Origin of the sequence: Paenibacillus sp. tmac-D7, assembly GCF_006519665.1 — a bacterium.
GTDB lineage: Bacteria > Bacillota > Bacilli > Paenibacillales > NBRC-103111 > Paenibacillus_G > Paenibacillus_G validus.
In genome coordinates this window covers 1-57,671 of sequence record NZ_VIDW01000025.1, presented here as the reverse complement: position 1 = coordinate 57,671, position 57,671 = coordinate 1, and the positions used below count along the sequence as shown (strand labels likewise).

Below are 57,671 nucleotides of genomic sequence, written 5' to 3'. Positions count from 1 at the left end.
GGATTGCCTGCATCAGCAGCTTATCGTCCTGAACGGGCTCCTGCGTCAGCGCCACAATGAGATCAGGATGCTGTTCCCGTTTCAATTGATCAACCACTGTTTTGGCTGACTCGATAACATCCGACTGCTTCACATCTTCGTCCTGCGTTGTCGTTTGCATCGCACTTGTCAGACCGATGACACCAATACGTATCCCTTGCTTCTCGTAAACTTGATAAGAGGGGACGTGACCGAACGACTTGCCGTCTTTGCCGATCAGGTTGGACGAAATCCATGTAAAATTCGACGCTTTGATCAATTCGAGCGTATTCGCCGAACCCGCATCGAAGTCATGCTGGCCGAAGTTAGCCACATCGATCGGGAAGCGGTTGAACGCCTCCACCATTGGAAACCCTTTGAATATCCCTCCAAACAAGGTGCCGCCGCCGAGATCTCCTCCGAACGCGACGATTTTATCGCCCTTCACACTTTCGATCAACGTTTTGAGACGGGCCACGCCGCCCCGGGTACCGAGCTTGTCCACCACGGGATTGATTTCATGTCCGTCGTTAAAATATAAAAACGACACGGTACTTGCAGCCGGCGTTTCCGCACGGACGATTTTGCCGCTCCCGAACGGCAGGGAAACCACGATGACGGAGAGAAGGATTCCAACGCTAAGCTTTTTTTTCATGTGTACCTTCCTTTTCCCAACTCAAATTTCTGATTTGTTTGATTTAGTTGAATGATTTTATCATTGGTAGTCTACTGTATAACTGTTAACGGAATGTTTAACCCATATAAAGAACTAGTAAACAAGGCGTTGCTAATTGATAACCCATAAATTAAAAAGTGGCCGCCCAGAACACGAAAATAAGTTCTGGACGGCCACCCCTGTTTTCTAACTTACTTGGTATTCAACTGAATCGGATAATCTTTATTGACAACGATGCGATCGTTAGCGCGGGACATCGTAATCGTATACTTCTCCAGCTTGGGCGCGAGAATGTAGGCGCTGAGATACGGCATATTCCTGTAGTCTTCTGCGCTTCCAAATCCGCTGGCATTTAGCGATTCCATGAGCTCGTTCAGCTTACTCGTGAACGCTTCGTATGCTGCCAAATCCTCCTTATCAAACTTGGCCGTCATATCTTCTTTTTCAGCAATGTCGAACCAGACGCCATCCAAAAATCGTTGATCGGGTGCCTCTTTTCTTATTTTCAAATGCATATATCCTTCCGGATGATACTCGGCGCCTTCAATGACGATATCCCGGTTTTTAAAACGAACCGTTTTGGGGAACGTGTCATCCATCGACAATTCGAAACTGGCGCTTGGTTCGCGTTCAGTAACACGAAGCTCCCCAATGTGCAGATACAACTTACGGACACTCGGATCAAAGAAGACCGATGATGAGAAAGGCAGCTGCTGCTTGCCTTCTTCCAGAATGATACCCGTACCTGACGGGTCGTAACGATACACATTCCCTTTATCGTCCTTTAAGTACGGAGCTGCGTCATCTTCCCTGGGGAAATATAAATCCCATCCCATTTGACCTTTCATAATGACGTTCATCGTCGTCGGCTGGATCGTCAGCTTCTCCAACGTTAGTTCCTTCCAATCCAAATCGCTGAAGGATAGCGTTTGTTTCGGTTCATAAACTTTATTGTGCAGTAGCTTGCTTGGATCAATAGGAACTGTAATCGTGCCTAGTTCCTTCATTTCCGATCGTTTCAACACGCGGTCGAGCGTACTTTTATTAACTTTTAATGTAAGCGGGTCGCCCTTTGCCAGAAACTGTTCAGCGGCTCCATTCTCCAGTTGATATTTATAAGTGTCTTGCCGGATCGGCGTATTGCTGCCATCCGTCGTTCTTGCGATAGAAGAAGCCGTGGTCGAACCGCCTCCGCGCAAATTCCCGGGACTTATGAAGAGATGAACCGGGGTATGATTATCCGACACATCAAATTCATCGGTGCGAATGAACGCTTTAAATAACAGCTCCTCGTCCGTCAAATACATATCACTGATCGTGATCGTTGTTCCGCCTAACTGGGCAGTCACCGGCTCGATCGGAATATACCCATGATTGACGGCCGTTTGAACGCCGTCACGCTCCCTGATTTGCGTCAACCAATCAACGGCGACTTCGAAAGCCGGCACCATTTTTACGAATGAAGCAAACGCTGGTGACAGGGTCACGCCTGCTGAAAAAATAAGGACTAGAATTACAGCAGCCGCAGCGCTTTTGGACATAAAAGGCATCCATCGCGGAAAACGGCGTTTAGTTGCGACGAGGTCTATTGTATGCTCAAACTCGCCTTTCTCAAAGCGATCCGGCAATTCGTCGACAAATTGATACAGCGAATCCGGAACTCGATCGAAGGCTTGTTCTAAGCTCCGTTTCAGATCATGGTCGCTTTTCATATCTGGACCTCCTTTTCTTGCGGATGGGATACATGAAGCATTTGGCTCAGCTTCAATCTGGCATGATAAAGTCTTGATTTGACCGTTCCTTCTTTAATCTGCAGCAAGGCAGCGATCTCCTCAATTTTGAACTCCTGAAAATAATAGAGCCCTACCACAACCCGGTGCTGCAGATCCAATGACATAACGGACTTAACAAGCCGTTGGGACTGCTCTTTCTTCACAATATCCTCCAATGGTGATACCGACATGTCTTGAATATCCAGCTCGGCGATGTCCTGATTGTTCTTGTGGTTGTGTTCTTTCCTTGCGATGTCTATAGACCGGTTTACAATGACGCGGCTGAACCAGCGCCCTACATGCTGAATGTCTTTCCCCTGCATGATTGAAGAATACATGTCGACCAGCGAATTTTGCACCGCTTCCTCCGCCAAATGCCTTGATTTTAGAATAGCTAAAGCGGACCGGAAGGACCCGGGAATCAACGGATTCACCAAAGTACGGAACGCTTCTTTATTTCCTTGTCGTATTTCATCCAATAACTTTCGCTCGGATTCCAAATCCATACTGTCACTCCTTTCCCTATACTCATTGGCGTAACAAATGGACATTCGGTTCAAAAATTCAACTCATTTCCAGAAAAATTTTTTCATCTGATTCCAAAGATGGTCGGCGGAGACATACGGCTCTCCGGCATTGATCCTTTTGACGATCCGACTTCCGGGCTCATTGATACCTTCCTCCACCGTAAAAAACAGTTCCATCCCCGCCTTGGCACCTTCCTCCAAGACGACATCATTGTAGGCGCCATAAGGAAAAGCCAACAATTTATGCTGTTTGCCGATTTCCTGTTCAAATCTTTTTTCGAGGAATGACAAATCGCTGAATATCCTTTTCCGATGCTCCTCTTCGGTTTCGGGCCTTTGTCTCTGTTCCAAATACATGCTTGTTGTCAGTGCAGGCTTCTGGGTGCCTGTTCTATCCGCGGAAACGGTCCGGTGTAAATTGTAAGTATGATTGTAGAACCCCATGCCGTAAGCTTTCATTTCACGCATTTGTTCCCAATTCAGATGCATCTCCGCATCGGGGTTAAACAAATCCGATGTCATGCCCACGATAAAATTGAACGCAGGCGCTCCGAATCGTCTCAATATGGGGAATGCCTCGGTATAAAAAGATGTATAGCCGTCATCGAACGTAAGGACTACGGAATTCGGCGGGATGCTTTTCCCATGAAGCATAAATGAAATAAAGTCGTCCATGGAAATGATATGAAATCCGCGATTGTTCAGCATCTGCAAGTGATCCTGGAACTGAGCGGAAGTCACAGTGGACGAGTTGGACTCCCCAGATTTCAAATTTTTGCAAACGTCATGGTACACCAATACGATCGCCTTATCTTCGTAATATATCGCTTTTGCCGAACTCTTCTCCATATCCAAACCCATGGTAGCAGCCATCATTCCAATCAGAACCATACCAAAAATAACATAATTAATCGTTTTCATCACCAAAAACCCTTCATTCTTGGATACGCGCGTTCAATTAATAGGCGTATGAAAAGTCAGAAAGGTTCAAATTGGCGCTGAAAACAAATCCTTTCAGAACAACTAAAGGCTCACCGTATTATACTAAAGGCTACCGATCTCGATTTAAGTCGGTAGCCTTCTCAAAGCCTTATTTTTTAGCATGAATTTCTTCCTTGATTTGTCCAATAATTTCCGGGATACTTTTTGATCCCAGGTCTCCTTCCCCGCGCTTTCTCACAGACACACTATCGGATGAATTTCTCTTAGCGAAGAGGGCAGCCTCACGGCCGCCCCCTTGGAATTAAAGGTATTTCTTTTGTCATTTCCCGATCAGCAGCGATAATATTCCGGCAGCGATCAACGGCCCAACAGGTACGCCTTTTAGAAAGGCCACGCCTATTATCGTCCCAATGACGAGACTTGTCACGATCGTAGGGTTGCCGGACATCAAATGAGCGCCGCGTCCGCCTAAATACGCTACCAACACGCCAACTGCGATGGCGGCGATCGATTTCCAATGCAGGAAGGACTGGTAGAGCTCCTTGAAGCTAATCGAGCCGCTGGCCAGAGGCGATAGAATGCCAATCGTCAGGATTATGATGCCAAGCGAAAGTCCATTCTTCTCAATCCACGGAAAGGCTTGGTGCAAATTGACGACACGAATAAGCAAAAGCACAACGGCAGCAATCGTAATGGAACTGTTGCGGCTGATGACACCAAGCAAAGCCAGCAGAATCAGCATGAACGCTGGCATATCTAGTTGAGGCAACCCGGCCGACCTCCTTCTCGCATTGTTTAGGCTAATAGTTGAATTATAAAGCTTATCGTTTCACGATATCAATAGCCTCCCCTTCCAGAAGTCAAATGATGATAGAAATTCGCCATGAAAAATTGCACCCCTTAGCATGCATCGGATTCACCAAGAGGTTGTCCAATGATTATTCTAAGGGGTGCACTTTAATCTGCCTGCTATTTTTCTCTGCAACCATTGACCTTACTTGCCGGATAGACCGAACAATTTTCCAGCATTTCTGTAGCATATTTTCACCCGGTCCTCCATGGAGAGATCTATTGAGTTTAGAACCGAGATCGTATCCCGAATATAACCGACTCCTTTTTCGGGATCGAACGGCGAATCCGAGGCAAACAAAACTTTATCGGCGCCATAGAATTCGAGACCGCATAGGGTTGCCGCCCGCGAACCGAAGACGGCGGTGTCCGCATAAAAATCTTTAAAGTAATCAAAAGGACGCCGCTTCAAACCCTTGAGAACGAGCGTTAAATCCTCATCGGAAGTCCGTTTGCCAAGCTGGTCCCACCCGGGTCCTACGCGCCCCTCGAAATAGGGAACCATTGCCCCCATATGATGGGCCAGCAGCTTGAGCTGCGGCAGCCGATCCATGATGCCGGAGAAGACTAGCCGGGCCATGGCCGCACTCGTTTCATAGGGCCACCCGAAAGTCCACCAAATCTCGTATTTCGATTTGTCCTCCGTCAGATAGTTTGTTCAGAGCTTACAATAAGTTAAAGCGATTCGCCGACTTTTACATGCTCTTTAATCAGGTTCTGGGCAATCGTCCGGCGAAGGATTTCATCCGTTCCTTCGAACACGCGGTATTTCCGCACGGTTCGGTACCATCGTTCAATCGGCAATTCTTTGGTGACGCCCATTCCGCCATGAATTTGCAGCACACGGTCCACAACCGTATGGACCATGTTGGAACCGAACAATTTAGCGATCGAAGCATACTGTCTCCTGGCATCACGCTTTTTTGAGGCCATGTAAGCCGCCTGCAGCACGAGCAGCTTTGAAGCCTCGATTTCGACAGCGGAGTCGGCAATCATCCATTGGATCGCCTGATACTCGGAGATGGCGTTACCGAACGCGACGCGGGCATTCGCATATTCGATACCCATACTGAGCAAACGCTCCGCTGCGCCGACCGACCATGCTCCGATTTTTATCCGTCCCATCGTAATCCAGCTCAATGCAAGCTCGAAGCCATGGCCGAGCTCTCCCAGAATATTCTCTTCAGGCACGCGTACATGCTCAAAAATGAGGGAGGCAACCGCCCAGTCATCCATCGTTTGAATCTGTTCGGACCTCCACCCCATATCGCGGTCGACGAGGAAGCAGGTGACGCCTCCCTTGCCGCCTTTCTCCTTCTCCGTCACGGCGAACACCATGGCAAAATCCGCATAAAGCCCCCGGGAGATAAATACTTTCTCGCCGTTCAACACCCATTCATTGCCTTCTTTCACGGCGGTGGTTTTAATATTGCGAGCGTCGGATCCGGCCCCCGGCTCTGTCAACGCAAAGCAAGCGCGTTTCTCTCCGTTAATGGCGGGGATCAAATACTTCTTCTTCTGTTCTTCATTGCAATTGTACAGGATGTTGTCCGCGTCTCCGCCGAACGTAAACGGTATGAAAGTTTTCGCGAGCTCAATATTGATGATAGTCGTCATGATCGGGTCAAGATCTGCGCCGCCGTACTTCTCAGGCGTATTAATCCCCCAAAACCCGGCCTCTTTCGCCTTCAGTTGGAGCTTTCGAATCTGCTCTTCTTTAATACCGGGCCTGCCCTCCCGGTCATTGCGGAGATAGTCTTGTTCCAGCGGGTACAGTTCCTTCTGGACAAACTCACGAACGGTCCTTTGAACCATTCGCTGTTCTTCATTCAATTCAAATTGCAATTGAGCTTCCTCCATTTCGTAAGATGAATCTCATCGTCATAGAACATCAACCGGGAAGGCGGGCGCTCCAATATCGTCAACCCCCAGCCGCCAACTGGACCGACGGCGCAGCTTTTTTCTTTCTGTTTTTATGCTGGAGACCGTCCAGACCGATTGCCGCAATCAGCACGACCCCTTTGATGATGCTTTGGTAGTAATCGCCTACATTCATTAATACCAGACCGTTGCTCAGCACCCCGATGATGAGAACACCGGTCAGTACGCCGGATATTTTCCCTTCACCGCCCATGATGCTAATGCCGCCGAGAATCGCCGCCGTCAATACGTCGAACTCAAACCCGGCCCCCGCGTTCGGCTGGCCCGAGTTCATACGCGATAAGAGGACGATACCCGCGATGCCCGTAATGAATCCGCCCAGGGAGAAGAGCATCATTCTCATTCGCTTGACATTGACTCCCGACAGCCTAGCCGCTTCTTCATTGCCCCCAAGCGCATACACATATCGGCCGAAATACGTTTTATTCAGAATAAAGCTGCCGATCAGGGCTACGACAATCAGTATAATGACCGGGATCGGGATGCTTCCGACATAGCCTTGTCCGAGAACCCTAAACGATTTATCAAACCCGAAGATGGACATCCCCCCGCTGATCATTTTGCTTAGCCCCGTCACGATCGTCATCGTAGCCAGCGTTATCATCAACGGGTGGATGTTTAACGTCACCCACAGATAGCCGTTGACGAACCCGACCAGCGTCGCCGCCGCCACTCCGGCAACCGCCGCCAATACCGGATGCACCTCTGCATGGACCATCAGCCAAGAGGTCAGTATACTGACCAAGGAGATTTGCGCACCGACCGAGAGGTCAATTCCCCCCGCAATCATGACGAAGCACATCCCGACTGCGACTATCCCCATCATCGAAACCTGACGCAGAATATTGAGCAAATTGTTGATCGTCAAGAATGCTTCCGTCATGGATGAGAACAAGATAAACAATAGCGCCAGCACGATAAATATGCCGTATTTCCTAAAAAATTCGTTCAGTGCCATATCGCCTCTCCTCCGCTTCAATGCTGTGACGCCATGTCCATGATGTGTTCCTGCGCGAACGCTTCCCTTCCCAGCTCCCCGGTCATTCTGCCAATTTGAATTTCCCCTTCGTCAGGAGCGTCGGCTCCGGCAAACATCTCAGCGAGAACACGATTTCGATATCCTGCATGGCTCTCCTCTTTCATCGGGTCTTTACGGCAGGCTTACTTGGGCATAAACGCGTCCGCATTGCTTGCATTGACGATCGTCAGCTTCGAAAGCTGGTCTCTCTCCACGCTCTCGCCGCCGAGCAGCTTCAGGATGTTATCCACGATGATTATCGGGTTCTTGGAAGTCGCCATATCCAGGGTGGTCCGGAGCACGCTTCCCTCTTCCTTCAGCTTCGTTAACATTTCAGGTGTTGCACCGACACCGTTAATGTAAAAATGGCCGGTTGCCTTGCCGTGGGATTTGACAGCCTCATAGGCTCCAAGCGCCTCCGAGTCGTCGATCGTGGCAATGACTTGGATATTCGGATGGGCCGTCAGCAGGTTCTCGGCTACTTTCTGTGAATCTGCCACGGTCAATGCCTCATGCTTCGCTACGATCTTCGCATTCGGCGCGTTTTTCTTGATCGCAGCTTCCAGCGCGACGCCTCGCTCGGTCAGACCGGGGTTATAGGTTGAAATAATGAGCCCGACTTCCGCGTTGCCGCCGAATTTCTCGTTAATCCATTTCGCCGCATCTTCACCTACCGCAGTTCCGACCGCCGTATGATCCGAGTTCACCACGACATCCGCATGCTCGATCCCGAACGATCCCCAGCCGACCACTCTAATCCCGGCATCCTGCGCTTTTTTCAAGGAATCCTCCAGCGGCTTCGGATCGATCGGGAACACGATCATCGCTTGCACTTTGGAGGATACCAGATTTTCAATGTTGTTAATCTGCTTGTTCACGTCCATGCCCGCATTGGCGACCAACAGCTCTCCGCCCTGTTCTTGGACCCGTTTCTTAATGGCGCCGATTTGAGCGATGAAGTACGGGTGCGCTTCATCCGGTACCGCAAAGCCTACTTTTAACGGCGCTTTTTCTTTCGAGCCTTCAGCCTGGTTCGAGGAATCGCCCGCAGCCGTGTTCGTGTTGGCAGACGAGGTTTCGTTGCCGCCATTCCCATTTCCGTTTCCGCATGCCGACATGACACCCACAAGCAAGATCGCGATGACCGTTGTCAATAAATGTTTCAATGATCTTTGCACCGTAACATCCCCCTTTGTATTGTCCAAATTTTATTTGGCAAATTGGTCGATATTTCCGCCATCGAGAACCGTAAGTTTGGAGAAATAAATTTTATCCACCCGTTCGCCTTTCACCAGCTTCATGATATGGTTCATCGTGACATCAGGCTGTTTCGCCGTCTCCAAGTCGAGCGTTGCCCGGAAGGCGCCGCCTGCCTTCACCTCAGCCAGTGCCTGCGGCGTTCCGTCTGTTCCGTTAATAAAGAATTTGCCATTATCCCGGCCCGCCGCCTTAACCGCCTCTAACGCTCCCAGACCATAGGGGTCCATCATCGTGGCGATCACCTGCAGGTTCGGATTGGCGGTAAGCATGTTCTCCGCTACACCCTGAGCGGCCGCTTGTGTTCTAGCTTCCTGCACGGACACGATTTTGGCGCCCGGCGCATTATTCCGGATCGCTTCCTCCAATGCCTTGGAACGATCGATCAAACTCTGGTTTGCGTTCGAAACGATGAGTCCCACTTCCGCTTTACCGTCCAGCTTCTCGTTGATCCATTTGGCGGCGGTCTCCCCCATCAGTTTGCCGATCTCTTTATGGCTGATGGTTTGGGTGACGTCAACGTACGGCATGTCATCGTTCCCCAGAGCGATAAATTTAACGCCGGCTGCTTGTGCATGCTGAACGGCGGATTCAACGGCTTTCGGTTCCATCGCGTTAATCAGGATGACTTGAACTTTGGATGCCACCATGTTCTCAATGTCGTTGATCTGTTTATTTACATCGTTGTTGGCTCCGAACACGAGAAGTTCACCGTTTTCTGCGGCAAGACGTTCTTCAATGGCCTTGATTAATAAAATAAAGAACGGGTGGGTCGAGTCGGGAATCGTCACTCCAACTTTCAGCTTGGTTCCCTCTGTTGATTTATTTGCCTGCCCACCCGCATCCGTATTTGCCTGATTATTGCTGGCAGCCCCGCCGTTATTTCCGCCTGAAAGGTTCCCGCTGCTGCTGCATGCCGCAACCAGCAGAAGCATAGCGGACAAAAGGATAATCAATGCCGGTTTGATCTTTTTCATATAAAGCCCCCCTAGCTTTTATTGTTAACGCTTACATTTAACTGTCTATCAGTTCATCTTTCGACCGTTTGATTCTTCGCATCAATGACTTTGCTTGTGATAATTGATCGCATGGTACTCGATGTATTCCGCAAGGCCGACTTCCGAATTTTCCCTGCCGATTCCGCTTTGCTTAACGCCGCCAAACGGCATAAGCTTGGCGCCGAGAGGAGACTGTCCATGTCCATTGATAAACGTCATCCCGGCTTCGATTTCTCGGGTGACCCGCAAAGCTCTTTCAAAATCGGAGGACCATACCGAGGAGGCTAATCCATACTCCGTCATATTAGCCATGCGGAGCGCTTCCTCCTCCGAACGATAAGCAATGAGCGGGATCACCGGTCCGAACTGCTCGCAAGTGACGATGTCTTGGCCGGGTTCAACGTCCCGAACGACTGCCGGCTGCAGGAAGTAGCCGTTGTCCCAATTGGCCGGCTCCAGCTTCTGTCCGAGCTCGATGACCTTCGCACCGCTCTGTCTTGCGCCTTCGATCAGTTCTTTAACATACTGGTATTGCAGCTTATTGTTGACCGGCCCAAGGGTTGCATCCGGGTTCAATCCGTGTCCCACTTTATAAGCGTCCACTAGATCGCATGTTCGCCTGTAAAAAGCGTCGTACATCGCCTGCGGCACGTATACCCGCTTAATATCGAAACAGATTTGACCCGAGCGCCAGAAAGCGCCTTGTACAATTTTGGGGACAACCTCATCCAAATCCGCATCATCGAGAACGATGGCCGGATCGTTGCCGCCCAATTCGAAATGAACACCTTTAAGCGAATCCGCCGCACCTTTCATGATATGCTTCGCTGTCTTGCCTCCGCCGGTAAACGTGATTTTGCGGACCAGCGGGTGGGTGGTCAAAGCCGTCCCTACATCGGTGTCCCCATGAATGACGTTAATGACGCCGTCCGGAAATAAGGCCGCCATTTTTCTCAAAGCCCTACTAATACTGATCGGCGCATTCGGGGAAGGTTTGATCACGATCGTATTGCCCGCAAGCACGGCCGGCACCAGCTTTTGCAGCGTCAAGACAAATGGCGCATTCCAAGGCACAATGGCTGCGATCACGCCGATCGGCCTTTTCTCCACGCTTACAAAGCTGACCTCGTCCTCCGCTTGTTTAGATTGGAAGAAAGCTTGCGCGTTCTCAAGCGTCAAATAGATGACATAGGGGGACAGTCCGACTTCCATGGACGCATCATTCAGAAGCATGCCATTCTCCCGTGTCAGCATTTCCGATAAAGAGGAAGTATCTTCTTCCAATAATTTCGCCGCTTGCATGAACAGCGCACTACGTTCCTCCAGAGATGTTTGTCGCCACGATGCGAAAGCCTGATGCGCCGCCTGAACGGCTTGCTCGACATGCTGAACGGTTCCTTTGGCTACCAGCCCCACTACGTCGGTGTAACGTCCCGGGTCCTTAACCTCGGTATACTGCCCGGTCTCCACATCTTCATTATTGATCAGCAGATGAAGCTTATCGACACCCATGTTCCATGACTCCTTTCTTAATACGAAGCTGAATCTTGCCGAAACCTTGCTTACTGACGGTTGTTCTTGAACCGGGCTCTAAAGAACCGGGACCCGATCGGCGTAAACGTATCAACGGATTTCCGCCTGATCGAAGAAGGCGCTTTCAAAAAAGAAGCCTAGTTCTTCAATCTGCGGTTTCAGGTCTTCTTGGATGACACCCGGTGTAAATTCATTGCACAATCCGATCTTCAATTTAACGACATCCTTTCTACAACTTTTTAATTATTATGAGTTGAATGACTCATTTTTATGTTATAATGAAAAAGTATCATGGTTACACGCACGTGTCAATAATCGAAAGCGTTCTTGACGAAAAATTATGCAAAATTAAACGGAGGCAGCTAACATGAAAGACATACATATGAATTCGATTCGGACAATTGATCGGGCGATCGATGTATTACAAGCGTTCAGTGCCAAAAGCACAGCCCTGACTATCGAAGAAATATCGAAAATTTCCAATATTCCCAAAAACACCGTATACCGCATTTTATACACCTTTGAACGCAGAGGACTCGTTCAATTCGATGCCGATGCGTTAACCTATCATCCTGGTCTAAGACTTTTGGAATTTTCTATGCTGAAATCTTCCACCCTTGATGTACGGCAAGAGGCAGAGCCTTTCTTGGAAGAGCTTCATTCCCTAACAAACGAAACGGTTTTGATGGCATTGCCGGAGGAAAATGAAATTTTTTACGTATTCAAAAAAGAAAACGAAAATCATGAAGGCTTAAAAGTAAACACGCTCGTCGGCGTACGCCGTCCTTACTTGTACGGCGTTCTCGGGCCGGCCATTCTGGCGTTTCTTCCGGAAAAACAAATAGAACGCGTTCTAAGCATTCCTCCACAACCACATACGCAGCATACCGTTACGGATGCTGCAAGGATCCGCGAGCGGCTGAAACAAATTAAACGAGAACGCGTTTTTGTTCAATCGAACGAAACCAGCCTCGGCGTCACCGGGATATCCGCGCCTGTTTTCGATATGAACGGCAACGTTGCGGCGGCCATTGCAATCGTCGGTCCCGAAGTTCATCTTCACGATCAACTGGAGGCCATGAGAAACCTTGTCATCGAAACCTCCAATAAAATTTCTTCGAAAATGGGCTGCAGCATGACCGAGACGATCCGCTGAATTGACTGTAAGGAAGGACACCTGTAAAATACAGTCATAATAGTTTTCGGAGGTTTATCATGCGCGAGATCAACATGAGTTCCATCCGTGCCATCGACCGAGCAATCGATGTGCTCGAGGCATTTACCCTTAATAAATCAACATTGACCATTGAGGAATTGTCACAGCTGTCTAAACTGCCTAAAAATACGGCTTATCGAATTTTGTACACGCTTGAACGAAGAGGTTTGATCCAATACGATCCCGAAACTCTAACCTATTCTCCCGGCTTAAGGCTAATCGAGTTTGGTTTGCTCAAAACGTCCATGCTTGACGTCCATCAGGAAGCGGAACCTTTCCTGAACGAGCTCCATCTCCAGACGAATCAAACCGTTCTGATGGCCGTCAGAGAAAATCAGGGACAAGTCTTTTATTCCTTAAAGAAAGAAAATGAAAACTACGAAGGCTTAAAAGTGACGGCGCACGTCGGCGTACGCCGCCCCTTTCTTTACGGGGTACTGGGGCCGGTGTTGCTGGCCTATCAGCCTGACGAAATAATCGAACGCGTTCTGAGTGAGCCAATCGAGCAAATCACACCCTTTACGGTTACGGACAAAGAGCTGGTTCGGCAGCGGCTGCTGCAAATCAGGAAAGATCGTTTCTTTGTAGAATTGAATGAAACGGATATCGGGGTAATCGGCATGTCAGCACCTATATTTGGTCTGGACGGACAAGCTATAGCGGCTATAGGAGTCGTCGGTCCGGAAATTCAGCTGAACGATCGGTTGGAGGAGATCAAACAGCTCATTCAAAGCACGGCCGAGAAAATCTCTTCCCGCATGGGTTACCGACCGGCAGAATAGTGTGGTGTGGATACAGCTAAATTACGCATGAGGTCTCCTTAGAAGCATCGACAACCGCTTGAACGTTCCGGGCAGGTTGCTTTGATCCAAAATGAGCTGTACAACTCAAAATTCATTTCTCGAAATGGTCAAAGAGCGGTCACGCATCGGTCCTCATTCCGATACGACGACAAGCGCATCTAATGCCAATACGCCCTCTCCGTCGGGATATACGATGACCGGGTTAATGTCGATCTCTGCCACTTCCGGCGTCGTTCTCATAAGTTCCGCAACGACCGCCACAACCTTGGCCAGCGCCTTCAAGTCCGAAGGTTTCGCGCCTCGCGCACCGCGAAGGAGCGCGGACGAGCGCAACGTGAGGATTTTCTCCACTATGGCTTCTTCGCTTATATCCGTAGGCATGAAGCATACGTCCTTCAAGATCTCGATCCAGATCCCGCCCAGACCGACCATCACCATCGGGCCCCATTCCGGATCCCTTCGCGCACCGACCACCATTTCAATACCGCGGATTCCCATCTTCTCGACCAGCACGCCCTCCGGCTTCAACCCCGGAAACGCCCGCTGTACATTATCGTGCAACCGGGTCCAGGCTTCGCGCAGCTCAGACTCCTGCCCGATGCCGACAATGACACCGCCGATATCGCTCTTGTGCGCAATTTCGCCGGCTGATATTTTAATGACAACCGGATAACCGATTCTGCCCGCGATTTCGCAAGCTGCCTCCACATCTGCGGCCAGCTCGCCCGCCGGTACCGGAATTCCGGCGGCGGCAAGGTATTGTTTCCCCAGGTATTCAGGTAAGGCACCCGTCCCTGGCAGCGGATTCGGCGTTACCGTAACCGTACAGCGGCCCCTGCCCGTTTCGGAGCGGGCGATTCCGGCTTTCGTCACGCAAGCAAGCGCACGGATTGCGCGCTCGGCCGAGCGAAACAACGGTACGCCGGTCGCTTTCATTTCGTCAATCAGCTCATCGGCCAGCTGAGATCCTTCTCCCAACAGGACATACGCGACCGGCTTCCTGGATCCCGATATGGCCGGCAGCGCAGCACGCCCTTTCGCCAGACCTATTCTCGGCGAGCCGGGCAGCACCGCGATCAACAAACTTCCGACCGCAGCATCCGCAAGAAACGCCTCGGCTGCAGCCGTATACAAACTCATATCCGTCAATGCTTGCGCGGTGATGTCAAGCGGATTCGTGGCCGTCGTGAATTCGGGAAGCACGGGCTTGATTGCTTCGATCGTCGCTTGGGATAGCAGGGGAAGCTCCAGCCCCTTCGCTTGACAGAAGTCAAGGGCGAAGCCTTTGAACGCACCCGAGTCCGTCACAATCGCGGTACCGCGATCGGGCAGGACGGGATAGCAGGTGAGAAACCATGCGACGTCTACCAATTCCTCCATCGTATCCACCATAATGACGCCTTCATGCTCCAGCAGCGTCTGAATGACCGTGTAATCTCCGGCGAGCGAGCCCGTATGCGATTGTGCAGCTTCCCTCGACGCCTCGCTCTTGCCGGGATGCAGCAGTACGATGAATTTCCCCTTCTCTCTGGCCTTCGATGCCAGTTGCAAGAACAGCTGCGGCTGGCGAATATGCTCGACGTACATGGTCACCACCCGGGTCAATGCGTCATCCAGCAAATAGGCCAGATAATCCTCAACGCCGACCGCTGCTTCGTTGCCTGTGGAGATCGCATAGGAGAGCGGTATGCCGCGGGCCTGGCTTGTTTCCCGCAGCGAAGACATCATTCCTCCGCTTTGCGTCAGCACGCACAGGGCCAATTGACCCTCCACCGCGGTAGCCTTCAGACCCGGCGCGAAAGTCAACGGAACACGATCGATAAAATTGGTTAACCCCATGCAATTCGGTCCGGCCACCGCCATCCCGTTCTCGCGAGCGATCTCGGTGATTTGCTGCTGGGCAATCATCCCTTCATCGCCTGCCTCCGCGAACCCTGCGGCAAAAATCATGACGGCACCTGCCTCCCGTCGCGCGCAAGCCCGTACCGCTTCTACCGCCGCCGCTTGAGGAACACACAACACCACGGCGTCGATCCCTTTCGGCAGGTCATCGATGGCCGGCACGCACCGAATCCCGTTCACTTCTTCCCGGTTCCGGCTGACCAGGTGAATCTCACCGTCATAGCGAAAGCGCCGCAGGTGGTCCACAACGGCTTCGCCAGGCGATCCCGGCGCAGCCGACACCCCCACGACGGCAATCGAGCGGGGGTGAAGCAGCTTCTCCACGGAGACCGTCGCAGCGGCATTGGCCAGCGGCTTCGAATTAAGACTCACGCTTGTAACCCTCCAGTCCCGGGCGAAACGTCTTATCGTCAAGGAACTGCTTGAGCCCCTGCTGCCGTCCGCGTTCCGGATCAAGCGATATTTGCTGCTGTTGTTTCGCCGCTAAATAATCTTCAGCCGTATCCCATGGCATGTCGCGGGAATATTTATAGCCCATCTTCGCCGCGTTCAGAACAACCGGATTTTTGCTAAGCAGCGTTCTCGCAAGTTCAACCGTCCGCTCCCGCAGTTTTTCTTTCGGCACCGCTTCGTTCACCAAGCCCATTTCCACAGCTTTTACGCCGTTAAACGGTTCGCCGGTCATAATATAATAGAGCGCGTTGCGCTGCCCCATTACCGCGGCAACCGCGCGGGTAACGTTCCCTGCCGGAATGATTCCCCAGTTAATTTCAGACAAACCGAAAGTGGCATCCTCTGCAGCAATGGCCAAATCGCAGGAAATCAGGGGGGTGAAGGCTCCGCCGAAGCACCAGCCGTTCACCATGGCGATTGTCGGCTTGGAGTAGTACATCAGCTTTCGCCACTGCCAATTCGTTGCCGTTCGGCGCACTTTCGCGATCTCGGCTTGCGACTTCCTCTCGGTTTCACGGAAGTATTCTTTAAGATCCATACCGGCCGAGAAGGAATCTCCCGCGCCCGTCAGCACGACGACGCCGCAGCGATCGTCCAGCTCCAATTGCTCCAAAATCTCAACCATCTCTTCGTTCAGCGCCGGACTCATCGCGTTCCGCTTGTGCGGACGGTTCAAGATCACCCAGGCAATACCGTCCTCAAATTCAACCTTCACGTTCTCTCCACCAATTGCTCCTTGATCCTTCACGGGTTGGTTTTCTTCCTGCATCGACATGTAAGATATCCCTCTTTTCAATAGATTTCGATAAATGGTTAGTGGAATTTGGTTACCACGAAAGCTCCCGTTGCTTTAAGGTTGCCTCCGTTGATTATCCCTTCAACCCCCAGCCGCCAACTGGACCGACGGCACAGCTTTTTTCTTTCTGTTTTTATGCTGGAGACCGTCCAGACCGATTGCCGCAATCAGCACGACCCCTTTGATGATGCTTTGGTAGTAATCGCCTACATTCATCAAAACCAGACCGTTGCTCAGCACCCCGATGATGAGAACACCGGTCAGTACGCCGGATATTCTCCCTTCACCGCCCATGATGCTAATGCCGCCGAGAATCGCCGCCGTCAATACGTCGAACTCAAACCCGGCCCCCGCGTTCGGCTGGCCCGAGTTCATACGCGATAAGAGGACGATACCCGCGATGCCCGTAATGAATCCGCCCAGGGAGAAGAGCATCATTCTCATTCGCTTGACATTGACTCCCGACAGCCTCGCCGCTTCTTCATTGCCCCCAAGCGCATACACATATCGGCCGAAATACGTTTTATTCAGAATAAAGCTGCCGATCAGGGCTACGACAATCAGTATAATGACCGGGATCGGGATGCTTCCGACATAGCCTTGTCCGAGAACCCTAAACGATTTATCAAACCCGAAGATGGACATCCCCCCGCTGATCATTTTGCTTAGCCCCGTCACGATCGTCATCGTAGCCAGCGTTATCATCAACGGGTGGATGTTTAACGTCACCCACAGATAGCCGTTGACGAACCCGACCAGCGTCGCCGCCGCCACTCCGGCAACCGCCGCCAATACCGGATGCACCTCTGCATGGACCATCAGCCAAGAGGTCAGTATACTGACCAAGGAGATTTGCGCACCGACCGAGAGGTCAATTCCCCCCGCAATCATGACGAAGCACATCCCGACTGCGACTATCCCCATCATCGAAACCTGACGCAGAATATTGAGCAAATTGTTGATCGTCAAGAATGCTTCCGTCATGGATGAGAACAAGATAAACAATAGCGCCAGCACGATAAATATGCCGTATTTCCTAAAAAATTCGTTCAGTGCCATATCGCATCTCCTCCGCTTCAATGCTGTGACGCCATGTCCATGATGCGTTCCTGCGCGAACGCTTCCCTTCCCAGCTCCCCGGTCATTCTGCCGCTGGAGAGGACGATCACCCGATCCGACATCCCCAGCAGCTCCTCCATATCGGACGAAATCATGATGATGCCGACTCCGCTTTCCGCCAGGCTGCACATCAGTTTATAAATTTCCTGTTTGGCCCCGACGTCGATCCCTCGCGTCGGCTCATCAAAGATCAGCACTTTGCAATCCCTGGCCAGCCACTTGGCGAGCACCACCTTTTGTTGGTTGCCGCCGCTCAAATGATTCACTTTCTGCTCTAAGGTAGGGGTTCGGATCGATAAGGTGTTCTTGAAGCTTTCCGCCTGCTCCAGCTCTTCTTTCGTCTTGACCACCCCAAACCGCGACAGAAACTTCAAGCTGGGCAGCGTAATATTCCGTTTCACCGTGCTTCTCAGGATAACCCCCTGCTGCTTCCGGTCCTCCGGGATCAGTCCCATTCCTAACCGGATCGAATCTTGCGGAGATCTCACGTTCACCTTCTGCCCCTCGAACACAATGTCGCCCGTGTGGGCGGGATCCGCCCCGAACAACGCCCTCGCCAGCTCCGTCCGTCCGGCGCCTACCAAGCCGGAAAACCCGAGAATTTCACCCTTCTTCAACTGGAAGGAAATATTCTCAAAGCCGTTGCCGCTTAAACGATTGACCTCGAGCAGCGTTTGCTGCGGCTTTATGCTGCGGGACGGATACGTTTCCTTCAGCTCCCGGCCGACCATCAGACTGACCAGCTCCTGGCGGTTCGTCGCTTGGGTTGCTTGGGTCGAAACGTACCGGCCATCCCTCATGACCGTTATGCGGTCGGAGATTTCGAACAACTCTTCCATCCGGTGCGAAATATAAATGATGGTGACGCCCTTCTCTTTGAGCACGCGCACGATCTTGAACATCGCTTCCACTTCGTTGATGGTCAACGGGGCGGAAGGTTCGTCCATGACCAGGATTTTGACGTCTTTGGAAATCGCTTTGGCAATTTCAACAATCTGCTGCTGGGCCGGGGACATGTCCCGTACAAGACGGCGCGGGTCCAATTGGATCTGGAGGCTGTCGAGCAGCTCCTTCGTCTTGTTGACCATCGCTTTCTTGTCAACCAGCCAGCCGTTGCCGATGAAATCGCCCAAAAATATATTTTCCGCAGCCGACAGCGTCGGGATAAGATTGAATTCCTGGTAGATCACCTGGATCCCCAGCTGCTTCGCCAGACGGGGCGTCATCTCTTTGTAGCACTCCCCGCCGATTTGAATTTCCCCTTCGTCAGGAGCGTGGGCTCCGGCAAGCACCTTAATTAAGGTAGACTTGCCCGCCCCATTCTCTCCCAGAAGCGCATGTACCTCTCCCCGCACAAAGTCAACCGAGACATCGTTCAGCGCCAGGACGCCAGGAAAACTTTTGGATATCTTCCTCAGCGAGAACACGATTTCGTTATCCTGCATGGCTCTCCTCTTTCATTGGGTTTTTACGGCCGGCTTACTTGGGCATAAACGCGTCCGCATGGCTTGCATTCACGATCGTCAGCTTCCCTGCATCAGCCAATGGATTGCGCTTCAGGTTTTATCCCTCGGCATGAAGCGCTTGGCTTCTAATCGTCGATCGATTACGGCGCATCGCCGATTCCTTGTTCGCGGATGCTCGCGATCATCGCCGAACGAAGCAGCCACTGTCTGGCGCGGACCGGATCGTTAGCGAGCTCGGCCATCTCCCGCTGCAGCTTTATACGATGTTCCGGATCCGTTTCTTTCACAACTTGGGTATTTTTCTCGCTGATGCTTTTGACATATTCGACCGCCACACGCCGGCGCGCGTCACTGTACTTGTCCAACTCGGCTTTCCGATCGGCACCGTTAACGATTCGGATAAGCCTGATACTCAAGTCTACCGCATCGTGGATGCCGCTGTTCAATCCCAATCCGCCCATCGGGCTGTTCAGATGAGCCGCATCCCCGAGCAGAATCGCTCTTCCTTCATAAAAATTCTCCGCGACACGTTGATGGATGCGATACAGCGTATTTTCAACGACTGGGAAGTGATCCGTTGTATGTAAGGCTTCCCGCATCGTTCGCTGGATGTTATCCATATTGAGCGCGACCTCATCCGGTATTTCGGGAGGCACGGGATACAGGAAGCGCCATGCTTCCGGTACGCGAAGCATGAACAAGAATTGTTCCGGATCGGAAATGTAATTGACATACGCCAAGCCCGGAATGTACTGATCGAGTGCGTTAGGCGTGCCTACCAGCAGCCAGCGTTCTTCAAACGTATATCCGTCGAATGCGAAGCCAAGCGTTTTGCGGACCACGCTTCTTGCTCCATCCGCACCAAGGAGATACGGCGTTTGAAGCTGTTCCATTCCGTTTGGCGTCTTGACCGAAACAGTGACACCGCTTTCATTTTGGGTAAAGCCGGCAATCTCGGCCTCGAACCTCAATTCGGCATTCGCGCGCTTCTTCAGTTTCTCGAACAATAACTGTACGTATGTCGCCTGCGAGCATTGCAGACGGAACGGATATTTCGTATCATTCTTGAGCAGATTGAAATCAAATTCCGCATACAAGCCGTTTTTCCGATCCCGGTATTGCACTTTCTCACATAGCAATCCACGGCTCATTAATTCTTCAACGATTCCGTACGGTTCCAGCAGCTCAAGCGTTCCTGCATGGAATGTAGAAGCCCGCCATTCCCGGCTTGGCGCATTGCTTTTCTCTACGACGATGACCGGCAGGCCCGCTTGAGTTAAAATGGTGGCGGCCGTTAATCCGACTGGCCCTGCGCCGACAATCACAATTGGATGTTGCGACACGTGGAATCGCTCCCTTCTAGTTCTTTATCATTCCATTTCATCTATTAAAGAATCGGTTCAAAAACCTCTTGTATTTGTTGGTGCCCGTCATGCTCCTGGAGTTCTTCGGCTCTTTCGAACTGAAATGCTTCCATAATCGGCAGATCGTTGGTGGAGAACAGGAGCGCTTCTTCTTCATCCGAAGTATTCACATGCTCGTGCCATGTCCAGGAAGGGATAACGAAGAAGTCTCCTTCCGACCAGTCGAACCTCACACCGTTCATCACGGTGTAGCCTTTTCCTTTGAACGCATGGTACACGCAGCTGTGTACATGACGGTGGGCTTTCCCGCGAAACTTCAGAGGAAGCTTCTGCATGCGGGCGCCGATGCGGTCGTTGGCGTCTTTGCCCGTCGACGGGTTGATATATTCCACCGCATAGCCTTCGATCGGGTCCGGATCGAACCGGCTTAATCCTTCCAATCCCCGACTGGTTTGCTCCCACTTGTAACGGCCTAACGGCGCGATTTGCGGAGTACGGTCGGACACCGGGCGGACCATGCCCCCCTCATAGCGCTGCGCGCTATAATCGTCCGGGACTTGCAACGGCTGCTGCTTGTCGGGATGAAATTCCGTGAAGCACACATTCATGTACATGGTGAAGGGCGTATCCAGGCAATCCATCCAGAGCACCGTTTCATCGCCTTGGTTCGCATGATCGTGCCAGGCCCATGTCGGCGTGATCAGATAGTCGCCTGGTTCAAACGGGATTTTCTCCCCATCCACTCTTCCTTCGGCCCCGCGTCCTTTCATAATAAACCGCAAGGCCGTCGTCGTGTGCCGATGTGCCGGCGCAATCTCCCCGGGCTTCACGGCCTGAACCGCCGCATACAGCGTTTGGGTAGCTCCTCCCCAGCCCAAAGGCTGCAAATCCTTCATACCTGGATTGATCAGGAAAACCGCCCTGCGTTCCACCGCGCCTCCGACCTCCATCAATCTCGCCGCTTCTTCCAGATGCCTTTCGATATGCGCTTTCTTCCACAAATAAGGAATCGGCTTCGCTTTCGGCTCAATCGTATTTAAGGCATGGATCGACGACCACAGCGGCCCCAGGTTTTCGCTCTGCAATTTCGCATCAAATGCTTTAAGCTCATCTGATTCTTTCATCCCGTCACCTCCGTTACTTGTAATCGACAGAAACCGAAAATTCGCCGATCCGGTCGATTTGAATCCGGACCTTGTTGCCTTTCTCGATAGGACCGACCCCTTCGGGCGTTCCCGTTGTAAGAATGTCCCCCGGCTCCAGTGTCATCGCTGCCGATGCCGCTTCAAAAAACTTGTAGCAATCGTATATCAAGTCCTTGGTATTCGCCGACTGCCGGAGCTCCTCATCCACCCATAAGCGAAATCCGAGCTCATTAGGATTCCCGATTTCATCCGACGTTACAATCCAGGGCCCGATCGGCGTAAATGTATCAAAGGATTTGCGCCATGGGCGGTCTTCCTTGCCTCTGACCGTGATGTCCATCAGGGCGAAATAGCCGAATATGTACTTATAGGCTTCCGATGCGGGCACATCCTTCGCTCTCTTGCCGACGACGAACGCCAGCTCCGCTTCGTGGTCCGTCCTGCGGTCTTTAAACGGCAATTTGACGGTATCCTCGGGACCGATGATTGAAGAAGGCGCTTTCAAAAAGAAGCCTAGTTTTTCAATCGTGTACTCCGCGTTATTGAATTGCTCGTTCATTTCATCCTGGTGAAGATAATAATTCACCGGCGCCGCCACGATTTTCGTTGGATTCGGAACGGGAGGGCGTAATTTCACTTGGTGCAATGCGTACGAATCGGCGTATGCCAGCCCCCGATCAATGGCGGATTTGAAATATTCAAATCGCACAATCAAATTTACAAGGGATTCCTGCGGTTTAGCCGCATCCCAGGGAACGATACCGCTAACATCCAGTACGCGATCATCCTTTACTACTCCAGGTATATAGTCATTGAATAGAACAATTTTCACTTCATAACATCCCCTCATTTTTTGAGTTGTATTACTCATTTTAATTCTATATGATATAAGTTAACATGGTTGCCTGTAGGTGTCAATAATCCCACAGGCTAAATCATGCAATATTATCCATGATCATCGGGGGTTTTTAACATGAGGGACATTAATATGAACTCCATCCAAACCATTGACCGGGCGATCGATGTGCTACAGGCGTTCAGTGCCGGAAACACTTCGCTTACGATCGAAGAAATTTCGGCAATTGCCCATCTGCCCAAAAATACGGTATATCGCATTTTATATACCCTTGCACGCAGAGGGTTAGTCCAATTTGACGCCACTTCGTTAACCTATCAACCTGGTTTGCGGCTTTTGGAATTTTCGATGCTTAAATCTTCCACCCTTGACGTACGGCAAGAGGCGGAGCCGTTCTTGGATGAGCTTCACCTTCGAACGAAGCAAACCATCCTGATGGCTTTACCGGAGAAGGAAGAAATTTTTTACGTTTATAAACGAGAAAATGAAAATTATGAAGGCTTAAGTGTAGGTACGCTCGTCGGGCTGCGTCGGCCGTATTTGTACGGCGTTCTGGGCCAGGCGGTGCTGGCTTTTTTCCCCGAGTCTCGAATTGACCATATTTTGTCCCTGCCTGCTAAAGCATACACCAAGCACACGGTTACAGATCCCGTTCTCTTACGTGAGCGATTGCAGCAAATCAGGCGGGACCGGGTATTTGCCAGCTCCCATGAAACCAATCTGGGAGTGACGGGCATAGCCGCACCCATATTTGATATACATGGTTATCCCATCGCCGCAATTGGCGTCGTTGGACCTGAAGTTCACCTTATAGAGCAATTGGCAAATATCAAGCAACTCGTCATTGAAGCTTCCAACAACATTTCTTCCAGAATGGGTTACCGTCTTGACGAGATCACGGATTAGCAGCAAACCCATTCCCTGTATATTCAACACCATTGTGTCTGATAAATAGTGCAAGCTGGAGATGACGCCCCTCCCGGGCGTACCGCAAGAAGCCCTGCATAGGTGCAGGGCTTCTTTAGCTTGAACAAACGCAGGTGCTGAGTCTCTGATTAGAACGGGAATTTGCGATATTGTTGTTGAATCGAAACCCATTTGGTAATCGTAAATTCGTCGATGATCCACGGATTGCCGAATCTGCCGCTTCCGCTCGACTTGTTGCCGCCGAAAGGAATCGTCGGGCTATCGTTAACCGTCTGGTCGTTGATATGCGTCATGCCGCTCTCGATTTGCATCGCAAACGCTTCGCCTTTGGCCAAATCAGAAGTGAAGATCGAAGAACTTAACCCGTACTCGGTTTCGCTTGCCATTCGAACCGCTTCTTCATCCGTATCGGCCTTGACAATCGTCGCGATCGGCGCAAACAGCTCGGTTTGTGCCAGCCGGCTCGTGTTATCCACACCCGTAAACACATAAGGCGTCAGCACATTGCCTTCCCTCTTGCCTTCAAGCGCAATAGTCACGCCTTCCTGCTTGGCCGATTCGATGACGTTGACCGCTTTCTGCAGCTGGCGTTCATTAACAAGCGGTCCGATTACGGTCTTCGGATCTCTTGGATCGCCGCAGGGAAGAGCCTTCGCCCGCTCGACAAACTTTTGCACAAACTCATCATGCTTGTCTTTATGCACGATGAAACGATTAATAATCATACATATTTGTCCTTGATGAATGAACTTTCCGAACACTGCGGCATCAACCGCACGATCGACATCGGCATCCGACAGTACGACAAACGGGCTGTTTCCGCCCAGCTCGAGAATGACGCGCTTTAAGTTTTTACCGGCAATTTCGCCGATATGTTTGCCGACCGCCGTAGAGCCGGTGAAGCTGATCAAACCGGCGTGCGGGTTCGTCAGCATCTCGTCGCCGATCTCCGTAATATCCGTCAGAATCACGTTGAAGACGCCTCTCGGCAGACCCGCATATTCGAACGCCTTGGCAATAATCGAACCGCCCGTTAAGCCGACTTGAATATCAGGCTTATGCACTACGCTGTTCCCCAGGGCGATAGCAGGCGCGATCGTTCTCATGGACAAATTCATCGGGAAATTGAATGGGGAGATCGATGCGACCACGCCCAGCGGAAGGCGGCGAACCCGGTTCACCTTGCCCGGAACAGCCGACGGAATATCCTGCACTTTATCAATGGCATCGGCGTAATTGACGGCCTCCTCCAACACTTCCAGCGCAAGATGCACTTCTACGTTGGCTTTTAAGATTGTTCCGCCCGTTTCACGGACAATGACGTTGACAATCGCATCATGGTTGGCGTGCAAATATTCCGCAGCTTTATGAATGACCGCCTTGCGTTCCTCAACGGATGATTGGGCCCATTCCCGCTGCGCCTTTCTTGCAATCTCAAACGTTTCCTGCAGTTGTTTAGCTGTCGCGAGCCGCACGGTCGTCACAACCGAATTGTCGTAAGGATTCGTAATATCGTAAGTCCTTTCGCTTAAACCTTCCCGCCATTCTCCGTTGATATAGCTTTTGTTAAGATCCTCATATCGCGTTACAGGAATCTTTTCCTCTGGAATCGCCATCGATATTACCCCTTTGCACGTTGGTTTTATGATAATAAATGTGTTTCCGCGTCTGACAGGCCTTATTCGCTTCAGCACTGACCGGTCACAGGGTGCGGATAATGGAATGCCATCACATCCGTATCCGGCCAGAGAACAGGAGTCGGCACGATCAATTCATCCGGACCGACCGGGTTTTCCGGGAAAGTCGTCGAGAACATCGGGTATAACCCCGGTGGAGTATGCGCCCAGCCTTTATCGAAATCGGCGTGCCACAATCCGCGATAGTTCAATACTTTGATTTTCCATACGCCCTGTTCCTTTACATATTCATTCTCGTAGATTCCTCCTTCCCACCATTGTCTGGTTTCACCCTCTGCAAGCTCGTGACGTCCCGCTTGCATCAGGCAGCGGAATCTTCCTTTGGCCGTTTGCCGATCCGGGGAGACTTCCACGATGTCCTGCATCATGGGATGATCGAGAAGAAAACCGTATACAGGTCCGTTATTGCCGTTAGTGAAATTTTTCTGGAACCGTTCGACATAGAGCCGGCGCGCTCCCTCTTTACCTTTGAAAATGCCGCCCATGAAGTGAACCTCTCCGTCTTCTGCAAAGAGATCCACCACTTCGTTGTACAGACACTTATCGATATAATAGCCGTATTTATGATGCAAATGCCTGATCGCCTGCGTATCTTCCAGTAAACCAACTTGATTCGTTAATTGCTCGATCTTTTTCTCCAAAGTGGCAATGTGCTCATTCGAGTTTAATGCAAGTTCTCCCATAGTAGTAACTCCTCCATTTATATTCAATATTGGTGAATCTATGAATCAGACAGCTGCTTTCGCCGTATTGAGCCGGGAATCCGGCACCCAGTTCCCATGCAGGCCTTGACGGAGCCGCAGCGGCAAACGCACCGTGGCGATCGGGCCGTCATCGATATGCTGGGCGTCAAGAATAACCAAATCCGAACGCATCTCTTCATGCCGATTAACTAACGCGATAAGGTACCCTTCACCTTCGGGAGCATGATCCGATTTCGGAATAAAGGTAGATTCCTGGATCGTGGAAGTCGGCCCCGCAAAGAAGATTTTCTCCTTGCCGGTGGAAAAGTCGATATGACCCAAACAATTGATGAACATCCCCGAAATGCTGCCACCGCGCTTGGAATCATAAGGTTTCGATAAATCCGTCACACACATGAAGCCGTGGCGGTAAGACTCCATCGCATAGCGGTCATCGATGCGCGGGAAATCCCCGATCATATTACCCAGCTGCTTATGTTCGAACGTATTGTTGCCGGATTCGAAATCGATTGTCCAGCGGGTGACGCGGGAATCCGCCTTCTCCCGGTCGAATGCCGCGCCGTGGATATCCGGGAAGAACGGGAACATGTTGCCTTCGGCAACCGGCATGTCGATATGTATCTTGGAGCCTACGTTGAAGGCGTTCATGACGTGGGATGCGAATTGATTCGGTCCTTTAAACCAACGAATGTCGCGGGCTTCGCCTCTGCGCGGGATGACTCCAAGATAGATGTCCTTCGTGCCGTCCCAACCGAAAGTCGGTTTTCCTTCTCTTGCCCGTTCCAGACTGCTTACGATCGGCACAACCGGGAAAATGACATAATCACGGGTCACACCGAAATCATGCTGCATGGCGGCATATGGCATTTTAAACCAGACCTCGTGAACAATTTCCCCCTTAGGGCTGATCACATAGTACGTGATATCATCCGTGTCGATGCCCTTGGAGGCATAACCGAACGCTATCATTTCCCCCGTCTGGGGATCCAGCTTCGGATGCGCCGTGAATGTCTCGCTCGTCATTTTACCTTCGTAATCGTAATAGCCCTGCGATTCGAGCGTGAACGGATCCATAACGATCGGCGGACTGTCTTCCTTAAGCGCAAGCAGTTTCCCGGCATGAAAAACAATGTTCGTATTAGCTGTTCCTCTAATCTGCCCCTGTACGCTCGGATCGTCGAAAAACGGGTTCCGGTAGGCGCCGAACAAAGCGCGCTGCGCCTTGCGTTCCAGTTCGAACTTATCGGTGCGAACATACCGGGACTTGTAGTCGACACGGCCGTTCTGAAACCGGAACATGCTTACCATGCCGTCTCCGTTGAAGTAAATGTCATGGCCGAGTAAAGGCGGGTATTGCGGGTCGGGCCCGACCCGGTAGAAAGCCCCGTTGATGTCGGCCGGAATGTCACCATCCACTTCCACGTCGTAAATATCAACTTCCATCCGGCTTGGCGTATTGAAGCCTGTGTAAATGGGCAAGTCAGGAAATTTATTCATTTCCATTACCTTCTTTCATTTCTTATTAAAGCGGGTACAAATATGGAAATCAGCTGGTTTTATGATAATTAATCGCATGATACTCGATGAATTCATGAAGGCCGAGCTCAGAATTTTCTCTGCCGATTCCGCTTTGTTTAACACCGCCAAACGGCATTTGCTCATAGCCGAGATGGGATTGGCCGCTCCCGTTAATGAACGTCATACCGGCTTCAATCTCTCTCGCAATTTTCAGGCCGCGTTCAAAATCGGCAGTCCATACGGAGGAACCCAGACCGTACTCGGTCATATTGGCCCAACGGATTACTTCTTCTTCCGAACGATAGGAGATTAACGGCATGATCGGACCGAATTGCTCGCATGTGACAATTTCTTGCGATGGCTCCACATCACGGACGATTGCCGGATGCAAGTAATAGCCGTTGTCCCAGTTATCAGGCTCCAGCTTCTCACCCAACTCCACAATCTTGGCGCTGCTTTGTTTGATTCTTTCAACAAGCGCTTTGACGAAGTCGTATTGAACTTTGTTGTTCAACGGTGCGAAAGTGGCGCTCGGATCCAAGCCATGCCCGATCTTATACTGATCGACCAGATCACACATTTTGGTATAGAAAGAATCATACATCTTCTCCGGAATATAGATTCTTTTAGTGGCGAAACATACTTGGCCCGAACGGCGGAATGCGCTGACCATAATTTTGGGAATGATGTCGTCCAGGTCCGCATCATCGAGTACGATTGCCGGATCGTTTCCGCCCAGTTCGAAGTGCACGCCTTTAAGAGATTCCGCTGCATCCTTCATGATGAACTTTGCGATCTTGCCGCCGCCTGTAAATGATATTTTACGTACAAGCGGATGCTTCGTTAAGGCAGAGCCGACGTCCCCGTCTCCGTGAATAACATTGAGGACGCCGGCAGGAAGCAGGGCTGCGATTTTTTTCATAATTATACTTACCCCCATCGGAGCATTCGGCGAAGGCTTCATGACGAGTGTGTTGCCGGTTACGATTGCCGGTGCGATTTTTTGGATCGTTAACACCATCGGCGCATTCCAAGGCACGATTCCCGCTATGACACCGATTGGCCTTTTCTCCACGCTCACCCAGCTGATTTCGTCCTCCGCCTGTTTGGGATTGAAGAAAGATTCCGCGTTTTTGATCGTTGCATGAACCGCATGGATAGCCATATTCATTTCACCTAAGGATGTAGACAACAGAACCCCGTTCTCTCTCGATAACGTCTCGGCCAGAGATTGGCTTTCATCCTCCAGAAGCTTCGCGATTCGAGACAAAACATCCAGGCGTTCCTCAAGCGCAGACTTGCGCCATGACAAGAAGGCTTGATGTGCGGCGTTCACGGCTTGCTCTACGTGCTGCACGGTTCCGATCCCTACTTGTCCCACGACATCTGTAAGTCGGCCCGGATCCCGAACCTCGGAATAACGCTCGGTTGGTACATCTTCATGATTAATGTGCAAATCGATTTTCATGACACTCATCAATAAACACTTCCCCTTTCCCCACCCTTGAAATAGCCGACGCATGTAGGCGCTTTCAGGAAAATGTTCATCCTGATCCCGCCCTTGTCACCTCGACGTGCAGCTTTAGCCATGCATTGAAATCCGGGTAAAGTAAAAGTAGTTGCTGCAACTTTCGATCGCTTTAAAATAATGAGCTGATTGACTCATTTTACTCCCCAAAACTAAAGTAACATGTTTGGAAGTATGTGTCAATCACATTTGATTTCAGAAGTTGTTGTTGTTCCATCCTTTAAAATGGACACGTTTCCTGTAAAGCGACGTCTATGCCCCGTTGATTCGTCCTTGGTCGCAGCGTGAATACAACCTCGGTGACTCCCCCTAACGGCAGAGCGAATTTGATCGGTTATTCCTCTACATAAGATGCTATAGCCTGCTTCACCCGTGCATTAGACAAGCGCAAAAAATTGCACAAAATACGGATTTCGTGCAACTTCTGTTATAATCAAAGAAAAGGCGCAACTCCCGCTACCCTATACCATGGACAAGCAGGCGCAGACAGGTGGCAGATGACTTTGCAGAGTAAGAAATACGACATCATGGAGCAATACGAAACCGAGCTCGATGCATTCTCAATCATCATGAAAGATAAGGACTATTCGATCCTCACGCAGCGTGAGTATATGCTGGACATCAGGAGGTTCCTCGGGAGTGTTTACCCCAAGCCCGTCGAAGACATAACCAAGCTCGACGTCATGCGTTACCTAACCAGCATTCGTAAGGGCGGAACGGGCGGATCGGCGAGAAATCGGCAGCTTTCCTCCATTCGTACCTTTTTTAAATTCCTTAATCTTATGGAAATCATCAAGGGAAACCCCGCCCTGGAGGTGGAGAAGACGAAGGTTGAAAAAAATCGGATTCCGACCTATCTGGATGAGCAGGAGCTTGTCCATTTCTTCCAAGAGGTAGACGGAAGATATGTGATTCGAAACGTGGCCATCTGCATGTTAATGGCGTACGCAGGGCTGCGCGTCATTGAAATACACCGTCTGAATTTGAAGGACTATCATAGAGACGAGGAGTACCTCAGAGTGAAAGGAAAAGGAGATAAATGGCGAGTGGTTCCTCTGCTCCCGGAAATCATCGATTCATTGGACCGGTACATGCCGATTCGCATTCCTCACCGGAGCGGAAAAGATATTCCTCTCTTTACTTCTCAATTTGGCAGGAGAATCGCGCGACGGACGGTTCAGCATGTAACCGAGCAGGCATTTGCCGCCTTTCAAGAATCCAAGCCGGAGAACGAGAAGAAACTATCCAGTCATAAGCTGCGCCATAGCTTTGCAACACTGCACATCCGGAGCGGGACTGATATACGTTCTGTCCAGGAATTGCTCGGCCATTCCAGTATAGAGAACACACAGATCTATACTCATGTCGACAATAAACAACTGCGGGCGGCGCAGGGAAATATCAAGGGCAAATTACCAGCATTAAAATGAAAGCTGACATGATTGTGTCACGCCGTACTCCCCCCTTCTCCCCTTATGCTGGAAACGTCCCCGAACAAACATCATGTTCTTTGTCGGGCAGAGAAATAACCCGCAGCCGTGGCCAGGGCTGCGGGTTATCCAGTGATGAATGCATACAGAAGTCAAACTCAACGATATTGGGAATCACCAAAGCAAGATTATTCGTCTTGAAGAACAGTTTTGGCAATTTTCCCGTCCAAATTTTCATAATCATAATACCGGATCGTTTCGTAAAGTTCCTTTCGCGTCTGCATATGCGCCAAAGATTGCACCTGCGTCCCGGTTTGGCTAATTTCCGCAAACACCCGCTCGTATGCTTTAGCGGCAACCCGAAGCGAGGTCACCGGATATATGACCATGTTAATTCCCCAGATTTCGAATTGCTCGGCGGTATAATAAGGGGTTTTCCCGAATTCAGTCATATTGGCCAGCAGTGGAACATCGATAGCTGCTCGGAACCGTTTGAAATCTTCTTCGTTTTCCAGCGCTTCCGGAAAAATTGCATCTGCCCCCGCAGCTATATAGTGCTTGGCTCTTTCGATCGCAGCCTCCATCCCCTCTACGCTCTTAGCGTCCGTACGGGCAATGACAACGAGGGAGGGCGCGATTTCCTTTATCGTCTTGATTTTCTGCATCATCTCCTCCACAGAGACGAGCTTCTTTCCGTTCAGGTGCCCGCATTTCTTCGGCATTTCCTGATCTTCGATCTGAACGGCAGCCACCTTGGCCTCCAGCATTTCTTTCGCCGTTCGGGCAACGTTCAGCACACCTCCGAAGCCTGTGTCGATATCGACAAGCAGGGGAAGTCCCGAAGCCCTGATCAGCTCCCGAGCACGGTCCGCCACTTCATTGGAATAGATCAGTCCGAGATCCGGTAAACCTCGACTAGCCGTATAAGCGGCCCCTGACAAATAAATGGCTTTGAAATCGAACTGCTTCGCGATTCTGGCAGCCATAGCATCATGAGTTCCAGGAATTTTTACAATGGAACCGCTGCGGATCATTCGCATAAATTGTTCGGCTAATTGCTTCTGCCCAGGCTCATCCTCAATCAACCAAGCCATAGTAATTCCCCTTTCTTGTGCCCTCAGGCTGAAGGTCAAATGACGAACAAGTTCATATAATCTTGAACAGCCATTTCTTCAAAGCACTGCTGATCCAAGGAATGTTCGATAATTTGCTCCACTCTCTTTTTCGGGAAGCGCGTCAGCAAGCTGGATTGGAATTTCTCCACGATTTTCGGGATTCCCTCCTCACGGCGTCTGCGGTGACCGATCGGATATTCACATTCGGCTTTTGCTGTTTCCGTACCGTTCTTGAAATGAACTTGTACCGCGTTCGCGATCGAGCGCTTCTGCGGATCAAGATAGTCCTTGCTATATCTCTCATCTTCTACGACAACCATTTTTTCACGAAGGGCGTCGATTCTCGGATCTTTCGCAATCTCGTCCTCGTAATGCTCGGCCGTCAAGTTACCGAACAACAGGCCGATGGCTACCATGTATTGGAGACAGTGGTCGCGGTCGGCTGGATTGTAGAGCGGCCCCTTCTTGTCAATAATCCGTATGGCGGACTCGTGCGTCGTCAGCGTAATATGGCTAATGTCATCGATACGGTCTTTCACAAGCTCATGCAGCTCGAATGCGCACTCCACTGCCGTTTGCGCATGAAATTCGGCCGGGAAGGAAATCTTGAACAGTACGTTCTCCATCACGTAGCTATCAAGCGAACGGGCAAGCTTTAGCTCCTTGCCTTTGAACAGTACATCCTGGAATCCCCAAAGCTTGGCGGAAAGGCCGGTGGCATAGCCCATTTCGCCTTTCATTGCCATTAGGCCAAGGCGTACGGCACGGCTTGTCGCATCGCCGGCTGCCCAAGACTTCCGGGAGCCTGTATTTGGCGCATGTCTATACGTACGTAAACTTCCGCCATCCAACCATGCATTGGAGAGGGCGTTGATCACCTCTTCCCGGCCACCGCCAAGCAAAGCGGTAACGACAGCTGTCGAAGCAACTTTAACGAACAACACATGGTCCAATCCGACACGGTTTAAGCTGTTCTCTAAAGCCAGAACGCCTTGAATTTCGTGAGCCTTAATCGCTGCGGTAAGCACATCGCGCATCTTCAGCGGTTCCTTCCCTTCAGCGATCCGATTACGGCTAACATAGTCGGCTACGGCCAGAATGCCGCCCAAATTGTCGGAGGGATGCCCCCACTCCGCCGCAAGCCATGTGTCGTTGAAATCGAGCCAACGAATCAAGGTGCCGATGTTGAATGCCCCATGTACCGGATCGAGCTCAAATTGGGTTCCCGGTACACGTGTGCCGTTCGTCACGCGAATCCCGGGAACGATAGGCCCCAGGTGCTTGGTGCATTCCGGGAAGCGCAGCGCCAGCATGGCTGTTCCGAGAGAGTCCATGACGACATGACGAGCGATTTGATAGGCCTCTTTGCTTTTTATTTCATATGAAATTGTATATTGGGCTATATCTACCAGCAACTTGTCTGCCTGCTCCAAAATATTTCCTTTCTCATAAGCAATTGAGCTCATAACATCTATCTCTCCTTGTTGTATTATGGATGAAGATTGCGCGGGCCACTGTAAAGAACTCTTGGACGGAAAAGACGGTTGTTCTCATGCTGCTCGATGACATGTGCACATACTCCGATCGTTCGTGCCGCTAAGAAGACAGGAGTGAATAGATCGATTGGGATTCCAAGCAAGTAATACACCGGAGCCGCATAGTAATCCAAGTTGGGATACAGTCCTTTTTCCCGTTTCATAACCTCTTCACCGATTACGCACATGTGATACAAATGCTCCTGGCCTTTTGCAATCGCTAGCGGTTGAAGAGCAGCTTTCATAAGAAGGGCGCGCGGATCCGGTTTGTTCATGTAAACCCGGTGGCCGAAGCCCATAATACGCTCTTTGCGAGACAGCTTGCCGAGAATCAAGGGCTCCATTTCTTCAACGGCTCCGGCTACTAAAAGCATTTGCATAACCGCTTCGTTTGCTCCACCATGAAGCGTTCCTTTGAGCGAAGCGACGGCACCTGTCAAAGCTCCGATGATATCCGCTTGCGTAGAAGCAATGACCCGAGCCGTAAATGTGGAGTTTGGCATTTCATGTTCACTGTAGACGATTAGGGACTGGTCGAAAACCTTCGTTTCCATCTCGGTCGGAACACGTCCCGTGATCATATGCAGAAAGTTCGCACTGTATGAAAGATCTTTATTAGGCTGGGCCGGCTCCAGATTGTGAATAGCCCGGTAGCTGTCCGCAACGATTTGTGGAACTTTGGCTAATAAACGAATGGACTTGCGGTAATTGGCCTCCCTGGATCGGTCGTCGATTTCCTTTTCGTCCCCGGCCAGTGCTGAAATCCCCGTCCTGAGTACGTCCATCAAATGTGTGTTTTTGGGAAGAAGCCTGAGCAGTTCAAACATTTCTTTCGATAACCCGGCTTCATTCCTCAAAGCTTGTTCAAGCCCCTTGTATTGTTCTTCGTTAGGCAAGATGCCGTTCAACAGCAAAGAGACGATGTCCAGGTAAGTCACTTTTTGGGCCAATTCAATCAGGTCATAACCACGCAGCACGATTTCTTCGTTGGCCACATCCAGATATGAAATTTGGGTCTCGCTAGCGATAACGTTTTCAAGACCGGGTTGGAATAATTCATTCATATTCACCTGACTCCCTTACCATAAATTAGATAACTCCCTGCCTCTTAATCATAGACATGCCGGCTTGAACAAATCCAATATCGTCTTCATCCTACTTAATATGTTTTGCATACTACATCCCCTTGACCATAATTAAGGATTTTTGTTGACTTGGTTGTTCCGCCTAAGCGATAGTAGGAGTATAGAATCCGGATAGAGAAGGGGTAAACTATGGAATTAAGACATCTACGATATTTCATTACCGTTGCTGAAGAACTCCATTTCGGGAAAGCCGCGACGCGTTTGAACATGTCCCAGCCGCCATTAAGCCAGCAAATCCGTCAACTGGAAGAGGAGCTGGGCTTCCCCTTGTTATATCGAAATAAACAGCATGTGAAATTGACCGAGGCGGGTAAGGTTTTTCTTGAAGAGGCACGAATTGCGATTGCTCAAGTCGAACAAGCTTGTTTAGTCGCTCAGAAGGCGAATCAAGGCTTGCTGGGAAGGCTCTCCATCGGCTTTGTCGGTTCGTCCACTTATTCGGTAGCGCCGCTGTTGCATCGCTTCCTGCTTCATTCCCCTAAAATCAACATTACGCTTCATCAGATGAAAACCGCCAATCAGTTGCATGCTCTTCATGAGGGAAGCATACATCTCGGGATTGTTCGAACGCACATTCATAGTCCTAACATCGTCTCAGAAGTGATTTGCAGCGAGAAGTTTGTCGCGATTTTCCCTGAAGGGCATCCGATGGCACAGAGAGAAGCGCTGCGTATGATAGACCTCGAGAATGAACGATTTATTTTAACTACGAGAGGCTCCACCTATCACGACACTGTCATTCATTTATGCTATCAAGCAGGATTTTCGCCGAACATCGCATTAGAGCTCCCCGAAATTTTAACGATCATGGCGTTCGTCTCGCAAGGAATGGGTGTTTCCATAGTTCCAGCTTCGTTCCGTCATCAGCAGAACAAGGGTATTGTGTATCGGGAGCTGGCAGATGTCACTTCTACCTTGGAGACGTACTTTGTGTGGCGTAGTGAGGAGAAATCAAAAGTGTTGCAGGAGTTTATTAAACTAAGCAAGGACAATACGATTTTAGATTAGTCAGCAACAGCATCCGGGACATAATACTGGGGCCACGCACGAAGAGCACCGCAGTATTTCCCAAGATGATGTAAATATATTAATTTTTATTTATAATATGTAAATAATTTTGTTGTAAATCCTTAAATCAAAGATCCGAACATAAAAAATGGAGGATTTGCCCCCAATTCTGTACCCGATCAGTCAACTTACGCACGACATCTCAATCATACGGATCGTGCAAATAAGCTTAAAAGACCCTGGCGGATACTTAGCTCCCCCAGACTTTTTTGAAACGATCCGAGCTCAAGCAGCGCCAAGTCTTCAGTCGTCGCCTTGTAGAGCGGCTTGTCCCCCTCCTTATCCTCCGACAATGACAGAACGCATGCTTGAAACCCGTTCTGGCGGCGGCACCGCCGCTCCTCAAGCAATCCGGCTTCACCGTATGTCGCATCAACATTACGCTAACGCTTCAAGCATGCCCAAGAAGCTCCTGCAACGTCCATAAATCGGTTCCGCGGCGGAAGTGAGTAGTCGCAAAGGTGTGTCTTAATTTATGGCTGCTGAGCTTTTTATCCTTTAATGCCGGGCGGGATTGGTGCTGCTTTTGGGCGATTTGTAATGCCGGCTAAGGTAAGCCGGCACTGCTACTGCTGCTGTACGGCGACACAAACATAGGCGCTTAGCGTATTAATGATGCCTGTTGTAATCTAATCTCTTGGGTAATCCACTTTCATGATGTCCATGAAAGGGACCTTTGCAGTCTCTTCATTCCGTTGGATATGTACTTTCCCCGTTCGTGAATCCATTAGCACAATCTGACCGCGGACCGGTTCTTCCCACCCCCATACCGTCAGTAAAACTTCGGAGTTTTCCTGTTTCGCTTCTGCCAGTTGATTTCCAATCTCCTCTAGTACAAATTCATCTCGAGTGGGTCGCTTTGCTGCTTTTCCTTTGGCCATGATGTTCCCCCTGATTATATATCCGGTATACCACTCAATTGCTGATTGAGCGAAATTCTCAACTTAAATAATACCACATATGATCTTAAATCTTTAATTCACTCATCATGCAACGCTTCTTCACGTCGGTCAGCTGATGACAGACGTACGATTATCGGATTATGGCGAAAATCAGTCGCAAAAACGATTAAGCACCTATAATCATGTGTCGCGGGCGCAGCGATACAGACATAGGTGCTGTAAACTAAACTTTTCAATTGTAATCGCAGGAATTCGGAATCCCATGGCATGGCCGTTGAGTCCCTTTGCGCCTATCATCGTTAGAAGCCATACGCCGTCTGCCCATGTTCGACGAAGCAGCACGAAAAATCCGGCTATGACAGCAAACGAGGGACGTACCGAATAAAACGACGATTCCAAGCAAGACGAACCAAACTCACATGCGGTAAACGTTAAGCTTTCTCATCCGACCCGATCCGACAATGCTTTCTTGTCGTATTCCAAATATTGCGCCGCGTAGGTGCGAACCGGGTCTCCTGCATAGAACCGTTCATACAGCTCATGACGACCGCCCAGTTGGCTTCCCACCAGATCCCATGCCAACTTAAGCAGCTTTACCCGCTCTTGCGCATTCCGGTCGGCGCCTCGATAATACGTTTGCAGCTTAGCGCCCAATGGGCCGTGAAGCTCCGCTATGGACGAAGGGACTTGAAGCATTCCCGCGCCGGAAAGTTGCTGTAAAATTTCTATGGCCCTCGGATAGTAACGGTTTCCGAGGTTCTTCGCCGTATTGAGTTGTCGCAGTTCGGGCGACCATCCCCCATCGGTGTGAAGCTCAGCGTTATGCTCTGCGGATATAAGCAGTGCTTTAATCGATTCCAATTGGAAAAATAACTCCGCTAGCTTCTCCTGAACGTGCGTGAATTTCTTAATGCCGATGGATGAAGCCAGTTCATTGCCCACGGCTGTCACAAACTCTAACTTGCTGACGAGCCTTACTATGGATTCATGAAGACTTATGGCGGATACGTATTGATCCGATCGAATACTCCAGATGGCGTCGGGGTCATCCTTGATAAATACTCGTTCCCATGGAATTAGAGCATCATCAAACACTAAGATCGCATCCATCTCGTCATAGTGAGCGCTTAACGGATAGTCTTCCTCCCGTTCGGAGGCGAACGAATCCCGGCAGATCAGATGGACTCCAGGGTGGTTAACCGGAATAGCGAACATGACGGCGTACCGCTGCTCTTCCTGTAACTTCGGGCTATGCGGTGAAACCATAATCTCATCCATATAAGGCCCTCCGGTGGCAATCATCTTGGCGCCCCGAACGATAATCCCGTCTTCCGTTTCTTTTAAGATACGAACCGCCGTATATAGATCCCCTAACTCGGAAGCAAGCTTCGTTCGATCGATTTGCGGATCGTGACCCGCAGCGGTCAAGAGCAAATCATTGTCGCGTAAATACGTATAATAATTTTGTATTTTGTCGGGAAAATACGGTTGTTTGGAGCGTATTAACTCCCGCCTGATGAACCATCCGGTTAACTGGGCGCGATAAAAGCCGGCAACGCGGCTCATCACTCCAAACGTTGCATCGGACCATAGTCGAAAGGAGTCACTTCGTTGAAAAATATGTTCTCTTTCGGATGGAACCTGAAACGCCCGATTCGCTCTAAAGCCATTATCCGTCACAAAGGTCAGTCGTTCCTTCGTTTCCGGTCGATCTTGTAAATCCAATACGCGGGCAACAGATGCGACCGTACCCGCGAAGGCGGGATGAGCGGCAATGTCCTGTACGATCGAACCATGAAACCAAACGTTCCTTCCGTCCTTTAACCGATTAAGATATGTTTGACCCGTACTCATAAACTGGCTCCTCTCTGCTTCGTTTCTGACCGTAAATTGCATGTACACATTTCTTGCGGATTTTTTCGGCCCCGTTCGCATTACCTTTCGCTTCGTTCTCTCCAAAACGCCTCATAGCGATTCACAAGCTTTTCTTGCGGATATACACGATATAGCTCCGTAGACAAACGGATCGGGTCGCCGAATGCGAATTCCTCGTGCTGTCTTCGGTTTACGGCTTCCTCACTGCCTGCAAAGGTCCTAACCAAATGGCGTAAAGGCTCGTCTGCACTGTGCGCTTCGAAGCCGATATCCCCATTACCGATGCGCAGCAGTGCCTCAGCGGCAGCTTTATAGAACGTCCCGCCCGCTTTTTTTGCTGCTCCAAGTGGAACTGCAGACGGCAGGCATATGCCTTCTTGACTGAAGTATGCGTTTATTTCTGCTGCATGAATGAACGCCTTTATCGTATCCAGATTCTGCAGCAGTTCGCCAAGCAGTCCTTGAATATGCAACTCCTTATGCCGTCCGGTTTTCTCCGCCAATGCAACCGCAGTCGCAGTAACGAGTTCGATCAAATCCGCTTGGCGGGATACCCACTGATAGTCCGCAAGAGACTTCAATTCCGGATGTCCTAACAGCAGGTCTACTTCCGATTGGTTTTGCAGGGAAATCACCCGCTCCCAAGGGACAAACAAACGATCGTACGAAACAGTCACGTTAGCGTAGGCAGCCGCTTCGAGAGGCAGGCGCAGGTCTGGACTGTTTGTAGGAATCAGTACAACGGTTGAAGGGTTTGTCTCATCCTTTTCTTGAACGAATACAAGCAGTTCATCCGCGTACAGAGCATCGGATGCAAACGTCTGCTTCCCGCTAAGCCAAATGCCATCGGTCGTTATTTGTACCGCGGGTTTCGCGTTTCCTTCTTCAACAGGATGAATACTGTGAAACGTAGTCGTGATCAGGCTGTCGTTTAAGCTGCATAAGTTGTACAGGTTTTCAATTCGCTTGGAACAAGCGAAAGCGGCAATCGGTTCGACATTCCGGTGAGCGAACCATCCCGAAAGCAGCGCTTGGGCATAATCCGGCAGCCCCGATGAATAGTTGGCATGTCTTTCTTCCAGGCTGTAGTTCCCAGGCCGCTTTAATTGCAGCTCCTGCAAAGTCTTGGGCAGCAAATAGGCTTGCTTCCAACTAGATTTTTTCGGATCATGTATTTTCGTTTGAACATGGTTTGTGTTCATCGTGTCCCTCCCGTAAGAAAACAACTCGCGACCGGCCAGGCATCCCGGGTAAATTTGCCAAGCAATAATGAATCAACGCCGGAATCCCGGCGAACTAAGCTTTATATGGCCGGTGGCGTATGGTTTACTCCCTATGACTGCACCTCTTGTACGCGCTTATTCCCCGCTGATTTCGGGGGTTCGGTGTTTGCGATGATCTCTCCGAACGGACTCATATATCCTTGCTGCTCCGAGCGCTGCTGTATATTCGTCAGAGGAAGCAACGGGAACAATAGTTCTGCAGTTCGGTAGGCCTCTTCCAGGTGCGGATAGCCTGAGCAGATGAACGTCTCGATGCCGAGGTCGGCATATTCAATCATTCTCGCGGCAACCGTCTGAGGATCTCCTACAAGAGCCGTGCCGGCCCCGCCTCGAACCAAACCAATCCCGGCCCACAAATTCGGACTGATTTCCAGGGAGGAGCGATTCCCGTTATGCAGCGCCGACATTCGCTTCTGCCCTTCGGAGTCGTACCTGGCGAATATTTTCTGAGCGGCAGCGATCGTATCGTCATCGACATAACGGATCAGCTCATTTGCGGCAGCCCATGCCTCTTCGTTCGTCTCGCGCACGATGACGTGCAACCGAATGCCGAACCTTACCGTCCGTCCCTGCTGCGAAGCCAATTCGCGCATATGCTTGATTTTCGCCTCGACTTGAGCCGGAGGCTCGCCCCACGTCAGGTACACATCGACATGCTTCGCAGCCACCTGTTGACCGGCCGGCGAAGAGCCTCCGAAATATAGCGGCGGATATGGCTGCTGGATCGTCGGGTAAATGACATCGGCTCCTTCGACCTTCAGATGGTCTCCCTCGAAGCTGACTTCCTCTCCTCGCAATATGTTTCTCCAGATGGAAAGAAACTCGTCCGTCAAGTCATAGCGGGTATCATGGTCGAGGAACAATCCTTCACCTGCCAGTTCGACCGGATCTCCGCCGGTCACGATATTGATCAGCAACCGCCCGTCTGATAATCGATCGAATGTGGAGGACATCCGGGCGGCAAGGGTCGGTGACATGAGGCCCGGGCGTAACGCTACCAGAAACTTCAAACGCTCCGTAACAGGAATCAACGAAGCCGCAGTGATCCACGCATCCTCGCACGACTTTCCTGTCGGCAGCAACACGCCGCCATATCCAAGCTTATCGGCAGCTTGTGCGATTTGCCTCATATAATGTTTGTCTACAGCTCGTGCGCCTTTAGATGTCCCCAAATACCGACCGTCTCCGTGTGTTGGAATGAACCAGAATATTTCCATGTTGATCCCATCCTTTTATCCTAAGTTTTGTCTATGGCTTCATTATCGCGTCCTTAATTTACCTGTCCCCCCCTCTCATTTGCATATCCCGGGCAAAAAAAACAGAGGTGAATCCTTGATATTGGATTACACCTCCGATTGATCGGTCAGCATGAATACTTACAATTCCTATTTATTTAGTTGATTATATTTTTGTATCGTAGCATGGCTTTTCGAGATGTGTCAATCCCTTCTTCGGCGGTATTTACCTATTCCTGCAAATCGGCACAATGATTCTTTTATGCATGATGAAGACAAAACTCCCGAAAGTAAATCAAAAGTCGAATATGCATGTAAGTCATAATGTGCCATACTGTAATTAGTTGACATAATATTATTTATGTTAACTATGATGATCCCTCCTAACAACCGCATTCCCAAAACAGGATGCAGGTTTTCCCAGATGTGATTCGTATTCTTCAGACCGGAGATGTACTTTTTCTATTAAAACTTCCCGAACTGGAGTATAATGGGAGATAGAATCTAGAGATTATAGGAGTGTTGGATCGGGTGGCTAAAACAAAAATCTTCATCAGCTCCGTTAACGAAGACGGTCTTAAGCCTCTAAGACGTGCCGTTTTTCGTGAGCTCACCGGACTTGGGCATGAACCTATAATGTGGGAAGAAAATTTAGGTCCTTGGCCGGCTAACGTAGATCCGGTAGTGAAGTGTTTGGAAGCCGTTGAGGAATCGGACATCTACCTCCTCTTTATAGGCAGTAAGGCAGGCACATACTACGCGCACGCCGCCCGGACAGTGACGCACATTGAATTCATCAAGGCTCATGAGCAAGGCAAGACGATCTTGGTATTTGGTGACGTCGAGGTGAAGAACGCATTCTTCGGAACGGTGAAACAGCTCGTTGAGGAGTTCGTTGAGCGCTTCATCGCAGAAACCGAGCAGTTTCCTTCACCAAAGGATATTATGGACGCTTTACAGCAAAATGATCGGGTACCGAAAAATATTGAGCCGTATGTCTGGTACCTGCTTTATGATATATCACTAAGAAAAGTGTATATTGACGATCTCTCGCTGGGGGTTCAAATCGATTGGAAGACTTATTTTAGCGATTTGCTTCGCAGGGGCTCCATCCTGCTGCCTCTGGAGGATTCGATTGAGCAGAACAGTGATAGGCTTGAGCAATTCGATGAAGCCTACGAAGTCGTGACTAACCTGGTGCCGCATCTTCAGATTTCAGGCTTCCATAACCCCGAGTCATTTCTGAAGAGCATTATGTCCCGTCTTTCAGGTGGAATAATCGAGCAATCATACGGGCAATATATGTCAGAGAAGGTCGGGGAATACGGCGATTGTTCCGCTGCCACCCTGTATGTCCTCAACGGTGACCAGATGGACATTGTGGCTAAGGTGGGCGACGCCTTTGGCGAAGCGCATTATAAATTATCCAATCAAGCTTCTTACGTCGTGCTTACGTATAACATGGGTGAACACGCAGAACAGGTCTATTTTAAAGAATCAAAGCAAATGTTTTATTATAGCGTTCGATCAGGCCATTATGTATTAACCCTGCACTTCCCGTCTGACCCTGATTGGGACAATAAAAAATTCATCCTCTTTAAAGGATGCGCCAATCATGCTATAATTAGTAAAAATCCTTTGTTGATCGAATTCATCAAATTATTCTTAGGAGGGATGCAACCATGAGTACCGGGGTATTCGTTTCCAAGAACGGAAGCGTGTCGGAAGCCATAGGAACGCAGCCAAAAGAAGCTCTGTTGTTCGCTCCTTCCAGAAAAAGCTCCTCTCAAATTCTCCGTGAGCAGCGCGCCGCGATGAAGCGTAACAACAAGCACATTAAAGATCGCTTTTCTCGAGCCACCAGGCGATAACGTTTGTAACCCACCTTCCGTGAGAAGGTGGTTTTTTTGTTTCTTCTGATCCTTTGAATGGGTCAGTCGTAGACAAACTAGCCGGATCAGCCTGCCCTTCCAGGTTGATCCGGCTAGTTTCATGTTAGCTGCCGATTCTCCATAATTATGCAAACAGAAATGAATGAATTGCTTATCTTAAGCTCTTGAACTGCTATTTGTTCAACTGCAGCATCCGCATCAGCATTACTGTGGCTTCCGCGCGAGTTGCCTTTCCGTCAGGCGCGAATTCATTGCCGGTGCGCCCTTGAGCGATTCCCCAACGCAGTGCGGCTGCGGCTGCGCCCTTGGCCCAATCCGGAATCTCGTTCGCGTCGGAGAATGACAAGGGTCCGCCCTCATCCGTCGAGATCTTCGAAGCGCGAATAATCATCGCTGTCATTTCGGCGCGAGTCACATCTTCATCCGGACGGAAAGTGCCGTCCGCGTAACCGCTCACCACATGCAGCCGGGCAGCTTCCGAGACGTAACGCTGCGCCCAAATTCCGATCTTGTCAGAATCGGTAAAAAAAACTCCGCTATTAGGGTCCGCAGCTTCGGGTGCAAGCGCCCGCATCAGCATAACGGTAAATTCTGCGCGTGTGATGAACTGATCCGGTTTAAAGCTGCCGTCATCATAGCCTGAGACGATTCCCTTCGCAGCGGTCTCTTGAATCATGACCTCCGCCCAGTGTCCCTTCAAATCGTTGAAATGTACGACTGGCGGAAGCGGCTTCTCCGGCTTCACTTGAGGAGGAGCCTCCTTTGCCACACTGAAAACGGCAAATTTCGTAAAATGATGGACCGTCGCGACGAATTCATCATTCTCCGCATGACCTTCGACTTCAATCCATTTGCCGTTCGTTTCGTCATAGTAGAACATGCCCGCCCGCCGGTCGGCTCCCAATAGCTTAGCCTGAATTTTAAAGCGAAGCGTAACAGGCTTCTTGAAGCTGCCGTCGAAACTTTTCAACAGTTCAAAAACGGGACTGAGGAGCGTCATGGAATCAGGCACTATTCCTGAAGTCGAGGTCATTTTATGAATGGTAAGCGTGAAATTTCCTTCAGTCAGATCCGTCGGCAAATCAACTTTAACCTCATCGCCTAAGCTGGCCGTACAAGAATGCCCTCCGCTGCATGTGGTGGTGGTCGTCTGCGCAGAGTTCGTTGAAGGCTCTGACGAACTGTCCGAACTGCCGGACGAAGCTTCCCTCCACACCTCCACCGAAATTACAGTCTGGATGCCTTTGTACTGCGCAGTTATCGATGCGCTGCCGGGAGAAACGCCCGTAACGAGCCCATTCGCCTGAACTGTAGCTATATCCGCGTTAGAGGAACTGAATGTCACCGGATCAGCAACCGTCACGCGACTACCGTCCGAATAGACGGCCTGAATCACCGTGATATGAGTCATACCCACTTTCAGCCGATAAGCGGAGTCGTCCGCCTCAATGCTCGTCAGCACGACCCCTTCTTCACCTACCGCTACCTGCACCATCGCCGTCTTGCCCGACGGATTCGTCACTCCTGACGGCGGGATCAGCGTTCCCGTGAACGTATACGTTCCGGGCTGATTCCCATTATACGCCGGACTGCCGCCGTCCCATGCCGCATCCGCCTGCACCGTGCTTCCGTCGCTCAGCGTGACCTCCACCTGCGCCGGCAGGCCCAATTGCTCCAGCGGTGTGCCATAGACGGCTGAAATGACGGACTGCGCGCTCACTGCGGTAATCGTCCTCTCGCCCACGACTACCTGCACCATCGCCGTCTTGCCCGACGGATTCGAAACTCCTGACGGCGGAGTCAGCGTTCCCGTGAACGTATACGTTCCGGGCTGATTCCCATTATACGCCGGACTGCCGCCGTCCCATGCCGCATCCGCCTGCGCCGTGCTTCCGTCGCTCAGCGTGACTTCCACCTGCGCCGGCAGGCCCAATTGCTCCAGCGGTGTGCCATAGACGGCTGAAATGACGGACTGCGCGCTCACTGCGGTAATCGTCCTCTCGCCCACGACTACCTGCACCATCGCCGTCTTGCCCGACGGATTCGAAACTCCTGACGGCGGAGTCAGCGTTCCCGTGAACGTATACGTTCCGGGCTGATTCCCATTATACGCCGGACTGCCGCCGTCCCATGCCGCATCCGCCTGCGCCGTGCTTCCGTCGCTCAGCGTGACTTCCACCTGCACCGGCAGGCCCACGTCTGCCAGAGATGTTCCGTAAACGGTTGTAATGTCCGGCCGCGCGCTTACAGACGATATGGCAGGATTAGCGGTGAAATCAAAACTGGCCGTATCTCCGGCTTCATAGCCGCCCCCCGCCTTGTACCGCACCAGCACAGGAACATGCCCGGTAAACAGAGGCTCATTCGCCGGATCATAGGTCACGTAACTGGCGCCCCCGTCAACCGAGTACTCCATATCGCTCGTCATGCCCGACAGGCGGTTCGTATCGTCGTTTGCCGTCAGCCCCTGCGGCGCTCCAACCCGCAATTCGAGCAACAGGCCGCTGCCAAACCCGCCAGCCAGCCGGTAGCTTCCATCCGCAAGCTGGAGCACGGATAATAGGTTGCCTGAGTCCGAGAATTCTGTCTCCCATTGTTTATTGCCCGCCGCATCTGTTTTCAGCATGAAGGCCATGCTGCCATTATTGCCGCCGGCTACAGCATAGCCGCCGTCTATCGTTTGGATGACATCGAGCCCGAGCCGGTTTCCGGATTGGGGATAGGTGTTCAGCCAGTTCTCGTTGCCGTCTTTATCCGTCTGGATCAGTACAGCATCTTGACTGGAAAGATAGACATTGCCCGTCAACATATATCCGCTCTGCCCATTCGCATCTGTCCATCTTTGAATCCCCAGCAAGGAGTACAAGCCAGCGCCGCTTCCATATTCTTGCTCCCACTGCACGGTGCTTGTTCCATCGATTTTCAACAGATAGCCTCTTGTGCCGGAGACCGTACCCGTTGACCCCACCAGCACATAGCCATCCCCATCGATTGCCGGCTCCGCGTCATAAATAAATTGATCGCCGGCCTTCGCAATTAACGTTGTGGTCGGATTGTTGCCGTCGGCGTCCGTTGTCACAATCGCCGCATTGAGATCGGCGCCCGTGTAACGTACATATCCCGGAATAAGAAAACCCGAGCCCGTCTCCAGGATCGCCGCGGCACTGCTGGAGCTGGTTCCGGCAAAGCTCAGGGTACGGCTCCATTTCAACTGCCCATCGGGATTCAACACCCCGTAAAAATACTGCGTATCGTAGGAGCTCGGGGCGATTTCGTAACCGGCAAACATGAAATGGCCATCCTGCGTTTCCCGAATATAACGGACCAATTGGCTGGTGCCCGTACTCGGATCGCTCAACACTTTACGCCACTGCTCCGTACCGTCTGCACGATATTTCACCACAAAGGCGGAGTCTCCTGTGTATCCGCACGCTATATATCCGCCATCCGACACGGGTTGATAATCCTGAATAGGTCCATGATCATTGAAGCTCTGGGTTGAAACGGCAAATCGGTCCGCAGACCCTGCCGCTTGCGCATCAGCGGGTTGTAGGAATAGGACGGATAGAACCAGGAAGGAGAGCATCAAGCTGACAAGTTTGCTTGATTTTGCGATTGACATCAACGTAGTAACCCCCAATTTTCATAAAATTCCTAATATAACGTTTATTGTATATGAAATGTAGAGTAGAGAACTGAAATTTCATCGGAGGGCGCAAGCCCTCCTTTTACTTTTCCAGCTCCCCCTGCATCAAACCGGACGCGAGGTTTTCCCTCATCCGGCTTTCCGATGTTCTTCTTCCTTCAGCGTTACGGTACTTTCTCTAGCTGGCGAGTTTCTTTAGTCCTGCAAGCTGTGCCGCCATGGCGGCTTGCTTGGACCTGCTGTGTTTATTACGACGATTTCGCTTCTTGTTCCAGAACAGCGTGAGGCGTTTTCGGATGTACCAGTCGATCTTGTTCAGGAATGGGTCGGCAAAGACATCGAGTCCATAGTAGTTCTTCCACCCCTGTATCTTGGGGTTCAGTTCCGCCACCATCTGGTTCATCGTCCAGTACAGGCGGTTTCTCGGCTCTGTCGCTTCCTTCACCTTCTGTCTCATGCTCTTCATGGCCTTCTGGGACGGGTAACTGCGAAGGATTGAGATTGTTTTGTTCCCCTTCAGTTTCTTTGGTATTTTCCGGTGATGCATCCCCAGAAAGTCAAATCCTTGTTTATCGTCCCACAGGTTGATGAGCTTGGACTTTTCCCTGTTCATTTCGACTTCCAGCCTTCCGAATACCGCCTTGAGTACGTCGATCGCTCTTAGCGCTTGTTCTTTGGTTTTGCACAAGATCACAAGATCATCGGCGTATCGCACCATGGTTCCCGTCTCTGCGAACTTCTTCTCCCAGATTGTATCCAGGTAGTTCAGATACAGATTCGAAAGTAATGGGGAGATGACGCCGCCCTGAGGACTCCCTAAGTCGGTTTCGTGAATCTGATCATCTTTCACGAATCCTGCTTTCAGCCACTGCCGGATCAGCTTCAATACCCTTCGGTCGCTGATCCGCTGTTCCACCAGTTGCATCAGCTTGTCATGGGCAATGTTGTCAAAGTAGCCCCGAATGTCGATGTCGACCACCCAGTAGACGCCCTTCTTCACCGCTCGGCGGATATGCCGGATCGCCCCATGCTGGCTGCGCTTCGGCCTGAATCCGTATGAGCAGTCTTTGAAGTCGGCTTCGAAGATCGGTTCCACCACTATTTTCGTCGCCATTTGCACGACTCTGTCCCGAATCGCCGGAATGCCCAGCGGCCGCATCTTCCCGTCCGCTTTCGGTATCTCCTTGCGCCTTGCGGGCAATGGTCGGTATTCCCCGTTCTTCAGCGTCGTCTGGATTGCATCTACAAATCGTCCTTCGCCGATGACTTTGACGATGTGATCGATGGTCATTCCGTCTACCCCACCGCTTCCGCCGTTTCCTTTGACCCTTTTCCACGCTTCCCACAGAATATCGCTGCGGTGAACCTTGTCGTATAACGCATGAAACCGCCGCCTCGGATTTCCCTTGGCTGCAAGGCTTAGTGCTTGTTGGAGTTGTTGAGCTTTTACTTTGGCGTCGTTAGCAGGTTTAGCTGCATTCACTGACTCTTACCTCCTCCAAGTACTTGAACAAAGCAGGGGCCCTTCCCTCCATGAGGTTTTGTTGTCCTCACTTCACAGGTACTATAGCCCCCTCCGACTCCCTTCCCGCAGCTCGCCACTTCACCTTTTGGGCTTATAGGTCTGCTCCTTACGAAAAAAAAATATCGTGCGAGGGAGGGTCTCCCTAGTTCCAGACACAACTTTCTCGGCATGCCGTTCCCCATACACCGGAGAGTTCTTCCGCGCTGCGCTTCCAAGGGCTTCACGCGTCCCATGGCCTTCGCCCAGTTATCCGAGGCTCGGCTCTCTCTTGTCCCTCTCGGGTCTTTTTTGACGATGCGGCAGGATTCACTTCATGTTACGGCCTGTCGATTTGCTCGCACTCCGCAGAGTTACTTTATCACGGGGCTTCAACCTTAGGATCTCTCCACCAGTTGCCCGTCAGCTACGAGGCGACTTGGCTCTTACCTCGACCGGACTTCCACCGGCTAGTTGTGCCTAGCTTGGCTAGGCGCGCGTAAACCAGAAAAAACCACCCCTCTTTGTTATCCAAAGAAGAGTGGTTATGCTTTGTTTGATATCCGGTTACCCTACCTTACACGACGTACCCAGAATTTGAATACGTCATTGCGGAAATAATCATATGAAAATAAAATGGGTACCTGATCCTCATCATAATGCGTCTGTTTCAGCAAAATGACGGTTGCTTCAGGCTTTTCCTTGAGCTTGTCGCAATTCCTGTCCGAGGGAGGAGGCACAATCAGCTCCGTGTTAGCGCTTACTATCCGAATACCGCATTCGGTCTCAAGCATCTGCATCAGAGAACCTTGCAAAGGTTTCGTTTGAAACACTTCACCAACTAGCGCATAAGGCATAATGTTGATATTGAAAGATACGGGTTCCCCATCCGCCATTCGGATACGCTCAATGATCGTTACGGGATCCTGCGGGCTAATTTCAAGAAAGTGTGCCCATTCCTCCTGACACGGCTCAATCCGTATCGATTCGTGGCGCTCCCCTTCCTTTAATGAGGAGGAATTAATCATTTCGGAAGTGGAGCTCAGATGGTCTATACTGCTGGGAATTACAGCCAATGGGCGGACAACGAATCGGCCGATTCCTCTGCGCACCCGCAGCTTGCCTTCACGTTCCAACTGCTTGACAGCGGCTCGAATCGTTTCGCGGCTGACCTTGAATTCGCTGGCCATGTCGGGCTCTGACGGCAGCTTGGTTCCTACTGCTAGCTCCCCCGTACGCATTTGCCGTTCCAGTTCTTCTTTAATTCTAAGGTAGTTATGCTTCATAAAGCCATCATACGTTTCTTTCTCCTTCATTTTCTTAAATCGTATCAAAAAAGTCATGTCACATTAAGTTTTTTGGGATGTCTAGACCATCCAATCATACAGGCGCTTTGTTAACTCTGATTGATCCCAGTCTTAATTCATTGTATAAAAGTGAATATTTTAATCTATTAGTACACGATTCATGCCAATACAAAAGCCTCTACACGAGACCGGTCATAAAGAGCGATCACCGTGTAGAGGCGGGTACTTTGTTCTATTTACGATTGAGCGGATAAAAAATGACGTCGATCGGGAATGCCGATCCCGAGGCCGGAGAAAATTCCAGGTCCAGTGACGGCTCGGTCCCGTTCGTCCTGGCAATGATCGTATACCCCTGATAATCCATCATGACTCCCGACGGCGGGGTTTGCACGATTTTTTGATTCACCAGGAATGGCCCTTTAAACACGCCGCCGCGCGGGAGAATCAGCACGGACATTTTCGGCGGAGCCTTGATATGGATTTTGTATACCACACCGTAGTTGCCCAGATTGAGCGCAGGCTCTTTACTGAAGAAATCCGTTCCGGTCACAAATTGATCCGACGTGCCGTCGCCGATCGCGAAGCTGGAAGGACTCTTGATCGAGGAAGCATCGATGTTCCATTGAACTTCCGAACCGCTGAACGTCCCTCGTACATTCCCTTTGTAAGCCAATCTTGGGAATAAGCCGATCGTATCGAGCTCATCCTCCTGCTCCATCGCTACGAAGGAAAAGATCACCTCTCCATCCGTTTCCACATCATACAGCACATTTATCCCTTGTCCCGGGTAGAAATCAGGCATGGCTTTATAATAAGCCGTTTCGTTCGGCCTAAGCACCATCGTTTGCTCAGCCCTCTTCCCCTGCAGAAACTCAATCGTCGGTTCATTCCCCATCAGGTTGGCGTAGATCGAAGGGTACACTTCCCCTTGATTGGTCGTCTTGATCGTAACGCTGCGGGTCGGATCGCTATTTCGTACAAGGATGGCAAATTTCATTTTTCGATCCATACCGTTGACATGGGTTGCATACAGCCGGGCTTTCCCGTTTACTTTCTCCTGGTACAAAATGCCCTTCTCCGTAAACGTCTCCGGACTATCGCTCACAATCAGAGGACGGTCCGCAGGCTTCCGCTCTTGTTTGGGAATCTGCGGGATTCCGCGCAAATATTTGCGAAGCACCGCTTCTTCCTCTCGGACGTAGGTGCCAACAGGCTCGTAATAGACCTTGTGCTCAAACGCATCTAAGTAAGGCTCGTCCTTGACGAGAATATTGCGGGAATACGTATCGCTGACATTGCCGAGGCTGTCTTTTACCGTGAGAGACACCTTGTACAGGCCCGGCGTGAAAATCGTACGCGCATTACCGATCCAATTGATGTCCGTGAGTTCCGTTCCCTTCGGATCGTAGCTGAGATTGCTGTATTGTATCGGTTCGCCGATCCGGTACGATTCCTTGTCCACGGTGAACTTGGCAACAGGCTTGATGTTCGGCGCCGCGTCGTTCGTAAACAGCGTCCGGTTCGCCTCCGGCTTTACATAGCGCAGTTCGACTCGTTTCAGCTCCTGATCGACCTTGGCTTGAAAAGAAATATAGGGTTGCAGCGAGGTCAATTCAAGGTACAGCCTATCTCCCTGAAGATCAGCATCGGTACCCCAATTGCGGCTTGTACCGTTGTCAAGGACCGTCCGGTCGGCAAGCGAGTATTCCAGAAACGCCTTCGGCGTCGTGATTTGCACCGCCTGCTTCCCTTCATCCCACTTGACAGGAATACCGAACCAGCCGGTCAGTTCCGCAGCGGGCAAGTAGTACCTTCCGTTCAGTTCAAGCGTTGCGACTTGGGTTTGTGTTTTCGACCCGTTGATATAGACTGCCGTATTGCCGGGATAGAGTAACAAGTGGCTATCCTCCGGAGCAGCCGCGGCCTGTCCGCTCACGACCCCTAAAGCGAAGACCGCCGAAAGTGACAGCAATAGTTGACGTAATGGTTGCATCAGCGTATGAAATCCTTTCTATGATTACTTCTTTTCTTCTAAAGGATAGAAGATCCACTCGACCGGAGACGTGCTTCCAGGGGCGGCCAACCAATCGATATGTACTTCGGACTCCCATCCCTCCGCTCTGTAGACCACGAAGGCGCCATCCTGATCCGTCAAGCCTCCTTGGGGCAAAGCCAGCACTTGGCCATTGACTCTTACGATGCCGTTGACATAGCCTTCCTTCGCACGAAATGCAATGACGGCCTGATGCGGATGATAGAAGTGCATGGCATACACCGTACCTCTATCGGAGGTTTGGGGAGTGTCCAGCGTCCATTTGGACAACACCGGCAAACTCTTCCTATCGATATCCGCGTCGAAGCGAATGTCGGCAGCAGCATCATAAACGGCCTCGACGACACTTGTTGCGGAATTGGAGCCATAGGGCTTCATCGTTTCGCTCTCCTTGGCTGCGACAAAGCCGATTACTGCCTGGCCATCCGCCTCGATGTCCTGAATCGCTGCAAAGCCTTGCCCAGGCTCAAGCGTAACTTGCTTTAAAACCGCCGTCTCCCCCGGCTTCACCTCGATGCTTTCCTCCAAGGCCGGCTGGGTCATATAATTGACCGCCGCTTCTCTCGCATTCGCCTGATGCAAGAGGGTCGGCTGAAGCAGTCCTTCACGCGTGATATGTACCGTTCGAGTCTTGCTCTGATCCGGATTATGGATGACAGCTGCAAACTGCACCTTTTCCGCCATCCCATTGCTGTGATGCATAAATAGGCGAGCTTTGCCGTTCACGGATTGCTGCCCAATGAGCCCTGTATGTCGGATCACCCGGTTTTCCCCGCTGCTCATTCGCTTTCTCTCCGTGGACCTCTTCACAATAGCAGAAAGCTGAGGAGCGCTAGAAAGCGCGCGATTCCATTGTTCGGATTCGTCCTTGATTACGGTGCCGGCCGGTTGGGTATACCAAGGAAATTCCGATTTGCTTAAGTAGGGTTCATCCGTCACCTTCACGCTCTGAACCTCAGGCTCGCTCCAATTCCCGTTCCCATCACGCACCTGCAAGGAAACCGAGTAGGTCCCCGGTTCAAAGAAGGCCATCTTGTTGCCGGACCATCGATATTCCGGAAGCCCTTCGGCATCGGGGTCATAGCTCAAATCTATATAAGTGATCGGCTCACCGAGCCGGTACGACGGCTTGTCGGTGACAAAAATAGCGATGGGACGCGAATTCGGCTGGGTGTCCTCGGAGTAGCGGGACTCACGATAGGCGGTATCAAAGGGCTGTATGTAGGCTAAGTCCACTCGGCCAGGATTCGGTTGAAATGCATATTGCACCTGTAAGTAGGGCGCGATCCAGCTCAGCTTTACCAGCAGTGCCCCTTCATCCATAAAGGACGTCTCCTTCAAAGGCGTCGATGCTCCGTTGACACTGACCGTTTGGCGTACCAAATCCCACTCCAAATAGGCGCTTGGCGTGGTAAGTCCTGCCGTCTTTCGTTCCTCGTTCCACTTCATCTCCAGTCCAAGCTGCTGGGCAGCCCAACGAATCGGTATGTAGAAGCTTCCGTTCACAATTTGAGCCGCTGTCTCTAAAGATACGGCAGAGCCGTTGACTGTCGCGGATAATTGCTTGTCCTGCAACTGCAAATGCAGCTTGGTGCCGGATACTTGTGCTGACGCCGTATGCTCCTGGGCCGCCAAAAGCGCTGCGAGCAGGGTAAAAGAAAGTACGTGTTTCTTCTTCAAGAGCCAATGTCTCCTTCCATCGAATGAAAACTTTGTAAACCTTAATGTAGCACGATTCGGGCGAAAAATCATCCGAAAATAATAAACAGCCAAGTCCCGGGAATGTGCTCCCAAGTCTTGGCTGATTGCTCAGATCATCTCAAATTCCTTCCAGCTTTCTAAAGACTTCTCGATATTGGCTTCCTTCTTGTCTCCAAAATACTCCAAAGATATGAAACCATCGTAACCCCGCCTTGCCAGCTCTTGAAGCAGCGCCCGATTGTCAATATCTCCTTCGAAAATAGGAACAGGTATGCTCGTATACAAATTTGAATGATCCCAACTGTAATTTTTAAGATGCACGTGCTTTACATGAGGATATAATATCGGTAGTGCTTCCATTTGATTAATCCGTTCTACATTCAAATTAGCCCCGTCGAACACAACGGCAAGTCGCGGATGACTGACTTCCTCCAGCAGCTTAAGCACGGACTCCGTATTATCGGCGAACGTATCGTAATGCACTTCTACGGCGACATCGACTTCATATTGCTCCGCTGCATGCATGATTTTTTTAATATCGCTTACAATTTGGCCCCATTGCTCCGGAGAAGCTTTTCTTGACGATAGGTGCCCGACAAACGTACGGATTAGCGGGCAATGCAATTGTCTGGCCACGTCCATATTCCGCTTCATGCTTGTAAACTCATGAACCAAATCCCGTTCTCCTGAAAATCCGCCGGAAAAAGTCGTATATCCGCTAATGGCCGGGATCGAAAGCCCCTGTCTTTGCAGCTTCTCTCTTAGCTTATCGAGAGGGCCTTGCTCCTCTTGATATCTCTCGATATGTCCCATCCACAATTCAAGGCCGTCCAGTCCAAGCGGCTCCACCCATTCGAGCACCTTCTCAATCGGCCAGTCTTTAAAGCCTGATGAGCACAAACTTTTCTTCAATGAAATTCCCCCACACTAGCAAAATCGCTTTCATCCTACACCAACCGCTCTTTCTTCATTTCCCACTCATGAATTTCAAATGTTCGTGCACCATGCACAATAAAAGGATCATTTTCCACTAATGACTGTATTTCTTCAATGGAATTCCCTTTGTAAATGACAAGAATATTTCATTTTCTCCCGCTCTCCTATTCGCCCGTATCCTTATTTAGATTCAAAAACCAGGTGAGGGTTACCGCTTCCGGAAGATTGCGCATAGCCTAAAAAGGAAGCCTTGAATTCCTCCAATCCAAGTACCCCTAAAAGTACAGCTACGTGTCTTCCTCCTGATTCAACGTCGGCTGCAACGGAATATTGAGGAAGCATGGCCCAAGCAGCGTCATATTTTCCCTCTACGAGCAGCTCAATAAACTTGTCATCACCGGCTTTCTCAAGCAGACTTGGCATATTGGCCCTACCTCGCGTGAGATGATGAGATAGAGCTCCGCTGCTTGCAAAAACAGTCCGTTTCTTGCTTGCTCGAAGCACTTTTCCAATCTGCTGACCAAAGCGATAGGTTTCCTCCAGGCTGGCTGACATGTTGCAGGAAATATCAATCACTGGAATATCTCCATTCGGAATAAAATATCGAACCGGAATCAGTGTGCCGTAGTCCCAAATATACGTAGATTCATTGAAAGCAACAGCTGGTAATCCAACTTCTTTTCCCGCTGCCGCCAGCTCATTGGCCAATTCCTGATCGCCGGGATAATCGTATGGAATATTGGCGATTGTATCCGGATGCTCCCTTGCTGTTAAGAAGCCCTGGTGCCGCGGAGTGGCATTCACATAATGATTCCAATTCGTAAGAAAGTGACTGGAGATGATGACGAGCACATGGGGCTTTAATTGCTCGATTTTTTCCCTTTGCCGATGAAAGGCTTTAAGTATAGACTGTTGAAAATCAGGAACCTGACCCTCGTGTAAAAATGAAGGAGCATGTGTGCTTAGAAGTGCTAATTCAAGCGACATCGATCTTCCGCCTCTCATTTGTTTTTATTAATGGGAATATATTTCTGCGCCGCCATTACGACAGCAATGCGATATGACATGACCCCAACGATTCTTCGCCCCATAGAACTTCCAGGGTATCGTTATTTTGGAGCTTGCCGATTCCTTCCGGTGTGCCCGTATAAATCAAATCACCTTTGCCAAGACCGTAGTTTTCTGCGATAAACTCAATCAAGGTTTGAAGTGTAAACATCATTTGCTTTACATTTCCAACCTGCAAGGTCTCACCGTTTTTTTTCAGTTTAAAATCGTGCTGCAAGTCTTTCTCCCCGGTAATCGCACGAAAATCTCCAAGGGTACACGAGCTCCGAAATCCCTTTGCAGGCAGCCACGGCTGTCCCTTTTGCTTGACTTCGTTTAATACATTTCGGTATGTAAAATCGATGCCTATGGTCACCTTATCAACTAGTTCATTTACTTGAATCCCTGATTCATAATCTTTCCCAATATGCAGCACCAGCTCCGCTTCGCAATTAACCTCTCCATGTTTCCCCGACAGCGAAACGACATTCCCGTTCATAGGCTCCAGCGAATGGGTAGGCTTCACAAAAACGATAGGATTTTCCGACAGCTTGTTGCCCATTTCCACAGCAAATGAAGCATAATTACGTCCCACACAATAAATATTTCGAATATTGGAATAAACCACTAGGTTTGACTCGCTCAAGCTATTACCCCCATCCTCGATCATGAACTAAACCCGCTGCCAAGCCGCACGCAATGTTCTTTTGGCTTGTGCAATAATCGCCTTGGACGATTCGTTCGGCGCCGGCTTAATTTCAAAGGCCAACACACGGTCTTTTCCTTCCTCCAAATAGCCGATATCAAGTAAAGCACGGAGATATTCCGTTAACTGTGGAACATCGATCTCGCTGCCTTTATAACCAAAGCGGGGATGCCTGTCACCATATAACGGGTCCTTGGGGTCGCTGATCAGACAATTTCCCATATGTGCATGATTGATGTAGTCCCTTGTCCTCGCTAAGGCTCCTTCCGTCGATTCACCCAGCATGGGCAAATGGCTCAAATCGATCATTAACCCAAAGGAAGGATCTACATTTCGAACCTCCTGCGCTACCTCAACTCCAAGCCGGGTAGGCCCGAGTAAACGGAAAAAAGTCGTCTCATGATCGAACAATTCCAGCGAAATTTCTAAATTGCCTTTAGATCGGGCATATTTACAAATTTCTTGCAAGGACTCAATTAAATAGCCGACAGCCTTCTCTCTATGCTCCGGCCCTGGATCAAATTGTGTAAGCTTCTCTGCACTCGTACCCCTCCTGATTGGAAAATTAATATGTATGTTCTATCGCCGCTACAGCTGCCCTCAGGGCAAGGAGGTAGCTATCGACCCCAAAGCCGCTAATTTGACCTTTCACGATGTCGGCAAACACCGAATGATGCCTAAACTCCTCCCTGGCATGAATATTTGACATATGAATTTCAACTATAGGTACCGTGAGAATCGCAAGCGCATCTCTCAAGCCGTAGCTATAATGGGTCCATGCACCAGCATTAATGAGAACGGCATCCTTGTTCTCGAAGAAGGCTTGATGAATCCTCTCGCACATCTCGCCTTCGTGATTGGTCTGAAAGCACTCCACTTCAACGCCCAGCTCTTGGGCAAGCACTTGCAGCCGCTCATTAATCTGTTCAAGAGTAATCGTGCCATACTGGACGGGGTCTCTCTTTCCGAACATGTTGTGATTGATCCCGTGAAGCATAACAATTTTTCTCATTGGATAACCTCCTGCATGCTCATCTTCACTGTAATTCAAGGTTGTTTTTAAATTCAGCAAAGGGAAGCTGTACGATCAAAAGTAACTTTTCTGCCCTCGCTTGCTGAGAGGTAGGCTGCGTATATCACCTTCGTCGTTTCATAAGCCAAATCAATGTCCGATAACGGCTTTCTTCCGAAAGCCGCACACTCAACAAAGTCTTGCAGTTCATACCTATATCCACGCAAAATATCTTCTGCGATAAACACATGATTCCACCCTGTCTTTTGCGGCATCATCTCGGAAATATAAACGTCTTCCAGACCATCCTGATCCAGGAAATACGTTTTCATATTGTCAGTGGGTGTAATGTTACACATAAGGACAGCATCATTCGCATAAACCTCAATATAATTTTTAACTCCGCCTAACACATGATCGCTTGACATGATCACAGCCTTGGTCCCGTCTGAAAATGTAATGGTAACGGTCGCAAAATCTTCTACATCTATTGGTTTACCCGTCAGGTGTCTTTTCTCATGTTCTGTTAGCGTGCTAGCGATGTTTCCTGTATCGGCAACTACGCTCGCCACTGAAATTTCTTCATTTCTCGCCTGCGCTTCAACCTGTTTTAACCACAGCACGCCGGAAATCGGGTGACACCCCAATCGAATCAGGGCACCTCCGCCTGTTTTTTCCCACGAGCCTGCTACCGGTGACGTGGAGCCCTTGATGCTTTCTTCCCCCTTCATAAACAGCAGCTTGCTCTTTTTACTGCGAATGATTTCGGCCGCCTTGAGAATGTTTGGCGAATAAATATAATTTTCCGCATACATAAACATTTTATCGTTCGCCTTAATAATCGTTCTGGCTTCCTCCATTTCCTTAAGCACAGTTTCATACATTTTGGCCTTGGAAACTTTGCTTCCAATCGGTTTTTCATCGCCCGCTTCGCCAAAATAACCCGTTAACGGCTTCTCGCATATGACGTGTTTTCCAGCTTTTAATGCTTCTAAAGCAAGTTCTACATGTAAATGAGGCGGCGTCACGATATCTACAATATCGATTTCTGCATCATGGAACACGTCGCTAACTTCCGCAGTAACCTGCTCAAACCCGTAGATGGCTGCAACCTCTCTAGCTTTCTCCACGTCAACATCCACGATCGTTTTTAACCTTACCTTCACACCATGTACCTTTGCGTAGGCTCTTCCATGAAAATGAGCCGCAAAGCCGGCCCCGATGACAGCTATTGTCACAGTTTTCATCATAATTTCC

48 protein-coding genes and 1 pseudogene (1 of these 49 running past the window's edge) are annotated in these 57,671 nt (G+C 50.4%); 7 read left to right on the top strand and 42 right to left on the bottom strand.

The annotated features are described in order from the left end of the window. The 12 genes from FKP33_RS17300 to FKP33_RS27740 all read right to left on the bottom strand — a co-directional run. Positions 1-673 carry the beginning of a 5'-nucleotidase C-terminal domain-containing protein gene (locus FKP33_RS17300; protein WP_141335876.1) on the bottom strand. It extends 1,310 nt beyond the left edge of the window, so only the first 673 of its 1,983 coding nucleotides appear in the window; its start codon is at positions 671-673; the stop codon falls past the left edge of the window. 212 nt (positions 674-885) lie between these two features. Beyond that, on the bottom strand, positions 886-2,406 hold the full coding sequence (locus FKP33_RS17295) for a DUF4179 domain-containing protein (RefSeq protein WP_141335875.1): 1,521 nt from the start codon (positions 2,404-2,406) through the stop codon (positions 886-888). Further along, positions 2,403-2,972, bottom strand: coding sequence for an RNA polymerase sigma factor (locus FKP33_RS17290; RefSeq protein ID WP_054796263.1), 570 nt, complete (start codon positions 2,970-2,972; stop codon positions 2,403-2,405). The genes FKP33_RS17295 and FKP33_RS17290 overlap by 4 nt, the downstream gene beginning before the upstream one ends. Before the next feature lie 63 nt (positions 2,973-3,035). After that, complete coding sequence (locus FKP33_RS17285) at positions 3,036-3,914, bottom strand: polysaccharide deacetylase family protein (RefSeq protein ID WP_141335874.1); 879 nt, start codon at positions 3,912-3,914, stop codon at positions 3,036-3,038. A gap of 340 nt (positions 3,915-4,254) precedes the next feature. Next, entirely contained in the window at positions 4,255-4,689 is a 435-nt protein-coding gene (locus FKP33_RS17280; protein WP_174817608.1) for a DUF441 domain-containing protein, read from the bottom strand. Between the two features lie 240 nt (positions 4,690-4,929). Then, complete coding sequence (locus FKP33_RS17275; protein WP_258313473.1) at positions 4,930-5,406, bottom strand: amidohydrolase family protein; 477 nt, start codon at positions 5,404-5,406, stop codon at positions 4,930-4,932. 53 nt (positions 5,407-5,459) lie between these two features. Further along, positions 5,460-6,629, bottom strand: coding sequence for an acyl-CoA dehydrogenase family protein (locus FKP33_RS17270; protein ID WP_141335873.1), 1,170 nt, complete (start codon positions 6,627-6,629; stop codon positions 5,460-5,462). Between the two features lie 76 nt (positions 6,630-6,705). Then, a complete protein-coding gene (locus FKP33_RS17265; protein WP_141335872.1) occupies positions 6,706-7,683 on the bottom strand; it encodes an ABC transporter permease in 978 nt (325 codons plus the stop codon). A gap of 203 nt (positions 7,684-7,886) precedes the next feature. Beyond that, positions 7,887-8,921, bottom strand: coding sequence for a sugar ABC transporter substrate-binding protein (locus FKP33_RS17260; RefSeq protein WP_127610627.1), 1,035 nt, complete (start codon positions 8,919-8,921; stop codon positions 7,887-7,889). Positions 8,922-8,951: 30 nt separating this feature from the next. Next, entirely contained in the window at positions 8,952-9,977 is a 1,026-nt protein-coding gene (locus tag FKP33_RS17255; RefSeq protein ID WP_141335871.1) for a sugar ABC transporter substrate-binding protein, read from the bottom strand. Positions 9,978-10,058: 81 nt separating this feature from the next. Then, positions 10,059-11,510, bottom strand: coding sequence for an aldehyde dehydrogenase family protein (locus FKP33_RS17250; protein WP_141335870.1), 1,452 nt, complete (start codon positions 11,508-11,510; stop codon positions 10,059-10,061). A gap of 111 nt (positions 11,511-11,621) precedes the next feature. Next, positions 11,622-11,744, bottom strand: coding sequence for a hypothetical protein (locus tag FKP33_RS27740; protein ID WP_258313471.1), 123 nt, complete (start codon positions 11,742-11,744; stop codon positions 11,622-11,624). Between the two features lie 154 nt (positions 11,745-11,898). On the opposite strand from FKP33_RS27740, the gene FKP33_RS17245 reads away from it, so the two are divergent. After that, a complete protein-coding gene (locus tag FKP33_RS17245; RefSeq protein WP_141335869.1) occupies positions 11,899-12,687 on the top strand; it encodes an IclR family transcriptional regulator in 789 nt (262 codons plus the stop codon). Between the two features lie 59 nt (positions 12,688-12,746). Then, positions 12,747-13,529 (top strand): IclR family transcriptional regulator, encoded by a 783-nt coding sequence (locus FKP33_RS17240; RefSeq protein WP_127610621.1) that lies wholly within the window; start codon positions 12,747-12,749, stop codon positions 13,527-13,529. A 153-nt stretch (positions 13,530-13,682) separates the two neighbouring features. Here the strand turns inward: FKP33_RS17240 and FKP33_RS17235 are convergent, their stop codons facing one another. The 7 genes from FKP33_RS17235 to FKP33_RS17205 form a co-directional block, all read right to left on the bottom strand. Beyond that, positions 13,683-15,824, bottom strand: a complete 2,142-nt coding sequence (locus FKP33_RS17235; protein ID WP_219996671.1) for an acetate--CoA ligase family protein — start codon at positions 15,822-15,824, stop codon at positions 13,683-13,685. Further along, complete coding sequence (locus FKP33_RS17230) at positions 15,814-16,680, bottom strand: p-hydroxycinnamoyl CoA hydratase/lyase (RefSeq protein ID WP_196426832.1); 867 nt, start codon at positions 16,678-16,680, stop codon at positions 15,814-15,816. Before FKP33_RS17230 ends, FKP33_RS17235 begins: the two co-directional genes overlap by 11 nt. 102 nt (positions 16,681-16,782) lie before the next feature. Next, positions 16,783-17,760: an ABC transporter permease gene (locus FKP33_RS17225; protein WP_141335868.1), complete on the bottom strand. Its 978-nt coding sequence runs from the start codon at positions 17,758-17,760 to the stop codon at positions 16,783-16,785. A gap of 17 nt (positions 17,761-17,777) precedes the next feature. Further along, positions 17,778-19,265, bottom strand: a complete 1,488-nt coding sequence (locus FKP33_RS17220) for a sugar ABC transporter ATP-binding protein (protein WP_141335867.1) — start codon at positions 19,263-19,265, stop codon at positions 17,778-17,780. A gap of 161 nt (positions 19,266-19,426) precedes the next feature. Continuing rightward, a complete protein-coding gene (locus FKP33_RS17215; protein WP_141335866.1) occupies positions 19,427-20,629 on the bottom strand; it encodes an FAD-dependent oxidoreductase in 1,203 nt (400 codons plus the stop codon). 44 nt (positions 20,630-20,673) lie between these two features. After that, positions 20,674-21,774 carry a cupin domain-containing protein gene (locus FKP33_RS17210; RefSeq protein ID WP_127604143.1) on the bottom strand — a complete coding sequence of 367 codons (1,101 nt, stop codon included), beginning with the start codon at positions 21,772-21,774 and terminating at the stop codon, positions 20,674-20,676. A 13-nt stretch (positions 21,775-21,787) separates the two neighbouring features. Next, positions 21,788-22,627, bottom strand: a complete 840-nt coding sequence (locus tag FKP33_RS17205) for a fumarylacetoacetate hydrolase family protein (RefSeq protein WP_141335865.1) — start codon at positions 22,625-22,627, stop codon at positions 21,788-21,790. 141 nt (positions 22,628-22,768) lie between these two features. On the opposite strand from FKP33_RS17205, the gene FKP33_RS17200 reads away from it, so the two are divergent. After that, a complete protein-coding gene (locus tag FKP33_RS17200) occupies positions 22,769-23,557 on the top strand; it encodes an IclR family transcriptional regulator (protein WP_127604147.1) in 789 nt (262 codons plus the stop codon). Positions 23,558-23,706: 149 nt separating this feature from the next. On the opposite strand, the gene FKP33_RS17195 is transcribed toward FKP33_RS17200, so the two are convergent. The 4 genes from FKP33_RS17195 to FKP33_RS17180 all read right to left on the bottom strand — a co-directional run bounded on the left by FKP33_RS17195 (position 23,707) and on the right by FKP33_RS17180 (position 28,974). After that, positions 23,707-25,194, bottom strand: a complete 1,488-nt coding sequence (locus FKP33_RS17195) for an aldehyde dehydrogenase family protein (protein WP_127604149.1) — start codon at positions 25,192-25,194, stop codon at positions 23,707-23,709. A gap of 71 nt (positions 25,195-25,265) precedes the next feature. Next, positions 25,266-25,958, bottom strand: a complete 693-nt coding sequence (locus FKP33_RS17190) for a nuclear transport factor 2 family protein (RefSeq protein ID WP_141335864.1) — start codon at positions 25,956-25,958, stop codon at positions 25,266-25,268. A gap of 45 nt (positions 25,959-26,003) precedes the next feature. After that, positions 26,004-27,476 (bottom strand): lignostilbene-alpha,beta-dioxygenase, encoded by a 1,473-nt coding sequence (locus FKP33_RS17185; RefSeq protein WP_141335863.1) that lies wholly within the window; start codon positions 27,474-27,476, stop codon positions 26,004-26,006. A gap of 49 nt (positions 27,477-27,525) precedes the next feature. Next, entirely contained in the window at positions 27,526-28,974 is a 1,449-nt protein-coding gene (locus FKP33_RS17180) for an aldehyde dehydrogenase family protein (RefSeq protein ID WP_258313470.1), read from the bottom strand. Positions 28,975-29,528: 554 nt separating this feature from the next. Here FKP33_RS17180 and FKP33_RS17175 point away from each other — a divergent pair. Further along, complete coding sequence (locus FKP33_RS17175; RefSeq protein ID WP_181410192.1) at positions 29,529-30,455, top strand: tyrosine-type recombinase/integrase; 927 nt, start codon at positions 29,529-29,531, stop codon at positions 30,453-30,455. 188 nt (positions 30,456-30,643) lie between these two features. On the opposite strand, the gene prpB is transcribed toward FKP33_RS17175, so the two are convergent. Genes prpB through mmgD form a run of 3 tightly spaced genes read right to left on the bottom strand, consistent with a single transcriptional unit; the run spans position 30,644 to position 34,169 of the window. Continuing rightward, complete coding sequence (gene prpB, locus FKP33_RS17170; RefSeq protein WP_141335860.1) at positions 30,644-31,549, bottom strand: methylisocitrate lyase; 906 nt, start codon at positions 31,547-31,549, stop codon at positions 30,644-30,646. 35 nt (positions 31,550-31,584) lie between these two features. After that, positions 31,585-33,036: a bifunctional 2-methylcitrate dehydratase/aconitate hydratase gene (locus tag FKP33_RS17165; RefSeq protein WP_141335859.1), complete on the bottom strand. Its 1,452-nt coding sequence runs from the start codon at positions 33,034-33,036 to the stop codon at positions 31,585-31,587. 23 nt (positions 33,037-33,059) lie between these two features. Next, positions 33,060-34,169, bottom strand: a complete 1,110-nt coding sequence (gene mmgD / locus FKP33_RS17160) for a citrate synthase (RefSeq protein ID WP_141335858.1) — start codon at positions 34,167-34,169, stop codon at positions 33,060-33,062. A 210-nt stretch (positions 34,170-34,379) separates the two neighbouring features. On the opposite strand from mmgD, the gene FKP33_RS17155 reads away from it, so the two are divergent. Continuing rightward, positions 34,380-35,258 (top strand): LysR substrate-binding domain-containing protein, encoded by an 879-nt coding sequence (locus FKP33_RS17155; protein ID WP_127604163.1) that lies wholly within the window; start codon positions 34,380-34,382, stop codon positions 35,256-35,258. A 454-nt stretch (positions 35,259-35,712) separates the two neighbouring features. Here FKP33_RS17155 and FKP33_RS17150 read toward each other — a convergent pair. The 5 genes and pseudogenes from FKP33_RS17150 to ssuD all read right to left on the bottom strand — a co-directional run. Continuing rightward, positions 35,713-35,805, bottom strand: a pseudogene (locus FKP33_RS17150) (tyrosine-type recombinase/integrase); the annotation flags it as partial. A gap of 142 nt (positions 35,806-35,947) precedes the next feature. After that, positions 35,948-36,199, bottom strand: coding sequence for a YolD-like family protein (locus FKP33_RS17145; protein ID WP_054796674.1), 252 nt, complete (start codon positions 36,197-36,199; stop codon positions 35,948-35,950). A 462-nt stretch (positions 36,200-36,661) separates the two neighbouring features. Next, positions 36,662-38,074: a 4-hydroxyphenylacetate 3-hydroxylase family protein gene (locus FKP33_RS17140; protein ID WP_127604165.1), complete on the bottom strand. Its 1,413-nt coding sequence runs from the start codon at positions 38,072-38,074 to the stop codon at positions 36,662-36,664. 80 nt (positions 38,075-38,154) lie between these two features. After that, positions 38,155-39,297, bottom strand: coding sequence for a 4-hydroxyphenylacetate 3-hydroxylase C-terminal domain-containing protein (locus FKP33_RS17135; protein WP_141335857.1), 1,143 nt, complete (start codon positions 39,295-39,297; stop codon positions 38,155-38,157). 131 nt (positions 39,298-39,428) lie between these two features. Continuing rightward, on the bottom strand, positions 39,429-40,595 hold the full coding sequence (gene ssuD, locus FKP33_RS17130) for an FMNH2-dependent alkanesulfonate monooxygenase (RefSeq protein ID WP_127604168.1): 1,167 nt from the start codon (positions 40,593-40,595) through the stop codon (positions 39,429-39,431). A 549-nt stretch (positions 40,596-41,144) separates the two neighbouring features. On the opposite strand from ssuD, the gene FKP33_RS17125 reads away from it, so the two are divergent. Together FKP33_RS17125 and FKP33_RS17120 are read left to right on the top strand one after the other, a co-directional pair. Next, complete coding sequence (locus FKP33_RS17125) at positions 41,145-42,299, top strand: DUF4062 domain-containing protein (RefSeq protein WP_164751682.1); 1,155 nt, start codon at positions 41,145-41,147, stop codon at positions 42,297-42,299. After that, positions 42,296-42,484, top strand: a complete 189-nt coding sequence (locus tag FKP33_RS17120) for a hypothetical protein (RefSeq protein ID WP_054796679.1) — start codon at positions 42,296-42,298, stop codon at positions 42,482-42,484. Before FKP33_RS17125 ends, FKP33_RS17120 begins: the two co-directional genes overlap by 4 nt. Before the next feature lie 193 nt (positions 42,485-42,677). On the opposite strand, the gene FKP33_RS17115 is transcribed toward FKP33_RS17120, so the two are convergent. From FKP33_RS17115 to FKP33_RS17060, 11 genes are all read right to left on the bottom strand, one after another. Beyond that, entirely contained in the window at positions 42,678-45,908 is a 3,231-nt protein-coding gene (locus FKP33_RS17115; RefSeq protein WP_181410191.1) for a DUF4073 domain-containing protein, read from the bottom strand. A 421-nt stretch (positions 45,909-46,329) separates the two neighbouring features. After that, on the bottom strand, positions 46,330-47,634 hold the full coding sequence (ltrA, locus tag FKP33_RS17110) for a group II intron reverse transcriptase/maturase (protein WP_141335855.1): 1,305 nt from the start codon (positions 47,632-47,634) through the stop codon (positions 46,330-46,332). Between the two features lie 590 nt (positions 47,635-48,224). After that, the gene (locus tag FKP33_RS17100; protein WP_164751685.1) at positions 48,225-48,968 is read right to left on the bottom strand and encodes a GntR family transcriptional regulator; all 744 of its coding nucleotides are present in this window, start codon (positions 48,966-48,968) and stop codon (positions 48,225-48,227) included. 223 nt (positions 48,969-49,191) lie between these two features. Continuing rightward, positions 49,192-50,952 carry a stalk domain-containing protein gene (locus FKP33_RS17095; protein ID WP_141335854.1) on the bottom strand — a complete coding sequence of 587 codons (1,761 nt, stop codon included), beginning with the start codon at positions 50,950-50,952 and terminating at the stop codon, positions 49,192-49,194. 24 nt (positions 50,953-50,976) lie between these two features. After that, positions 50,977-52,692: a stalk domain-containing protein gene (locus FKP33_RS17090; RefSeq protein WP_181410190.1), complete on the bottom strand. Its 1,716-nt coding sequence runs from the start codon at positions 52,690-52,692 to the stop codon at positions 50,977-50,979. 129 nt (positions 52,693-52,821) lie between these two features. After that, entirely contained in the window at positions 52,822-53,625 is an 804-nt protein-coding gene (locus FKP33_RS17085; protein ID WP_141335852.1) for a sugar phosphate isomerase/epimerase family protein, read from the bottom strand. 204 nt (positions 53,626-53,829) lie between these two features. Then, complete coding sequence (locus tag FKP33_RS17080) at positions 53,830-54,636, bottom strand: DODA-type extradiol aromatic ring-opening family dioxygenase (RefSeq protein ID WP_141335851.1); 807 nt, start codon at positions 54,634-54,636, stop codon at positions 53,830-53,832. A 55-nt stretch (positions 54,637-54,691) separates the two neighbouring features. After that, positions 54,692-55,342: a fumarylacetoacetate hydrolase family protein gene (locus FKP33_RS17075; RefSeq protein WP_258313469.1), complete on the bottom strand. Its 651-nt coding sequence runs from the start codon at positions 55,340-55,342 to the stop codon at positions 54,692-54,694. A gap of 27 nt (positions 55,343-55,369) precedes the next feature. Beyond that, on the bottom strand, positions 55,370-55,960 hold the full coding sequence (locus FKP33_RS17070; protein WP_258313472.1) for a sugar phosphate isomerase/epimerase family protein: 591 nt from the start codon (positions 55,958-55,960) through the stop codon (positions 55,370-55,372). Positions 55,961-55,967: 7 nt separating this feature from the next. Beyond that, the gene (gene aroQ / locus FKP33_RS17065; RefSeq protein ID WP_141335848.1) at positions 55,968-56,414 is read right to left on the bottom strand and encodes a type II 3-dehydroquinate dehydratase; all 447 of its coding nucleotides are present in this window, start codon (positions 56,412-56,414) and stop codon (positions 55,968-55,970) included. Positions 56,415-56,467: 53 nt separating this feature from the next. Beyond that, positions 56,468-57,671, bottom strand: a 1,204-nt coding sequence (locus FKP33_RS17060; RefSeq protein WP_258313468.1) for a Gfo/Idh/MocA family protein, incomplete at its 5' end; no start/stop codon positions are given.

Bases quoted from the DNA above. Each gene is read 5' to 3' on its own strand.
- FKP33_RS17295 (WP_141335875.1), bottom strand. From the start codon at position 2,406: ATGAAAAGCGACCATGATCTGAAACGGAGCTTAGAACAAGCCTTCGAT.
- FKP33_RS17290 (WP_054796263.1), bottom strand. From the start codon at position 2,972: ATGGATTTGGAATCCGAGCGAAAGTTATTGGATGAAATACGACAAGGA.
- FKP33_RS17285 (WP_141335874.1), bottom strand. From the start codon at position 3,914: ATGAAAACGATTAATTATGTTATTTTTGGTATGGTTCTGATTGGAATG.
- FKP33_RS17280 (WP_174817608.1), bottom strand. From the start codon at position 4,689: ATGCCAGCGTTCATGCTGATTCTGCTGGCTTTGCTTGGTGTCATCAGC.
- FKP33_RS17265 (WP_141335872.1), bottom strand. From the start codon at position 7,683: ATGGCACTGAACGAATTTTTTAGGAAATACGGCATATTTATCGTGCTG.
- FKP33_RS17255 (WP_141335871.1), bottom strand. From the start codon at position 9,977: ATGAAAAAGATCAAACCGGCATTGATTATCCTTTTGTCCGCTATGCTT.
- FKP33_RS17250 (WP_141335870.1), bottom strand. From the start codon at position 11,510: ATGGGTGTCGATAAGCTTCATCTGCTGATCAATAATGAAGATGTGGAG.
- FKP33_RS17245 (WP_141335869.1), top strand. From the start codon at position 11,899: ATGAAAGACATACATATGAATTCGATTCGGACAATTGATCGGGCGATC.
- FKP33_RS17240 (WP_127610621.1), top strand. From the start codon at position 12,747: ATGCGCGAGATCAACATGAGTTCCATCCGTGCCATCGACCGAGCAATC.
- FKP33_RS17230 (WP_196426832.1), bottom strand. From the start codon at position 16,680: ATGTCGATGCAGGAAGAAAACCAACCCGTGAAGGATCAAGGAGCAATT.
- FKP33_RS17225 (WP_141335868.1), bottom strand. From the start codon at position 17,760: ATGGCACTGAACGAATTTTTTAGGAAATACGGCATATTTATCGTGCTG.
- FKP33_RS17220 (WP_141335867.1), bottom strand. From the start codon at position 19,265: ATGCAGGATAACGAAATCGTGTTCTCGCTGAGGAAGATATCCAAAAGT.
- FKP33_RS17210 (WP_127604143.1), bottom strand. From the start codon at position 21,774: ATGAAAGAATCAGATGAGCTTAAAGCATTTGATGCGAAATTGCAGAGC.
- FKP33_RS17200 (WP_127604147.1), top strand. From the start codon at position 22,769: ATGAGGGACATTAATATGAACTCCATCCAAACCATTGACCGGGCGATC.
- FKP33_RS17195 (WP_127604149.1), bottom strand. From the start codon at position 25,194: ATGGCGATTCCAGAGGAAAAGATTCCTGTAACGCGATATGAGGATCTT.
- FKP33_RS17190 (WP_141335864.1), bottom strand. From the start codon at position 25,958: ATGGGAGAACTTGCATTAAACTCGAATGAGCACATTGCCACTTTGGAG.
- FKP33_RS17185 (WP_141335863.1), bottom strand. From the start codon at position 27,476: ATGAATAAATTTCCTGACTTGCCCATTTACACAGGCTTCAATACGCCA.
- FKP33_RS17180 (WP_258313470.1), bottom strand. From the start codon at position 28,974: ATGAGTGTCATGAAAATCGATTTGCACATTAATCATGAAGATGTACCA.
- prpB (WP_141335860.1), bottom strand. From the start codon at position 31,549: ATGGCTTGGTTGATTGAGGATGAGCCTGGGCAGAAGCAATTAGCCGAA.
- FKP33_RS17165 (WP_141335859.1), bottom strand. From the start codon at position 33,036: ATGAGCTCAATTGCTTATGAGAAAGGAAATATTTTGGAGCAGGCAGAC.
- mmgD (WP_141335858.1), bottom strand. From the start codon at position 34,169: ATGAATGAATTATTCCAACCCGGTCTTGAAAACGTTATCGCTAGCGAG.
- FKP33_RS17155 (WP_127604163.1), top strand. From the start codon at position 34,380: ATGGAATTAAGACATCTACGATATTTCATTACCGTTGCTGAAGAACTC.
- FKP33_RS17145 (WP_054796674.1), bottom strand. From the start codon at position 36,199: ATGGCCAAAGGAAAAGCAGCAAAGCGACCCACTCGAGATGAATTTGTA.
- FKP33_RS17140 (WP_127604165.1), bottom strand. From the start codon at position 38,074: ATGAGTACGGGTCAAACATATCTTAATCGGTTAAAGGACGGAAGGAAC.
- FKP33_RS17135 (WP_141335857.1), bottom strand. From the start codon at position 39,297: ATGAACACAAACCATGTTCAAACGAAAATACATGATCCGAAAAAATCT.
- ssuD (WP_127604168.1), bottom strand. From the start codon at position 40,595: ATGGAAATATTCTGGTTCATTCCAACACACGGAGACGGTCGGTATTTG.
- FKP33_RS17120 (WP_054796679.1), top strand. From the start codon at position 42,296: ATGAGTACCGGGGTATTCGTTTCCAAGAACGGAAGCGTGTCGGAAGCC.
- FKP33_RS17100 (WP_164751685.1), bottom strand. From the start codon at position 48,968: ATGAAGGAGAAAGAAACGTATGATGGCTTTATGAAGCATAACTACCTT.
- FKP33_RS17095 (WP_141335854.1), bottom strand. From the start codon at position 50,952: ATGCAACCATTACGTCAACTATTGCTGTCACTTTCGGCGGTCTTCGCT.
- FKP33_RS17080 (WP_141335851.1), bottom strand. From the start codon at position 54,636: ATGTCGCTTGAATTAGCACTTCTAAGCACACATGCTCCTTCATTTTTA.
- aroQ (WP_141335848.1), bottom strand. From the start codon at position 56,414: ATGAGAAAAATTGTTATGCTTCACGGGATCAATCACAACATGTTCGGA.